This window comes from Klebsiella sp. P1927 (assembly GCF_018204675.1).
Taxonomy (GTDB): Bacteria; Pseudomonadota; Gammaproteobacteria; order Enterobacterales; family Enterobacteriaceae; genus Klebsiella; species Klebsiella pneumoniae.
Genome location: NZ_CP073377.1, coordinates 4,013,949 through 4,070,313 on the forward strand (window position 1 = coordinate 4,013,949; position 56,365 = coordinate 4,070,313).

The window sequence follows — 56,365 nt, forward strand, 5'->3', positions numbered from 1 at the left end:
GGTGATGCTGCCGTGCTGATAGGGCACGAATCCGGCAATCAGGTTCAGCAGGGTAGTTTTACCGCAGCCCGAAGGCCCCAGCACCACCAACAGCTCCCCACTCTCCAGCGTCAGGTTGATATCCGCCAGCGCCGGTTTACCGCCGTAGTCGGCGGAAAGATGCGAGATTTGCAGCATCGCCGCCTCCTTTACTTCACAAAGCGGTCAGTAACGTACTGACGATAATCGGTTCCCGCCGCAGGCACTTTGCCCTGCTCTTTCAGGAAGCGCGCGGTATCGACGATGGCCTGATTGACCGGCCCGTTCAGCGCCTGCGCCTGCTCAGCGGCGGTGAGATAGGTATTGCCCTTCACCAGACCGGGGACATCGGCTTCCGGCACGCCGCTCAGGCGCGCCAGCTTGCTGATGTTGTCCGGCTGTTTCAGCCATGCCTCCGGGTTGGCGATGTAGGGCTGCTGGGCGTCGATGGCGCTTTTAGCAAACGCTTTGACGATCTCCGGATGCTGCTCGGCGAAGTCCTTACGGACCACCCAGACGTCAAGGGTCGGCGCGCCCCACTCCCCAACCTGAGAAGAATCGGTCAGCACCTTGCCCTCTTTTTCCAGTTCGTTAACCGCTGGCGCCCAGACGTAAGCGCCATCGATATCCCCGCGCTGCCAGGCGGCGATAATCGCCGGCGGCTGCAGGTTAATAATCTGTACCTGGCCCGGCTTGATGCCCCAGTGTTTGAGCGCCGACAGCAGGCTGTAGTGGGTGGTGGAGATAAACGGCACGGCGATGCGCTTGCCGATCAGATCTTCCGGTTTGGTAATGCTTTTCTTCACCACCAGCGCTTCGGAGTTGCCGAGCTTTGAGGCAAGCAGGAACACTTCAATCGGCACCTGCTGGCTGGCGGCCACCGCCAACGGGCTGGAGCCAATATTACCGATCTGCACATCGCCGGAGGCCAGGGCGCGTACCACGCTGGCGCCGCTGTCAAATTTCCGCCAGTCGACGGTCGCCCCGCTGGTTTTGGCGAAGGTGTTGTCCGCCTGGGCGACTTTCGCCGGCTCAGCGGAGGTTTGATACGCCACGGTAACGTTGACCGCCTGCGCCTGGAAGGCGGCGACAGCCAGCGCCGCCAGAAGAGTAATTCGCGATGTGAATGCCATAATGTCTGCTTCCCCTGAGTTGTTATAGGTGCAGTATTTCCGGCATCAGGATGGAGATGAAGTAATTAAAAATTCTGGCTAATAGCGAATCGTTTTTAGAACAAAAGCGGGAAAGGATAGTTGGTTTTGTGCGGTGAGTTAGTGGCAGATGGTTGGCGCCGGGCGGCGGCTACGCCTTACCCAGCATCCGTTTCGCGCAATATGTAGGCCGGGTAAGCGCAGCGCCACCCGGCAAAAAACTTAGCGCTTCGCGTTAAGCGCGGCGATGTCCTTCGGCGTGGTGCGGCAGCAGCCGCCGATCAGCTTCGCCCCGGCCGCCAGCCACTGCGGCAGATAATCCGCCAGGCTGGCGCAGGCTTCGCCATGATGGTGCCAGGTCTTGCTCACCGCATCATAATGTTCGCCGGAGTTAGGATAGACCACCAGCGGCAGGGCCGTCAGGCTGTGCAAATGCGCCAGCGCCGCGGGCGTATTTTCCAGCGCGATACAGTTGATCCCCACCGCCACCACCTGCGGGTTATCCGCCAGGGCGGCCATCACCTCGCGCAGCGGCGTGCCGTCGCTGAGATGTTCGGCGTCGCGCAGCGTGAAGGAGTACCAGGCGCGGGCGCGGGGATACTCCTGCAGCAGGGCCGCCAGGGCCTGGATCTCAGCGAATGACGGCAGGGTTTCACAGGCCAGCAGGTCGGCGCCGGCATCCAGCAGCGCTTCGACGCGCGGGCGGTGGAAGGCCTGGAACTCTGCCGCGCTGCGCTGATAATCGCCGCGATACTCCGAGCCGTCGGCGAGAAACGCGCCATACGGCCCCACCGAACCGGCCACCAGCAGCGTACCGGCCTGCGGGTTCTCGGCGAGGTACGCCTCGCGCGCTTTGCGCGCCAGCTCGACGCTTTTGCCGATTAGCGCCCGGGACTGCGCCTCATCCAGCCCGCGCGCGGCAAAGCCCGCCGGAGTGGCCTGATAGCTGGCGGTGATCGCCACCTGCGCCCCGGCGCGAAAGTAGTCAAGATGCACATCGCGGATCAGCTGCGGGTTCTCCAGCAGCACTTTCGCCGACCACAGGCTGTCGGCCAGATCGCAGCCGCGGGCCTCCAGCTCGGTGGCCATGGCGCCGTCCAGCAGCACGAAAGGCTGGGCGGCAAGCAGGGCGGTAAACGGATTAGTCTGCGACATGTTGGGGCTCCTGAGTCATATTCCGTGAACGAGTAAGATACCAGGCACCATAGCACAGGGCCACAAAGGGGATCCCGCACCACAGCGCAATTCTCTGGCTCGGGTCAAAAGCGAGGCCCACGCAGGCCACCAGGCACAGCACAAAGCCCAGAACGGGCACCACCGGATACCAGGGAGCGCGATACTGGAGATCGCTCAGCGCCTTACCCTGCTGCAGATGGCGGCGGCGGAACATAAAGTGCGAGGCGCAGATGCTCAACCACACCGCCACCACCGCAAAACCGGAGATCGCCGACAGCGCGACAAACACCGTATCTGGCGCCACCACGCTGGAGAACAGCGCCAGCACGCCGCCCAGCATACTCACCGACAGGGCGGTCACCGGCACGCCCCGTTTATTGACTTTGGCAAAGCAGGCCGGCAGCGTCTTCTCGTTCGACAGCGACCACAGCATCCGCCCGGAAGCGTACAGGCCGGAGTTAGCCGCCGACAGGATCGCCGTCAGGATCACGAAGTTGAACATGTCCGCCGCATAAGGGATGCCCACCTTCTCAAACACCAGCACGAAGGGGCTTTTCTCCACTCCCGCCTGCTGCATCGGGATCAGCGCCGCCAGCACAAACACGGTGCCGATAAAGAAAATAATCAGCCGGGCGATGGTGGTGCGGATGGCAACCGGAATAACTTTATGCGGGTTTTCCGTCTCTCCGGCGGCAATGCCGATAAGCTCCGTCCCGGAGAAGGCGAAGTTCACCGCCACCATGGTCATCAGGATCGGCAGGCCGCCGTGCGGGAACCAGCCTTCGGCGGTGATATTGCGCAGGCCCGGCGCCGGCGAGCCATCCTGCATCGGAATGATGCCGAAAATGGCCGCGCCGCCGAGAATAATAAACGCGACGATGGTGATCACTTTCACCAGCGAGAACCAGAACTCGCCTTCGGCGAAGAAGCGCGTCGAAATGATGTTAAGGCCGAAGATCACTGCGCAGAACACCACGCACCAGATCCAGACCGGCACCTGCGGGAACCAGTACTGCATGCAGAATCCCGCCGCGGTGAAGCTCGACCCCAGCGCCACCGTCCACGTTAGCCAGTAGAGCCACGCCACGGTATAGCCCGTCGCCGGGCCAAGATAGCGCGCCGCGTAAACGTGGAAGGCGCCGGTCTCAGGCATCGCCACCGACAGTTCGCCAAGGCACTGCATCACCAGCCAGACCACCAGGGCGCCAATCAGATACGCCAGCAGCGTCCCGGCCGCGCCGGTGGTGGAGATGATATAGCCGGTATTGAAGAATAAGCCGGTGCCAATCACGCCGCCGAGCGACAGCATGATCAGATGGCGCGTTTTCATGGTGCGCTTCAGCTGCCCACCTTGTTGTTGTGTTGTGCTTTGCATTTTATTTTCTCACGCCAGCCCGCTTGCCCGGGTCATGATGCGTATAAACGTATAGACATCTAAACATCCAAAAGAAGAAGTGTTATACCGTGCCGCCGCTGAAAAAGCAAAGCCGCTGCACCAGCGCGCGCGCCGACAGCGTGCAGCCTGCCCCATTTTTGCGCAGCGCCAGCGGGCGCGCCACGGACTGACGCCTTATCGCGGCAGGCAACGTTCTGGCACTCTCTTTGCAGCCTGTCGTTCAGCACCTTTCTATCTGGCGAGGCAATACGTATGACAGAGCAAACCACCACCTTAAAAAGAACGCTCGGCAGTTTTCGTTTATGGGGGATCGCCGTCGGACTGGTGATATCCGGGGAGTACTTCGGCTGGAGCTACGGCTGGTCGCAGGCGGGCACGATGGGGTTTATGGTCGTCGCCCTGGCGGTCGCCGCCATGTACTGCGCCTTTATTTTCAGCTTTACCGAGCTGACCACCGCCATCCCGCACGCTGGCGGCCCTTTCGCCTATGCCTACCGCGCCTTCGGGCCCACCGGCGGCTTTATCGCTGGTTTTGCCACCCTGATTGAATTCGTCTTCGCCCCGCCGGCCATCGCCATGGCCATCGGGGCCTACCTCAACGTGCAGTTTCCGGCGCTGGATCCGAAATGGGTCGCCTGCGGCGCCTACGTGATCTTTATGACGCTCAATATTCTCGGCGTCGGCATCGCCGCCACCTTCGAGCTGATCGTCACTCTGCTGGCCATCTTCGAGCTGCTGGTGTTCATGGGCGTGGTCGCCCCCGGCTTCTCCTGGAGCCACTTCACCACTAACGGCTGGGCGGGCGCGGACAGCTTCAGCGGCCTGGCGCTGCCGGGGATGTTCGCCGCCATTCCGTTCGCCATCTGGTTCTTCCTCGCCATTGAGGGGGCCTCCATGGCGGCCGAAGAGGCCAAAGATCCGCAGCGCACCATTCCCCGCGCCCTGGGCGGCGGCATTCTGACGCTGACGGTGCTGGCGATCGGCGTGATGGTCTTCGCCGGCGGCGTCGGCGACTGGCGCGCGCTGTCCAATATTAACGATCCGCTGCCCCAGGCGATGAAGACGGTCGTGGGCAACGGCAGCGGCTGGCTGCATATGCTGGTGTGGCTGGGGCTGTTTGGCCTCGTCGCCTCCTTCCACGGCATCATTATGGGCTACTCGCGGCAGATCTACTCCCTCGCCCGCGCCGGCTATCTGCCCGCCGGGCTGGCCTCCCTCAACCGCCGCACCCGCACCCCGCATATGGCGATCCTCGCCGGGGGCGTGGTCGGGATCGCCGCGATCTTCTCCGACTCGCTGATCACCATCAGCGGCATGCCGCTGACCGCCTGCATCGTCACCATGTCGGTATTTGGGGCTATTGTTATGTATATCACTTCCATGGCGGCGCTGTTCAAACTGCGCCGTAGCGAGCCGAAGCTGATCCGTCCGTTCCGCGCCCCGCTCTACCCGCTGGCGCCGGCCTTTGCCCTCGGCATGGCGGTGCTCTGCCTGGTGGCGATGGTCTGGTATAACCTGCTGCTGGCGCTGATTTTCGCGGCGATGATGCTCGGCGGCTACCTGTGGTTCCGCAAAACCGCAGCGGCCCGTGAACGGGCGCCAGTGGATCCTCAACTGCGCACGGTCTCCTGAGGAGGCGGCATGTATAAAACCACGCTATCGGGCCAGGTATGGCGCTTTGATAGTCTGAAAACGCTGATGGCGAAAGCGTCGCCGGCCCGTTCCGGCGACGCCCTCGCAGGGGTTATCGCCACCTCAGCCGAAGAGCGGATGGCGGCGAAAATGGCCCTCGCCGAGGTGCCGCTGACCGACATTCTCGACAACCCGCTTATCCCTTACGAGCAGGACGAAGTGACTCGCCTGATCCTCGACACCCATGATGCGCAGGGCTTTGCCGCCCTGCGTCACCTGACGGTCGGCGATTTTCGCGACTGGCTGCTGGATGATGCTACCGATACCGCCACGCTGCAGCGGGTCGCCCGCGCCATCACCCCGGAGATGGCGGCGGCGGTCAGTAAGCTGATGCGCAATCAGGATCTGATCCTTGCCGCCAGCAAATGCCAGGTGGTGACGCGCTTTCGCAACACCATCGGCCTGCCCGGCCACCTCAGCGTACGCCTGCAGCCCAACCATCCCACCGACGACCTGAAAGGCATCGCCGCCAGTATGCTCGACGGGCTGCTGTACGGCGCCGGGGACGCGGTGATCGGCATCAACCCGGCCAGCGACAGCTTACCGGTGCTGGCGCAGCTGAACGTCATGCTGGACGATATTATTCAGCGCTTCGCCATCCCTACCCAGTCCTGCATTCTGACCCATGTGACCAATACGCTGCAGCTGATTGAGCGCGGCGCGCCGGTGGATCTGGTGTTTCAGTCGGTGGCGGGAACCGAAGCGGCCAACAGCGGCTTCGGCATCAACCTTGCCATGCTGCAGGAGGCCCGCGAGGCGGCCCTGAGCCTCAGGCGCGGTACCCTCGGCAACAATGTGATGTATTTTGAGACCGGCCAGGGGAGCTGCCTGTCGGCCAACGCCCACCACGGCGTCGATCAGCAAACCTGTGAGGCGCGGGCCTACGCCGTCGCCCGCCACTTTGAACCGCTACTGGTCAATACCGTGGTCGGTTTTATCGGTCCGGAGTATCTCTACGACGGCAAGCAGATTATTCGCGCCGGGCTGGAGGATCATTTTTGCGGCAAGCTGATGGGCCTGCCGATCGGCTGCGACGTCTGCTATACCAACCACGCGGAAGCGGATCAGGATGATATGGACACCCTGCTGACCTTGCTGTGCGCCGCCGGGCTCACCTTCCTGATCGGTGTGCCCGGAGCGGACGATATCATGCTCAATTACCAGAGCACCTCGTTCCATGACGCGCTGTACGCCCGTCGCCTGCTGGGCTTAAAGCATGCCCCGGAGTTCGCCGACTGGCTGGCGAAAATGCAAATTATCGATCCGCACGGCGCGCTGCGGCTCACCGACGCCCGCCATCCGCTGCTGTCCGTCCTGCCGCAAGGAGCCTCTGTATGAACCGTCCCGATGCCTGGAACCCGCTGCGTGAATTTACCGATGCGCGGATCGCCCTGGGGCGCAGCGGCGCCAGTCTGCCGACCCGCGAAGTCCTCAACTTTGGTCTGGCCCATGCCAGAGCGCGGGATGCCATTCATCAGCCGTTCGCCAGCCAACAATTGGTGGCGCCGCTGGCGGCGCTCGGCCTCGACGCCCTGACGGTGCACAGCGCCGCGCCGGACCGTCATACCTATCTGCGGCGCCCGGATCTCGGGCGGCGGCTCGCCGACGAGAGTCGCGCCGACCTCGCCGCCAGCGGCGTCCGCCCCGCCGACCTGCTGCTGGTGATCGGCGACGGCCTCTCTTCCTGGGCGGTAGAGCGCCAGGCGGTGCCGTTGATCCGCGCCCTGCTGCCCTATCTGCAGACGCTGGGTATCGGCCTGGCGCCGGTGGTGCTGGCGCATCAGTCGCGGGTAGCGCTGGGAGATGATATTGGCGAAACCCTGAAAGCCCGCGCGGTGGCGATCCTGATTGGCGAACGACCGGGTCTCTCCTCGCCGGACAGCCTCGGCGTCTACCTCACCTGGCAGCCTCATCGTCAGCGCCTGGAGTCTGAGCGCAACTGTATCTCCAATATTCGGCCGGAGGGATTAAGCCATGACGCCGCCGCCTTTAAACTGGCCTGGCTGCTGGAGCAGGCTTTTTTGCGCCGGCTTACCGGGGTGGGTCTGAAAGATGAAAGCGATAATCCGGCGCTGCATGGTAAAATAAAACCGTTGCCCCCTTTAAAATAATAAGTCACGCGAGCAGCAGAATAGATTTTTAATATTATCTTGTGCACCTGACTTTATATTCCGCCGCGTGCTGAAATTGCCCGGCGGCGCTTCGCTGGTACGGGTCTACGGAAGCCGTGCCAGCGGTTTATATGGCGTATTTTTCAGGCCGGGTAAGGCGCCAGTCGCCCCCCGGCAAAATGCTTTCACCGTACCAAAAACCGTGTTGTCGCCAGCCTTATGCCCTTCCCTGCAGGTAATAAGAATATTGCATGAGTAAAAACGAAACGGACGTTGTAAGGTAAATCAGCGCATTAAAAATACCCGTCATACTTCAAGTTGCATGTGCGTTGGCTGCGTTCTCTCCCCCAGTCACTTACTTCTGTAAGCGTCTGGCGACTCGCTTACTTGCCGCCTTCATGCGACTCGAATTATTTAGGGTATATATCTCGTTATCTATTCAACATAACAGCCAATAATTCGCCGGATACGCTGGCGCATTATTCCTTAATGTTATGCAGTCATTGATGGTTAAAGATAAATAATCGACCGACGGAGAAATACCAATGAAATCGTTTTCCGGGAAAGCGTCTTTAATGGCCACGCTGGTTGCCGCGCTGGTCGGCGCCAGCAGCGCGCAGGCAGCGGAAATTAAAATCGGGGTGGTATTACCCCTGAGCGGCGCCCTCAGCGGCTATGGCCAGCCGTCGCAGAAAGGGCTGGACATTATTCAGGCCATCACCCCAACGTTAAAAAATGGCGATACCATCAAGCTTATCGTTATCGATGATAAAAGCGACAAAGTCGAAGCGGCCAATGCCATGCAGCGCCTGGTCTCCAGCGATAAAGTGGATGCCGTGATCGGGGAAGTCACCTCCTCCAACACCCTGGCGATGACCAAAATCGCCGACGACAGCAAAACGCCGCTGGTCTCCTCCACCGCCACCAACGACCGCGTCACCCGCAACCATCCCTACGTCAGCCGGGTCTGCTTCTCGGACAGCTTCCAGGGGGTGGTCGGGGCCAATCTGGCCTCCCGCGATCTGAAAGCCAAAACCGCCGCCATCGTGTTTGACAGCAGCAACGACTACTCCGTCGGCCTGGCGAAAGCGTTCCGCACCCAGTTCCTGAAAAACGGCGGCACCATTCCCATCGAGGTCCAGGCCCCGGGCGGCAGCAAGGACTTTAAAGCCCAGCTGGCGAGCGTCAAGGCGAAGAATGTCGACATGATTTACATGCCGATCTACTACACCGAAGGGGCGCTGATTGCCGTGCAGTCTAAACAGCTGGGGCTCAACAAACCGGTGGTGGGCGGCGACGGTCTGGCCGCGGATCAGGTCTTCTTCGATGTCGGTAAAGACGCGGTCAACGGCTATATGACCACCGATTACTACTCGCCGAACGCCAAAGAGCAGACCCCGGCGGGGGAAACCTTCATCAAAGCCTGGGAAGCCAAATACCAGCAGCCGACCCATACCTGGGGCGCAATGGCGGCGGACGCCTATAACGTCATCGTCAACGCCATGAACCAGTGCAGCGATCCCCACGATCGGGTCTGCGTAAATGAAAAAATCCGCGCCACCAAAGATTTCCAGGGGGTGACCGGCACGCTGACGTTACAGAACGGCGACGCCATTCGCAGCGCGGTCATCAACGAAGTGAAAGATGGCAAGCTGGCGTTTCGTACCGTGGTTAACCCTTAAGTTGTGACGAGGCTACAAAATGGACGGCGCCATTTTTCTCCAGCAAGTGGTCAATGGAATGAGTCTTGGGGGCATGTACGCCCTGATTGCCATCGGTTATACGATGGTTTATGGCGTGCTGCGGCTGATCAACTTCGCCCATGCGGACGTGATGATGGTCGGCGCGTTTAGTACGCTGTTTTTATTTTCTTCGGTTGGGCTACCCTTCGGGGTAGCCGTTTTCCTGACCCTCGGGCTGTGCGGCCTGTTTGGTATGCTGATTGACCGGGTCGCCTATCGTCCGCTGCGTCAGGCCTCGAAAATCTCCATGCTGATCACCGCCATCGGCGTCAGCTTCTTTCTCGAAAACCTGTTTAACGTACTGTTTGGCGGCAGCTCGCGCTTCTTCTCCGCCCCTGACTTTTTCAACCAGACCCGGGCCTTCGGCAGCGTCATCATTACCAACGTGGCGTGGATTGTGCCGCTGATCACCGTCCTGCTGCTGCTGGCGATCCTCTGGCTGCTGTACCGCACCCGCTATGGGATGGCGATCCGCGCGGTGGCCTTTGACGTCAACACCGTGCGCCTGATGGGCATTGACGCCAACCGGATCATCTCCCTGGTCTTCGCCCTCGGCAGTAGTCTCGCGGCGCTCGGCGGCGTGTTCTACTCCATCAGCTACCCGACGATCGATCCCCTGATGGGCGTGCTTATCGGCCTGAAGGCCTTCGCCGCCGCCGTGCTGGGCGGGATCGGCAGCGTCACCGGCGCGGTGCTGGGCGGCTTTATCCTCGGTTTTACCGAGGTGGTCGCCGTGGCGATCTTCCCCGAACTGGGCGGCTATAAAGACGCTTTCGCCTTCCTGTTCTTGATTCTGGTCCTCTTGTTCCGCCCGGTCGGCATTATGGGCGACGAACGTCTGGAAAGGAGCCGTTTCTGATGCTCAACGCGACGACGACCGCCGGGGCGCAGCTGCGCAACCTGGCCATTATTGTCATCTGTATCGCGCTGCTGGCCGGAATCAACGTGGTTTTCAATGACTACATTGTTCGTGTCATCAGCACCATTTTTATCTTTATGATCCTCGCGGTCAGCTACAACCTGATCAACGGCGTGACCGGCCAGCTGTCGCTGGAGCCGAACGGCTTCGTGGCGGTGGGCGCCTACGTGACCGCCCTGCTGATCCTCTCCAGCGACAGCAAGGTAGACATGTTTGAAATGGCCGCCCCCAGCCCGTGGATCCTCAGCCTGCACGCGGGCTTCCTCCCTGCCCTGCTGATAAGCGGCCTGTGCGCGGCGGCGCTGGCGGTGTGCCTCGCCGTGCCGGTCTTCCGGGTACGTGGCGACTACCTGGCCATTGTCACCCTCGGCTTTGGGTTTATCATCAAGATCCTCGCCATTAACAACCCGCAAATCACCAACGGCGCCATCGGGCTGAACGATATTCCGCAGCAGCCGCATCTCCTGTTCTGGTGCGGGCTGTTCGCCCTGCTGGCCACCGGCATGATCCTCCAGCTGGTGTGGTCGAAGTATGGCCGGATGATGAAAGCTATTCGCGACGATGAAGATGCGGCGATCGCCATGGGGGTCAACACCTTCCGCATTAAAACCTGCGCCTTCGCCACCAGCGCCTTCTTCGAAGGGATCGGCGGCGGTCTGCTGGCTTCCCTGCTGACCACCATTTCCCCGGGGCTGTTCGACTTTATGCTCACCTTCCAGCTGCTGATTATTATCGTCCTCGGCGGGCTCGGCAGCACCACCGGCGCCCTGCTCGGCACCGTGCTGGTGGTCGGCAGCGGCGAGTGGCTGCGCTTCCTCGATCAGCCGCTGCAGTTCTTCGGTCACGATCTCGGCGCGTACCCGGGCCTGCGAATGGTGGTCTTCTCCCTGCTGTTGCTGATCATCATGCTCTTCGCCCGCGAGGGGCTGTTGGGGAAAAAAGAGATTTGGCAGACCGGAAGAAGGAGCGGCGGCTATGGCGGAAAATAACGTTATCCTGCAGGTGCAGGACGTCACCATGCAGTTCGGCGGCCTGCGGGCCATCGACAACGTCAGCTTCCATGTTGACGAGGCGGAGATCTTTGGCCTTATCGGCCCTAACGGCGCGGGCAAAACAACCCTGTTTAACGTCATTACCGCCAACTATAAACCCACCAGCGGCAGCGTCACCCTGGCGGGCACGTCGCTGAAGGGGCTGAAGCCCAACCAGGTGGTGAACGCCGGGATCGCCCGCACCTTCCAGAATATCCGCCTGTTTAACTCCATGACGGTGCTGGAGAACGTGATGGTCGGGCTCGACCGCGCCAGCCGCTACTCGCTGCTGGAGGCGGCCCTGCATATTGGTCGCTACTTTCCGGCCGAGCGGGCGGCGAAAGCCAAAGCGATGGCCATCCTGGAGGATATCGGCATCGCCCACTTCGCCCATATGCAGGCCACAAACCTAAGCTATGGCAACCAGCGCAAAGTGGAGATCGCCCGCGCGCTGGCCACCGCGCCGAAGCTGCTCCTGCTCGATGAGCCGGCCGCCGGGATGAACCCGAAGGAGACCGAGGATCTGGCGGAGCTGATCTTCCGCATGCGCCATGACTATCAGCTCAGCGTCCTGTTAATCGAGCACGATATGCCCTTCGTCAACCGCCTGTGCGAGCGGGTGATGGTTCTGGAGTACGGTAAGCCGCTGTTCAGCGGCCTGATGGCCGAGGCGATCCAGCATCCGGACGTCATTTCCGCTTATCTGGGAGAAGCCAATTATGCTTAACGCCCGGGAACTGAAGGTCTTTTACGGCGTGATCCAGGGTCTGAAGGGCGTCGATATCGATGTCTATGACCGGGAAATCGTCACCCTGATCGGCAGCAATGGCGCCGGTAAAACCTCCACCCTGAACGGGATCGTCAACCTGGTGCGCTCCAGTGGGCGCGTCAGCTTCCTCAACGACGATATCTCACGCAGCCAGACCCACCAGATCGTGCGTCGCGGGCTGGCGCTGGTGCCGGAGGGACGGCGCGTCTTTACCAACCTGACCATCGAAGAGAACCTGCGCATGGGCGCTTACAATAATCTCGCCGGCTACGCCCGCCTGCGCGATCGCATGTACGCCCTCTTTCCGCGGCTCAAGGAGCGGCGCCATCAGATGGCGGGCACCATGAGCGGCGGCGAGCAGCAGATGCTGGCCATCGCCCGGGCGCTGATGAGCGAGCCGGTGTTATTGATGCTGGATGAACCGAGCCTCGGGCTGGCGCCGAAAATTGTCGGCGAGCTGTTCGGCATCATTAAGCAACTGCGCGAAGAGAATATGACGGTGCTGCTGGTGGAGCAGAATGCGACGGCCGCGCTGGCGATCGCCGATCGGGCGTATGTCCTGGAGAATGGCCGGATCACCTTGTCAGGCGCGGCGCGGGAGATGCTGACTAATCCGGAAATTAAGCGGATGTATCTGGGGGGATAGGCATGGTCAAAACTGCCTGGGCTGCGGCGGCGCCTCCTGCAAGGCCGCAACCTCAGGCAGTCTCTTGCTACACAAAGCACACCTCGTTCCAGTAGGCTTCTCGCGTCCTGCGTCGCTCAGTATGTCTTATCATGACGGAACCACCGGGTTTCCACGTTGCCAATGTCCACGCCGTAGAGGCTGGCTACCGGCAGGATCGCCTCCATGACGCGCTGGGTATCCTGCTGTCCGGCTTCACCGTTGGACAAAAAAGCCAGCCAGCCCGTTAACCGTTGCCACAATGCCACTTTCGTTTTCTCCTCTGTCGGGAAGCGAATCGCCTGGGTCTATTTCAACCACAGTTGGCCGGGCGCGGGAAATATTAATTCCGAATTTGCAATCCTGGCTGGCGCATATTACCCCCGGTCCTATCACCCTCTCCCTGGCCCTCTCCCTGAGGGAGAGGGGACCGCCCGGCAGTCGTTGCCGTCCTGGTAAAAGCCAGCGGCGCATAAAGAATACCCATAGGTTTGTTAAGTTCTTTTTGGTTATAGATAAGAATTTTTTCTTCTTTGCCGCCGACGGGCAATTTGTGGGAGCGTGATGTCCACAAAACAAAACAGGGATTCAGGGGAAAAACTATGCGCAATAAAACCACAAAAATCGCACTGGCGCTGGGTATGCTGCTGCTCGCCTCGCAGGCACAGGCGGACCAGCTGGCTGACATCAAAGCCGCCGGCGTCGTAAAAGTCGCCACCTTCGACGCCAACCCGCCGTTCGGCTCCGTGGACGCCAAAACCCACCATATCGTCGGCTACGACGTCGACTTTGCCCAGGCGCTGGCGAAAGCGCTCGGCGTCAAACTCGAGCTGGTGGCCACCAACCCGGCCAACCGTATTCCGCTGCTGCAGTCCGGTAAAGCCGACCTGATCGTCGCCGACATTACCATCACCCCGGAGCGGGCCCAGGTTATTGATTTCTCAACGCCGTATTTCGTCACCGGCCAGCAGTTCCTCGTGCCGGCCGGCTCTCCGGATAAGCTCGATGAGTACAGCAAAGCGCGCATCGGCGCGGTGAAAGGCACCACCGGCGAACAGGCCCTGCACCAGCGTTTCCCGCAGGCTCGCGTCCTCTCCTATGACGATATTCCGCTGGCCCTGACCGCCCTGCGCAACGGCAACGTCCAGGCCATCACCCAGGACAGCACCATCCTCGCCGGTCTGCTGGCGGAAGCGCCGGATAAAGCCAAGTTTAAAATTCTGCCCGACCTGCTCAGCAAAGAAGAGATTGGCGTGGGCGTGAAGAAAGGCGAACCGGCCCTGCTGAAGGCCGTCAACGATGAGCTGGTGAAGCTGGAGAAAACCGGCGAAGCCGCGAAAATTTACGATGTCTGGTTTGGCCCTGCCACCAAAACGCCGCAGCCGCGCGCCTTTACCATAGAAGCGAAATAATATGTTCTCGGGTTTACTCTCCCACTCCGCGGCTCCGGCCGCGGATTTTTCACGTCTGCAGCGCGCCAGCATTACGTTCCGTGATGTGGCCAAGCGCTACGGCGATCATCAGGTACTTAACGCCATCAACCTGCAGGTCGAGCCCGGCGAAGTGGTGGCGATCCTCGGCCCTTCCGGTTCGGGAAAATCGACGCTGATCCGCTTGATCAACCAGCTCGAATCCTTAAGCGGCGGCGAGATCCTGATCGACGGCAAACCCACCAGCCGGCTGAGCGGCAGCGCCTTGCGCCAGCTGCGCAGCCGCGTCGGCTTTGTCTTCCAGCAGTTCAACCTTTATGCCCACCTGACGGCGCAGGAGAACATCACTCTGGCGCTGGAGCGCGTTCATGGCTGGGAAAAAAGCGCGGCTCAGGCGCGGGCGCTGGCGCTGCTGCGTCAGGTCGGACTGGAAGAAAAAGCGCAGCAGATGCCGGCGCAGCTCTCCGGCGGCCAGCAGCAGCGGGTGGCCATCGCCCGCGCCCTGGCCTCATCGCCGCAGATTATCCTGTTCGATGAGCCCACCTCGGCGCTCGACCCGGAGATGATCGGCGAAGTGCTGCAGGTGATGAAAACCCTCGCCCACAGCGGGATCACCATGCTGGTGGTGACCCACGAAATGCAGTTTGCCCGCGAAATTGCCGACCGGGTGGTGTTTATCGACGGCGGCGACATCCTCGAAGTCGCCCCGCCGGCTGAGTTTTTCGCCCATCCGCAGCATGCCCGCGCGCGGCGTTTTCTGCAGAAGGTGCTGGATCCGCTGCACCAGGAGAGCCTCGAGTGACGCCGATGCTTGACTGGCACGGCGTCCTGAGCGGGCAGCCGTTGCAATGGATTATCTCTGGTTTTCTCACCACCATCTGGGTCAGCGTCGCCGGGATCCTGCTCGCCACCCTGCTGGCGGTCCTGCTGCTGGCCCTGCGCCTCGGCGGCGGACGCGCGGGGCGCGGACTGGTGGCCGCGTGGGTCTCGTTGTTTCGCAACACTCCGCTGCTGGTCCAGCTGCTGTTCTGGTACTTTGCCGCCTGGAACCTGCTGCCGCTGGCGGTGAAGGAGGTGGTGAACGACGAACACGCCTGGTCCATTTTGCCGGGTAACGTCTGGTGGCTGACGCCGGAGTTCCTCTGCTCGATGTGGGGGCTGGGGGTCTTTACCTCCGCCTTTCTGGTGGAAGAGATCGCCTCCGGACTGCGCGCCGTCAGCCACGGGCAGCGGGAAGCCGCGCTGTCGCAGGGCTTTACGCCGTGGCAGGAGCTGCGCTTTATCCTCCTGCCGCAGGGGCTGGGCAACGCCTGGCAGCCGATTGTCGGCCAGTATCTTAACCTGATGAAACTCTCATCGCTGGCCAGCGGCATCGGCTTTGCGGAACTGACCTATCAGGTGCGGCAGATTGAGAGCTATAACGCGCACGCCCTGGAGGCGTTTGCCGTCGGCACCGCGCTGTACCTGGCGCTGGGGGTGGCGATGGGCGTGGCGCTCACGCGTCTCGGCCCGGGAAGAAAACTGCAACGGAGCGCCCGACATGAACGCTAATCTGGCGGTGATCGCCGATAACCTCGATTACCTGCTGTGGGGCCGACTGGCGGAGGGCCAGCCCGGCGGCGTGGCGCTGACCCTGCTGATGGCCATCGGCGCCACCCTGCTGGCGCTGCCGGGAGGCATTGCGCTGGCGGGCCTGGCCTGGCGCTACGGCGGGCTGGTGCGGCGTCTGCTGTTTCTGTGGGTGGAAATTATCCGCGGCATCCCGCTGATATTTGTCATCTTCTGGCTGTGGTATCTGCTGCCGATGCTGACCGGCGGCGATCTGCCCGGCGCGGTGACCGTGACCCTGGCGCTGGCGTGGTTTACCGCCGCCTCGGTGATGCACTCGGTGCTGGCCGGGCTGCAGTCGCTGCCGAAAGGACAGTATGAGGCGGCGCTGACCCAGGGGTTCGCTCCCGGGCAAACGCTGCGCCTGGTGCTGCTCCCGCAGGCGCTGCGCAACGTTCAGCCGTCGCTGGTGGGGATCTTTATCGGCCTGCTGAAGGACACTTCGCTGGCGTTTATCGTCAACGTCCCGGAGCTGACCACCGTGGCCGGCCAGGTCAACAACCGGGTGCAGATCTATCCCCTGGCGATCTTCGTCTTCACCGGCGCGGTGTACTACCTGCTGTGCTGCGGTCTGAGCCTGCTGGCCAGCCGGCGCTTTACCCGCCGCGCGACCACCAGATAAGGCTCACTCCGCGGGACGGGGCTTCAGCGGACAGGTATCGCTGATCTTAATAAATTTGTCGTTATAGACCAGATAGTGGTTCCCCGGCTGGCGCAGCGCCGGCTGGCGAACCACGTCCCCGGGACGCAGATACCACGCGTCCCCCTCCTCTTCGGTCGAATCGCATCCGGGCTTAATCAGCAGCTTAAACCAGGTATTGCCGGTGTTGCTCACCGTCCCGGCCACCTTATCGAAAGACCATTTAAACTGTACCTCGCGCGGGCGCACCACCAGAATGGTATCCATCACCACCACCGGCTCCATGCTGACCTCGCCGCCAGTCGGGCTGCGCCTCGTCAGGTTGCGGGTGGGGATTTCGCGAAACGAGACCCGATAGTAGCGCTCGCGGTTATCCCGCGGCCCATGATAGTAAAATTTAAAATACTCGCTCTCACCTGCCTGCAGCACCAGCTGGCGGGGGGCGAACAGCAGTTCGCCATCCACCGGCCGGGAGCGGACTTCGCTGCCGCCCGGGCGATCGATGGCGCTGACGGCGATGCGGTACAGCCGCGCGCTTTTATTGTTGTTGACCACCCGTTTGCTGGCGAAATCCGCTTCGGCAGGCAGGGAAAAGGTCAGGTTACCGACCGAGATCGCCTGCGCCAGCGGCGCTGCCAGCAGGCAGCCCACCGTCAGCAGGGCCTTAGTTAATGTTGCGCCACGTCGCCTGGACATGAATCTCTCCTGAAGCGCTGACTTCGCCAAACCAGCCGTTATCGTCTACCGTCCGCAGCGAAATGGCGTTATCCATCGGAATCGAAAATTTCACCGTGGTCTTATCCATCTGCCCCACTTCGCCGGAGATATCGGTCCACGGCGTGGTCAGCCACAGCGCATCGGTCATATCCCGCCAGCTGTCATCGCACCCGGCATCGTAGGTCTGAGTCGTGCCGCTGCGGGTGATAAAAGAGAGCGTCGCCGGGAACGGCACTTTCGCCGTACCGTCATCGGAGCTGAAGAGACAGTAGGAACGCCCGCCAATCACCTGCGCCGGTCCGGTCACCTTGATCAGCACTTCATCGGCGGCCGTTTTACCGCTGGTGGTGACGATGTAGCCGAAATCGAGCGCCGGTTCGCCGCTGCCGACATACCCCTCGCGCGACGGCGCCGAGGTATATTCGTCGGAGATAATGCTGATGCTGAAATCACGAGGCTTGATAATCAGCGTGTTGGAGGTGGAAAACTCATACCAGCCTGACTCCGGCGAGGTGGTGTTCTGAAAGCGAAAGTTGAACAGATCCTTGGTGTTGATATCGCTGATCCCGAGGTTCACCATCTGCTTAAAGAAGTTGCTGGAGAAGAAAACATAGATCGAGTCTGAGCTCTTCATCTCGTTGAAAGTGTAGTAATAAGCGGTATTGCTCACCGGCTTCCAGGAGCTGCCGTTGAGGCTGAACTGCATATCGTACGCCCCGACGGCCGAGGCCAGCGACGAGTTGGCGATCGCCGGGAAAATATGGATCGAGGTGTTGCTTAAGCCGTTGGTCTGCAAGGTATAGTTGACCATCTTACAGCTTAATCCTGAGCGGCTGCCGATGGTCTGCGTCCGGCAGTCGGCGTTCCCTTCCCCGAGGGTCGGCACGCCATCGCTGTTGATAAACACCTCCGCCAGCGAGTGGGTATTAATCAACCGCAGGTTCGCGGCTTTGGTGTGGGTGACGTTGCGCACATACCAGTTACCGGAGGCCTGATCCTTACAGCGCGCGCCGCTGCTGGCATCGTAGTTCACCGAGGTCTGACAGGCATTGATGGTCATCGTAAAGCTGCCGCCGACCGGCATCTGCTGCAGATATTGATAGAAGGCGTCTGACATCATGCCGTGCATCCACTTCGCGCCGCCGCTGGTCACCGTCGCGCCGTAAAACCCGCTGGCGTCGGTGGTCTGCGGCAGGATCAGGCTGGTAGCCATATCGCACCCGGCGTACCAGTTGATGCAGCGCAGGCCGGTTAAGGGGTGTGAAACCGGTGAGTTTTCCAGCCACATATCAAACTTCCAGTTGGCATTGAGCCCGGTGTTGTAGCCGTTATCGATATAGCCGAGACTCTGCTGATAGATGGTCCCGGAGCCGGTGTATTTTAAGCCGGTCCAGCGGTTAGCGCCGGTCATACGCGGATCCAGCGCCCCGCCGGGGGTGACGAAAAAGTTGTCGTCGGAGTTGTTTTCCACAAACACAAACTCGCGCGCCGGCGCATCCGACCAGGTGGTCTTGGTCACCGCCGCCCTGAGCGCGGCTGCCGGCCAGAGCAGCGCGAGGATCGCCAGCGCCATCAGTGCATTAACTTTCATTCTCTTCTCCTGACTGCTGCACCGCCGCCCACGACGAGAGGCCGCTGCAGACCACATCCCCCACCCAGACGGCGCCGCGCGCCTGGCTGAGCTCCAGCGCCACTTCGCAGGTTTTATTGCCGCCGTAGCTGAAATCGATAGTGGGGTATTTCTTATCCACGTCCATGACAAACTCGCCGTTTTCATCGGTGCGGGTACGGCCGATATGGTTGTTAATCCGCGCATTCGCCAGCAGCGTGCCGTCTTCTGCACGAATACGGCCGGAGACGGTGACCATCTGCTTCACCTCTGGCTCAATCACCGCGACGTTGCCCGGATAAAGGGTCAGATGACTCTTGCGCCCGCTGACGATGTCGTAGCTGTCGAGCGAGTTTTTGCTGTTCTGCAGCTCCACCTCATAGCGACCATAGGGAGAGAGCGGCAGGTAGTTACGCTTGCCGCTGAGCGGGAAGATCCGCCCGTTAACCCTGGCGCTGATCTGACCATCGTCCTCCAGCCCGGTGTTGAAGATCACCCCAGCGTTGCCGTCGGTTCGTCCGCTGGCGGCGATATTTTTGCCCTGCCAGCCGACGCTGCCGCTGGCGGTGAGGTTGGTGTTGACGTAGCCGTCCGCCGCGCTGTTGACGTTCAGCGTGCCGCTGGCGTAGCGGGCGTCGAACTGGGCATACGCGCCGCCGCTGAGGGTTTTGTCATCCCCGGTATCGCCGGAGATGGCTCGCGACAGATTGGCGCCGATGGTGCGAATAGTGCCTTCATCAAACTGCTTGCGCGCTGAGAGGTTAGCCATGGTGTAGCCGTTCTGATGGGTCATCCCGGCGCTGAACCAGTTGCCCAGCGGCAGCGACAGATCGAGGGCGATATATTTCCCGGTGTTGGCGCTGCTGTCGCCATTGTTATAGCGCTGGATCCCCGCCCGCAGGCCGAGCGAGCCAAAGGCGCCGCTGTAGACCGTCTGATAGTAATCCGCGGTGTAGTAATGGCTGTTGTAGCGACGGTCATCGTTGTAGCTGACGCTGAACGTCCCCAGCTTCGACCACAGCGCGTTCAGGTTGAGGGTGCCGCCGATCGCCCGGTTGTCGGCATCGCTGCGCCGCAATTGATCGCCAATGCGGGTTCTCTCCTGGTTAACCCACACTGAACTGAATCCCCCGGGCAACGTGGCGCTGATGCTGCCGACGCTGCTCCACGAGCTGTCGCTGGCCAGCATGTTTTGCAGGTTAACGTTGATCGACTCGCCCAGCGGTAGCGTCAGGCGGGTTTCCCCCACAGCCTGGTTGTCGTAGCCATAGCCCGTAGCCGCCCAGCTCAGGGTGCTGAGCGACCCGGAGGCCGAAAGGCCTGCCAGCCAGCTCTCTTTCGCCGGCCGGGTCTTTTTCCCGCTCTCTGACCAGCGATCCATATGAAAACTGCCGCCCCATACCTGCCACGCCAGCGGCGCGCCGGCGCCGCGTCCCCGGCTGAACAGCTTATTGACCCGCTGGGTGCGTTTGCTGACCACCCGACCATTGACGATCACCTCCACTTCCACGTCGTAAATACCGTACGGCAGGCCACGGGTATCCACTTCATGGTTGCCCATGGCGAAGTTCTGGACGCTCAGCAACCGGCCGTCACGGGTGAGATGCACCTCGCCCGCCGCCGGTAAAAAGGCAATCACCGGCGTGGCCGACTGGCTGTTGTCGAAGACGGTGGAGCTGGCCTGGTTTCCCCAGGAAAGGCCGTAAATCTTGCCGGCCGAAATGGCGGTCATCGGTCCCAGGGACTGCAGGTTCCAGGTGTCGAGCATGCCGCCGGCAAAACGGTGGCCGGCGAAATCGCGCTCATACATGGCCTTATATAATTCACTGTCCTGTTGGCCGCTGCCGATCCCATACAGCGAGCCGTCGAGCACCACGTGATGCTCCCGCAGCGCGGTAACGTTGTTCAGCGACAGATAGCTGGAGGTGTTGCTCCCGCCATTGCGCATCTGGTTGTTATAGACGCCGAGGTTATAGCTCAGGTTGCTGCTGAGGGTATTGACGCTGGACTGACCGATGTCTTCGCTGCGCGAGCGCAGCACGGTGCCCAGCGCCTCGCGCTTGACCACCAGCTGCAGCAGGAGCTGGCGCAGGCTAAGATCCAGCTGGGCGCTGTCGGTCAGGGGAATGGTGAGCGCCTCGCTGAACGGGGCGTTGGCCAGGCCGATCAGCTGCTGACGGGTCTGTTCACTGACGCTGGCGTTACCTTCACTGTCCTCCAGCCGGATCTGCCGGACGCGCAGCTGGCCGCCGTCCAGCCAGATAAAGGCGCTGCCGATCCGCTGATCGTCCTTGATGCCCTGGCTGCCGGCAAGATGAATATAGAGCGGGATGCTCATGCCGTCCTGCAGCGCCTGGCTGAAGGCCTGCGGAATAATCACCCCGCCAATCTGCTGCGCGCCTGGGGCAGCCGCGCTGGCGTCGGGCTGAACGAACAAAAATATCATGCCGAAGGCAAGCCGCGTTTTCAGTCCTGGGGAAATCCGTCGTAGAGGCATCGTCGTTATCCATCTGCACAACTGTCTATTTCACGGGAACAAACTGCTCACCCTGCCAAAGCGCAACCCGTCCTTTTTTATCTGCCGTATTCACCTGCGTAAAACGGCGCGATTTACCCGGCATCAGGTAGTAATTCTCTTTACACTCCTTACCGTCGGCGGCCTTCAGGCAGGGGCCGTAGGCGAGGATCCGCAATGTCGCATTCCCGGTGTTGGTCAGAGAGCCGTTGGCGTACTGAAAGCGGTAGTTCACCTGACGCGGCGCCACCACCAGAATGGTGCCGATGCGGGCGGACGCCGTGGCCACCGCGCTGCGTTTAGCGTTATCGCGCTGGGCATCGCTGAGCGCCTGATCGAACCAGACAATGCGGTAGTAGCGCTCTTTGTCATCCGCCGGGCCTTTGTAGAAGAAGCGGATGACATCGCTGGCCTGGGCGGGTAGCAGCAGGCTGGCGGGGGTAAGCAGCACCTCATCCGGTTTGTCCATCGGGATAACCTGCCCGCCGTCCAGCGGGGAAGAGAGCCGTTCGAGATGGATATTGATCAGTCGACCGCTGTCTGTGCTGTTCTTGATCGTTTTGCTCAGCGTGCTGCTGCCGCTGTTCATAAAGGATGAAATATCGCCGACATCCAGCGCCTGCGCCGGCGACGCCCCGGCAAGCAGCAGCCCGAGGGCCAGAAGGTGCTTTTTCATAACAATTCCGTCCGTGAAAAAAGCAGGGGGAGATCCCCCTGCTGGTGCATCAGAAGGATCAGCTGGTCCAGGTGGCGTCGAACTGTACGCTGACGTCGCCGCTCCAGATCCCTTCCGGCAGGGTGCTGTAATCGGTCACGGCGGTGGTGCCGTTGGTGGTGCCGCTGATGATGGAGAAAGTGAAACCATCCTGCGCGGTGGTACGGCCGCTGGCGTTGTAGCCATTAGCCAGCGCGCTGAGGTTGCCGCCCATAATATTGTTGGCGGTATCGATCATCACGGTATCGCCAGTTTTTTCCACCGCGGCGCCGTTATAATCCACGCCCACGCTCAGCGTGGAGCCGGAGGTATCCAGCTGGGTTAAGGTGTTGGTGATAAGACGCGAGGTTAGCTTAAAGGCGGTCGCCGTTGTGTCCCCCTCAATCGCCACGTCAAACAGACCTTTCTGCGAGTTAAAGCCTTTAATGCCTTCGGCGTACTGGAACGCCAGGCTGCCGAGCGGGGTCACAACCAGCTTGCTGGTGGTGTCTTTTTTAGCGGTCGCAGACCAGGTCGCTACAGCCTGAGCCGTTACGTCAGCAGCCTGCGCCACGCCCATACCGGTAAACGCCGTTACCAGAGCTATTGCCAGAACCTTTTTTTTCATCGCTTTTTCATCCTGAGTTGAATTAAGGACATGATGTCCCGGTGAACCATTTAAAAAACAGAATTGCCTGGGTGTTACTGAACTAACTTATATATTTTGGAATACAGTTTGGCCTCAGCATTACGCCGATGGGTATACACTGTCTTCACGCTACAATTTTCAATTCTGGCGATCGATTTCGGCTGCATGCCCTGGGCGGTCATGCGGATAATTTTCATTTCCCGATCTGTAATTTTATCTTTCTTAATATCTTTGCGGAGAAACCTGCCATTAATTACATAGGCCAGTTCTTTTCGAATATCGCGACTCAGACCAACATATACCACCCCGCGAATATCGCTATTGTAATACCAGTAGTTCGCTAAGGCCTCTGATTTCCTGGCCGCAATCAATACGACCTGTTTCCCCTTTACCGCGGATAGCCATTCGCTGTCGCGCCTGATAAATTCGTTTAATGAAGCCGTATTGAGATTGATAAACACAAAATCTTTTCTGATTTTCTCCAGTGAGAGATAAATTAATTCGTCGATGTCTACAATCAGTTCGGACAGTCCTTTATAGAAATAGGAGTCATCGGCAGACCAAATATACTTATCGGAACAGCTTTTATATTCCATATAGTTTTTAACCTCATAGTCCTTGAAGTAATCATTTTTACAACGTCACTGCTTGCCAGGCCTATAAAGTTTACTGGCGTATTCGTTTCCTTTAATAAATCGCCATTAAATAAGACACGCATTACTTATCAATATTGGATAAGCGGGGATTAAACTATAATTATTTTCTGCTTGGCGTTGAATTTAAGTTTTTTCCTATGGAGTGTCAACATGCGGAAAGGCAATGAATTTCGCGCCCAGGTCAATATTTACAAAAACTGAAAATATCAAATTTTTGAGCGCCAGAAAAAGACATTTATTTTCATAAGGTTATTGGTAATATAACCGTCAATTCTTATCTGCGCTTTATATTATCCAGGATCTTCGCCCTATTATGTTAGGAATATTCTTAATGGAACTCTTGAATGGCTTATCAAATAAACCGGATTTAGCACAAAAGAAAGGATATAAATCTACAAATAAAGAAAAACCAGGATGATTCACCAACACATAAGACTCATGAATAGATTAACCTGCCGCACAAAATAGTTATGTATATGTTAATACATGCGGGATGTTGAATGCTAAACAAAGGCAGACGCATTATCTATTCGATTAAACAGTCTTCTTCATCAAGATTAAGCGAAGATTGCCGAAGGCTGTCTACGCCTACGAACCGGTCTGTCCTCGCGTCCTCCAAAGCATAGCGGCTTTTCGGCGCTTCGCCAGCCGCCAGCATGCCGCACGCGTTGAGCCGCTGGCCGTCGCTCTTTCACGCCAGTTCACGCTTTGTTCGCAATACCGTCATCGAAATTTCATATAAAGACCTATTAATAGTGGCCAGTTAATGACGAACCTGGACACTCTTATGAACAGCTCTCTTGCCGCGGTGGCCGAAACTGATTTCCAGCCGTTCACCGATCCCGCTGCCGGCCGGCAGCGGAAGGTCTTAAGCGTGCGTAATCTGAGTAAAGCTTATCAAGCCCAGCACAAGGTGCTGGACGGCATCAGCTTTGATCTGCACGCCGGGGAAATGGTCGGGGTCATTGGCCGCTCCGGCGCCGGTAAATCGACGCTCCTGCATGTCCTCAACGGCACCCACAGCGCCAGCGGCGGAGAAATTCTTAGCTACCCGGAAGTCGGTACCCCGCACGATGTCTCACAGCTGAAAGGCCGCGCGCTCAATGCCTGGCGTAGCCACTGCGGAATGATTTTTCAGGACTTCTGCCTGGTGCCGCGCCTCGACGTGCTCACCAACGTCCTGCTGGGCCGCCTCAGCCAGACTTCAACCCTGAAATCGCTGTTTAAAATCTTTCCCGCAGCCGACCGGGCGCGCGCCATTGCGCTGCTTGAGTGGATGAACATGCTGCCGCACGCGCTGCAGCGGGCGGAGAACCTCTCCGGCGGGCAGATGCAGCGGGTGGCGATCTGCCGGGCGCTGATGCAAAACCCCGGGATCCTGCTGGCCGACGAGCCTGTCGCCTCGCTGGATCCGAAAAACACTCAGCGCATCATGGATGTGCTGCGCGAGATTAGCGAGCAGGGTATCAGCGTGATGGTAAACCTGCATTCGGTGGAGCTGGTCAGGGCCTACTGCACCCGGGTTATCGGCGTCGCCAGCGGCCAGCTTATTTTTGACGATCACCCCTCCCGGCTGACGCAGGATGTGCTGCAGCGGCTGTACGGCGATGAAGTTAGCCAATTGCATTAATTTCACTCACACGGGCAACATAATGAAAAAATATATGACTGGCGCAGTTCGTTTATCCGCAATGGTCGCGGGCATGATGATGGCATGGCAGGCAGCGGCGGCGCAGCCGAAAGAGCTCAATCTGGGCATTCTCGGCGGCCAGAACGCCACCCAGCAAATCGGCGATAACCAGTGCGTGAAGGCCTTCCTCGATAAAGAGCTGAACGTGGATACCAAACTGCGCAACTCTTCCGACTATTCCGGGGTGATCCAGGGCCTGCTGGGGGGCAAAGTCGACGTGGTGCTGAGCATGTCCCCCTCCTCCTACGCCTCGGTTTATCTCAATAATCCAAAAGCGGTGGATATCGTCGGCATCGCCGTGGACGACAAAGATCAGTCTCGCGGCTATCACTCGGTGGTGATTGTCAAAGCCGACTCCCCGTACAAAACGCTGGACGATTTAAAAGGCAAAGCCTTCGGCTTCGCCGATCCGGATTCCACTTCCGGGTATCTGATCCCTAACCATGCGTTTAAAGAAAAATTTGGCGGTAACGCCGACAACAAATACAACAACACCTTCTCCAGCGTCACCTTCTCCGGCGGCCATGAGCAGGACATCCTCGGCGTGCTGAATGGCCAATTCGCGGGCGCGGTCACGTGGGCCTCGATGGTTGGCGATTACAACACCGGCTACACTACCGGCGCGTTCAACCGCCTGATTCGCATGGATCATCCGGATCTGATGAAGCAGATCCGCATTATCTGGCAATCGCCGCTGATCCCGAACGGCCCGATCCTGGTGAGCAATGCGCTGCCGGCGGACTTTAAGGCGAAGGTCGTGGCGGCAGTGAAAAAGCTGGACACCGAGGATCACGCCTGCTTTATCAAAGCGATGGGCGGTACTCAGCACATCGGCCCGGGCAGCGTGGCTGACTTCCAGCAGATTATTGATATGAAACGCGAGCTGGTGAGCGCGCGTTAATCCTGCCTCAACGCCGCCTGCTTGCCCCAGGGTAAGCGGCGGCGCTACGTTGAAGATCCCCGACGCATGAAGACAACCCACACCGAATTTGAACGCTATTACCAGCAGGTACGCTCGCGGCAAAAGCGCGATGCCGTCTGCTGGTCGCTGCTGCTGCTGGCGCTCTATTTTGCCGCCGGCAGCGCCGCGGAATTTAATCTGCTGACTATCTGGCACTCGCTGCCCCACTTCTTTGACTATATGGCAGAGACCATTCCGCCCCTGAGCGCCGGCAACCTGTTCGCCGATGTGCAGACCAAAGGGTCGCTGGCCTGGTGGGGCTATCGCCTGCCGATCCAGCTGCCGCTGATCTGGGAAACCCTGCAGCTGGCGCTGGCCTCGACCCTGGTGGCGGTCGCCATCGCCACGGTTTTCGCGTTTCTTGCCGCCAATAACGCCTGGTCCCCGGCGCCGGTGCGCTTTGCCATTCGCGTGCTGGTGGCGTTTTTGCGCACCATGCCCGAGCTGGCGTGGGCGGTGATCTTTGTGATGGCGTTCGGCATCGGCGCGATCCCGGGCTTTCTGGCGCTGATGCTGCATACCGTCGGCAGCCTGACCAAACTGTTCTACGAGGCGGTGGAAAGCGCGCAAAACAAACCGGTACGCGGCCTGGCGGCCTGCGGCGCGTCCCCGCTGCAGAAAATTCGCTTCGCCCTCTGGCCGCAGGTGAAACCGCTGTTTCTCTCCTATGGCTTTATGCGGCTTGAAATCAACTTCCGCTCGTCGACCATTCTCGGGCTGGTGGGCGCGGGCGGCATCGGCCAGGAGCTGATGACCAACATCAAGCTCGACCGCTACGATCAGGTGAGCATCACCCTGCTGCTGATCATTCTGGTGGTGTCGGCGCTGGACATGCTGTCCGGTCGTCTGCGCCTGTGGGTACTGGAGGGGAAAAAATGAGCGTCTGGCACATGCAACCGGATCTCGCCGCCAGCCGGCGGCAGCATAAGCAGCTCTATCAGGTCCAGGGGCGCTACCTGCGCTACGTCGGGCTGGTGGCGCTGGCCTGCCTGCTCTATTACGTCTGGTTTTTTCTGCAGTTCGGCGTCAGCGGCGAGCAGCTGACCACCGGCCTGCAGCAGATTGGCCGCTACCTGGCGCGGATGTTCGTCTGGCACGACTTCTGGAACTGGCCGTTCGGCTATTACTTTACGCAAATCGGCGTCACCCTGGCCATCGTCTTCGCCGGGACGCTGACCGCCACGGTGCTGGCGCTGCTGCTCTCCTTCTTCGCCGCCCGCAACATCATGCGCGGCGTGGTGCTGGGGACCCTAGCCCTGCTGATGCGCCGCCTGTTTGATGTACTGCGCGGGATCGACATGGCTATCTGGGGGCTGATTTTCGTGCGTGCGGTCGGCCTCGGGCCGCTGGCCGGGGTGCTGGCGATCATCATGCAGGACACCGGCCTGCTGGGACGGCTGTACGCGGAAGGTCACGAAGCCGTGGACCGATCTCCCGGGCGTGGGCTGACCGCCGCGGGCGCGAACGGCCTGCAAAAGCATCGCTTTGGCATTTTTACCCAGTCGTTCCCGACCTTCCTCGCGCTGAGCCTGTATCAGATTGAATCCAACACCCGCTCCGCGGCGGTGCTGGGCTTCGTCGGCGCCGGCGGTATCGGGCTTATCTATGCCGAGAATATGCGTCTGTGGAACTGGGATGTGGTGATGTTTATCACCCTGCTGCTGGTGGCGGTGGTGATGATCATGGACACCCTTTCCGCCTGGCTGCGCCGTCGCTATATCGGCGGCGCCGCGGTGCCGCTGTATCAGGGCGGACGCTAGCGCGCCTTTGCGCCGGATGGCGGCTTCGCCTTATCCGGCCTACCCGTCCGGCTCCGACTGTCTGTTGGCCCGGCAAGCAACGGCGCCGCCGGGCGATGGCATCAGGCACGGAGCTGCTTTTATGCCGGGTGGCGGCTGCGCCTTACCCGGCCTACTCGTCCGGCTCTGACTGTCTCCAGGCCCGGCAAGCAACTGCGCCGCCGGGCGATGGCATCAGGCACGGAGCTGCGTTTATACCGGGTGGCGGCTGCGCCTTACCCGGCCTACTCGTCCGGCTCTGACTGTCTCCAGGCCCGGCAAGCAACTGCGCCGCCAGGCGATGGCATCAGACACGGAGCTGCGTTAATGCCGGGTGGCGGCTACGCCTTACCCGGCCTACTCGTCCGGCTCTGACTGTCTGTAGGCCCGGCAAGCAACGGCGCCGCCGGGCGATGGCATCAGGCACGGAGCTGCTTTTATGCCGGGTGGCGGCTACGCCTTACCCGGCCTACTCGTCCGGCTCCGACTGTCTGTAGGCCCGGCAAGCAACTTGGACTGCGCCGCCGGGCGATGGCATCAGGCACGGAGCTGCGTTTATGCCGGGTGGCGGCTACGCCTTACCCGGCCTACTCGTCCGGCTCCGACTGTCTGTAGGCCCGGCAAGCAACGGCGCCGCCAGGCGATGGCATCAGGCACGGAGCTGCGTTTATGCCGGATGGCGGCTGCGCCTTACCCGGCCTACAACCCCAAATCACCGCTGGCGCAGGGGCTGCTGAAACTGCCGGTGCTGGCGGCCTCAACATCGCTGAGACGTTCCCGGAAGGCCGGGGCAGCCCGCATGGATGCGGGCTGAGGGCCGTGTTTTGCAGGGACGCTGCCTCGGCCCGACCCGAAGCCTGCAGGGATAAGTCGAAGGGACCGCGCAGCGGCGATGTTGCTGGCCGGAGCCCGGGGGTACAGGGGGCGGCGGCGACTGGCCGCCCCCTGTGCGCTCCCAGCGCCATGAGTGACATAGCGCAGAAAAAATATTGGGAGCGCAATCTGTCCGGAAATAACATAGAAACTGTAGCCCTGCTAAGCGCAGCGCGGGCAGGGACATTTCCGGTTGCGCCGTTATTTTGCCGGGTGGCGGCTGGCACCTTACCCGGCCTACCGGGGCCTCTCACAGGCTCACACCTCATAGGCCCGGTAAGCGCAGCACCACCGGGCGATGCCATCAGGCACGGAGCCGCTTTATTGCCGGGTGGCGGCTGCGCCTTACCCGGCCTACTCGTCCGGCTCCGACTGTCTGTAGGCCCGGTAAGCGCAGCGCCGCCGGGCGATGGCATCAGGCACGGAGCTGCGTTTATGCCGGGTGGCGGCTGCGCCTTACCCGGCCTACTCGTCCGGCTCCGACTGTCTGTAGGCCCGGCAAGCATTTATCCGCTCCGCTATTCCAGCCGCCAGCTCAGCACCGGCCAGCCGTATCCGGCACCGGCCGCCTGCAGCTGCGGACAGGGATTGACCAGCCGCACGCGATCCGCATGCAGGCACAGCGGCAGATCGTTAATGGAATCGGTATAGAACGTCACCTCGCCGTCATACTGCGGATGCGCCTCGCGCCACTGCGCCAGACGCGCCACCTTCCCCTGCTGATAGCTGGGGATCCCGGTGATTTCACCGCTGTAGCCGCCGTCGACCATCGCCACGTCAATACCCAGCGCCTGATCGATCTCCAGCGCGGCGGCCACCGCCTGCACCAGCAGGCTAACCGAGGCGGAGATAATCAGCATCTGCTCTCCCTCGGCCCGCAGACGACGAATGAGCTCCCACGCCTGCGGATAGACCCGGGGCAGGATCGCCTCGCGCACGCAGCGGGCCACCAGCGCGTCAACGTCCGACTTCGGTATTCCGGCCAGCGGCGCCTGGATCAGGGCCACATAATCGGCGATATTCATCTCTCCCCGGTCATAATCCGCCATTAGCCGCGCCTCGCGGGCAAGATACCCCTTCTGCGTCGCCAGCCCTTCGCGAACCATAAACTGGCTCCAGACCGTACTGCTATCGCCCTGTATCAGGGTGTTATCGAGATCAAAAATCGTCAGCGTGTTGCCCATGATACTTTCCCTTACTGGTCAAAATAAGCTGCCGGGAGCATGCGTAAAAAAGATGACAGGAAAATGAACCGGACGCCGCAGCGCCCGGCTCGCCATCAGCCGGCGCGGACCTTCGCGGTGCGGAACACCAGCACGATCCCGCCGACGATCGCCATCATACCGATCATCGCCGCCGCCGGCAGCCGGTTGCCCAGCAGCAGATAATCCAGCAGCGCCGTGATCGCTGGTACCAGATAAAAGAGGCTGGTGACATTGACGATATTTCCCGCGCTCAGCAGACGGTACAGCAGTAGCTGGGCGACCACCGAAATCAGCAGTCCGAGAAACAGCACCGGAATAATCAACCCGGCGTTAACGGTAAACTGGTAGCCGCTGACCGGGGCAATCAGCAGGCACAGCCCCAGACTAACGGCATACTGCAGCGGCAGGACATCCGCCGGCGCCTGACGGCTGCGCTTTTGCCACAGCGCGCCAAAGGTCATCAGCAGCAGCGCCGCCAGCGCAAACAGGATCCCCACCGTCGCCATCGGTGAGGCCGCCAGGCTGCGCCACACCAGCAGCACCAGCCCCGCCAGGGCAAGCAGCAGCCCTGACAGCCGCCGCCCCTGCAGGCGGCGCTCCACCACGCAAAGCGTAAGGATGGGCTGGATCCCCATGATGGTGGCGATAAGTCCCGGCGTCACGCCGTTGGCCATCGCCTCGAAGTAACAGACCGAATAGCCGCCAATCAGCATCAGACCGGTGGCAGCTGTCTGCAGGCGGGTGCCCGGCGCGGGCAGCCAGCGCCGACGGACGATAGCCAGCGGCGCCAGCGCGACCAGGGCAACCAGAAAACGAAAGACCAGCAGCGCCATCGGCGAGGCGTTATCCAGTCCCCAGCGGGTGAAGATGGCCGCGCTGCCCCACAGCAGCACAAAAAGGGCCGTTGTCGCCTGCGAGGCGAGCAGAGAATAGCGAACGTGCATAGCATGCTCCAGAACGTCAAACACAAGGTAACAAGCGTCATACCGGCAGGTAAGCGCCTGCTAAAGACGGCGTTAAGCGCCGAAAACTACCCGGTCTGGAGGGGGAGGCGGTGGGCAGAGCGTGGCGAAGCGATGATGAGGCGCAGACGTCATCCACCCCGCGTCGAAAGCGGCGCCGGGCAAAGTCTCACCAGAGATGGCGTAATGCGTCATGGAATGCCTCGTGAAATGTTCCTGTCAGCATCCTGGCACAGACCGTTGCGGAGTGACAACTGCCCTTTATGGCTGATCCAGCCCGAGGTTGTTTATTTTTAATCGTAAATAAACGTAAAGGCGGCCTCGGCTTATTCAGCCGTGGTTTTTAATCGGCTATAAAACAAAGCAGTCTGCTTGCTACTTCGAAAATAACGATATGAAGCCAAAACTGACGCATGCTCTCTTTTTAATTCCTTTTTTGTTGTTGGCAGGATGCTCCTCCTCACCGAAACAGGCAAAGAACACAAAATCTCATGCGGATATGACCATTGATAGCGGGTCGGACGATCTGATCCCGGTGGTGGCGGCCCTGCATGATCAGATGCACACCTGGCAGGGAACCCCCTATGAATGGGGCGGTACTGAACAAAGCGGCGTCGACTGCTCGGGTTTCGTCTGGCGCACGCTGAAGGATCGCTTTAACCTGCCGATGGAGCGGATCACCACCCGCGAGCTGCTGCACATGGGCGTGCGGGTCAATAAGCGGGATTTACGTCCCGGCGATCTGGTGTTCTTCCGCACCCGGGCCGGGATGCACGTTGGCTTTTACGATACCGATCATAATTTCCTTCACGCCTCGAGCAGCCAGGGCGTGATGCGCTCTTCGCTGGACAACCCTTACTGGGAATCGGCGTTCTATCAGGCGCGTCGTCTGCCGAAGGAGTATAACGCGCAGATCACCATGAACAGCGACACCCTGCATCTGGCGAAGAATCGCCGCTAAAAAAAAGCCGCAGCCAGGGCTGCGGCGGGTGGTTCTGCGGTTAATCAGAACTGGTAGGTCATACCCAGCGCGACGATGTCGTCATCGTTGATGCCGAGTTTGTTATCGCTTTTCAGCTGGTTGATTTTGTAATCCACGAAGGCGTTCATGTTTTTGTTGAAGTAGTAGGTCAGGCCCACGTCGATGTAGTTAACCAGATCTTCACTCCCCACCCCTTCGATATCCTTCCCTTTCGACAGCACATAGCCGAGGGACGGACGCAGACCGAAGTCGAACTGATACTGCGCCACCGCTTCAAAGTTCTGCGCTTTGTTGGCAAAGCCGCCGCTGATCGGGGTCATCTTGCGGGTTTCAGAGTACATGGTCGCCAGGTAGATATTGTTGGCGTCATATTTCAGGCCGGTCGCCCAGGCTTCCGCTTTCGAACCCTGGCCGCGGGCCAGCAGGTTCTGATCGTTGGTACGGTCGGAGCTGGTGTAGGCTGCGCTGACGGCGAAGTCGCTGCCGCCGAAATCATAGCTTAACGAGGTGCCGACGCCGTCGCCGTTCTGTTTCTTCGCTTCACGGCCTTCGTTTTTACCCTGGTACTGCAGGGTCAGATCCAGGCCATCCACCAGACCGAAGAAGTCGGTGTTGCGGTAGGTCGCCAGGCCGCTGGCGCGCTTGGTCATAAAGTTATCGGTCTGGGCAGAGGAATCGCCGCCGAATTCCGGGAACATATCGGTCCAGGCTTCCACGTCGTACAGGGCGCCAAGGTTACGACCGTAATCGAAGGAGCCGTAGTTCTTCAGCTTCACGCCGGCGAACGCCAGACGGGTTTTCTGGCTGGAGTCGCTCTCGGTTTTGTTACCGGAGAATTCAGATTCCCAACGGCCATAGCCGGTCAGGTCGTCGTTAATCTGCGTTTCGCCTTTAATACCGAAACGCACGTAGGTCTGATCGCCATCCTTGCTGTCATAGTCGCTGAAATAGTGCATGGCTTTGATCTTGCCGTACACATCCAGCTTGTTCGCGTTCTTATTATAAACTTCCGCTGCCTGCGTCGCTGTTGAAGCCACAAAGCCCATCATCATTAATGCCAGAGTACTCTTTTTCATTATTCAGTCCTGGTGATTTATTTATACGCGCTATTCAATTGCGGGCGCTCGCCCATCAAAAACTGGAGGTTTTTTAACGCCGGGATATTAAATATTTATGACAAGATGGAACTTTTTATAAAAAAGGGTATTTAAATGTATCTGACATATTTTTGTCACATTCCCTCTCCAGAATGCCCGATCCCGCGCAATAAAATGGCGCGCCCGCCGCCCCGGGTGTTGGCAAGCGGGCCGACTCCTGCTACAACATCAGCTCGATATCGATATTCCTTTTGAACGGCAGAGAATCATGAGTGAAAGCCAGACGCTGGTGGTAAAACTGGGCACCAGTGTTTTAACAGGCGGGTCCCGTCGCCTGAACCGCGCCCATATCGTCGAGCTTGTGCGCCAGTGCGCACAGTTGCACGCCATGGGACACCGTATTGTCATCGTGACCTCCGGGGCCATTGCCGCCGGGCGCGAGCACCTTGGTTACCCGGAACTGCCCGCCACCATCGCCTCCAAGCAGCTGCTGGCGGCGGTGGGACAAAGCCGTCTGATCCAGCTGTGGGAACAGCTGTTTTCTATCTATGGCATTCACGTTGGCCAGATGCTGCTGACCCGCGCCGACATGGAAGACAGAGAACGGTTCCTCAACGCCCGCGACACTCTGCGTGCGCTGCTGGATAACAGCATCGTCCCGGTCATTAACGAAAACGACGCCGTCGCTACCGCGGAAATCAAAGTGGGCGATAACGACAATCTCTCCGCGCTGGCCGCGATCCTCGCCGGGGCGGATAAGCTGCTGCTGTTAACCGACCAGCCAGGCCTGTTCACCGCCGACCCGCGCAGCAACCCGCAGGCGGAGCTGATTAAAGACGTTTACGGCATCGACGACGCGCTGCGCGCCATCGCCGGCGATAGCGTCTCCGGACTTGGCACCGGCGGCATGGGCACCAAGCTGCAGGCCGCGGACGTCGCCTGCCGGGCGGGGATTGATACCATCATCGCCGCCGGGAACCGTCCGGACGTCATCGGCCATGCGATGGCAGGCCTGCCGGTAGGTACCTGCTTCCACGCCCAGGAGTCTCCGCTGGAGAACCGTAAGCGCTGGATCTTCGGCGCGCCGCCGGCGGGGGAAATCACCGTCGATGCGGGCGCGACCCAGGCGATCCTCGAAAGAGGCAGCTCGCTATTGCCAAAAGGCATCAAAATCGTCAGCGGCAACTTCTCCCGCGGCGAAGTGATCCGCATCCGCAATAGCGAAGGACGCGACATCGCTCACGGCGTCAGCCGCTACAACAGCGATGCGCTGCGCCTTATCGCCGGCCAGCACTCGCAGCAAATCGATGCCATTCTGGGCTATGAATACGGCCCGGTGGCCGTCCACCGCGATGATATGATCATCCGTTAAGGAGCTGAAAATGCTGGAACAAATGGGCATTGCCGCCAAAGCGGCCTCCTGGCAGCTGGCGTTACTCTCCAGCCGGGAAAAGAATCAGGTACTGGAAAAGATCGCCGATTATCTGGAAGCGCAGACCGACGATATTCTGCGCGCCAACGCGGAAGATTTAGCCGAAGCTCGCGCCAATGGCCTGAGTGAAGCGATGCTCGATCGCCTCGCGCTGACCCCGGCGCGTCTGAGCGGCATCGCCAGCGATGTGCGCCAGGTGTGCAATCTGGCCGATCCGGTCGGCCAGGTGATCGACGGCGGGCTGCTGGACAGCGGTCTGCGTATTGAACGTCGCCGCGTCCCGCTGGGGGTGATTGGCGTGATTTATGAAGCGCGTCCTAACGTGACGGTCGACGTCGCCTCCCTGTGTCTGAAAACCGGCAACGCGGCGATCCTGCGCGGCGGGAAAGAGACCTGGCGCACCAACGCCGCCACGGTGAAGGTGATCCAGCAGGCGCTGCAGGAGTGCGGTCTGCCGGCCGCCGCGGTACAGGCTATCGAGAGCCCGGATCGCGCGCTGGTGGGCGAAATGCTGAAGATGGATAAATACATCGATATGCTGATCCCTCGCGGCGGCGCGGGCCTGCACAAGCTATGCCGTGAGCAGTCAACGATCCCGGTGATCACCGGTGGGATTGGCGTGTGCCATATTTTCGTTGATGAAACCGCCGAGATCCCCCCCGCGCTGAAGATCATCGTCAACGCCAAGACCCAGCGGCCGAGCACCTGCAATACCGTGGAAACGCTGCTGGTGCACCGCAACATCGCCGACACCTTCCTGCCGGCGTTAAGCAAGCAGATGGCCGAGAGCGGCGTCACCCTGCACGCCGCCCCTTCCGCCCTCCCCGCGCTGCAAAACGGCCCTGCGAAGGTCGAGCCGGTGAAAGCGGAGCAGTATGACGACGAGTATCTGTCGCTGGATCTGAACGTCAAAGTGGTGACTGATATGGATGAGGCTATCGCCCATATCCGCGAACATGGCACCCAGCACTCCGACGCCATCCTGACCCGCACCCTGCGTAACGCCAACCGCTTTATCAATGAAGTGGACTCTTCCGCGGTATATGTGAACGCCTCCACGCGCTTCACCGACGGCGGCCAGTTCGGCCTCGGCGCGGAAGTGGCGGTCAGCACCCAGAAGCTGCACGCCCGCGGCCCGATGGGGCTGGAAGCGTTAACCACCTATAAGTGGATTGGTTTCGGCGACGATACCATTCGTGCGTAAATGAGAACGGGCGATGCAAAAATAGGCAGTTGATTCCACTGGCTATTGACGCATCGCCCGCTAAGTTCTAACCTTTTGCCTCGTGATTCACGCTCGTGAACACCTCTTGCAGGGCCGATATAGCTCAGTTGGTAGAGCAGCGCATTCGTAATGCGAAGGTCGTAGGTTCGACTCCTATTATCGGCACCATTTCAACTTCCCCAGACGTCCGCATTCATCCATAAACACCCTGATTTATAACGATTTTAACGTTTTTTAGTCCATCATCGTCCGTAACCATCCAGTAGAATCCGATACAGAATGTGTATAGGATTGTGTATATGTTCCTGTTCGGTCCTGGATTCCTATACACATGCCTTTAAACGATATGCAGATTCGCCGCGCTAAGCCTGAAGCTAAAGCCTATACACTTGGAGATGGGCAAGGCTTGTCATTACTTATAGAGCCTAATGGAAGCAAGAGCTGGCGGTTCCGCTATCGCTATGCCGGTAAGCCCAAAATGATCTCGCTTGGTGTGTATCCGACGATCACCCTTGCCGATGCTCGTTCTCGTCGCGACGATGCCCGAAAGCTGGTCGCGGAAGGAAAGAACCCGAGTGAAGTTCGAAAAGAGCAGAAGATCGCATTGCAAACGGAATCCGAAAGTGCGTTTGAAAAGATAGCTACAGAGTGGCATCAGATGAAGTCCGCAAAATGGTCGGCAGGATATGCGTCAGATATCATGGAAGCGTTTCAGAACGACATTTTCCCGTATGTAGGGACAAGACCCATCGGTGAAATAAAACCGCTAGAACTGCTTAATGTGCTGCGTAAAATTGAAAAACGCGGGGCCTTAGAGAAGATGCGCAAAGTGCGACAGCGTTGTTCAGAAGTGTTTCGTTATGCCATAGCTACTGGGAGAGCTGAGTTTAATCCTGCTGCAGATCTCTCGAGCGCCCTCGAAGTACATCAATCCAATCATTTCCCGTTCCTAAAAGCTGATGAGCTACCAGATTTTCTACGTGCCTTAGACAGTTACACAGGGAGTCGGCTTGTCCAGATTGCTACGAAATTACTCATGATTACGGGTGTGAGAACCATAGAATTACGTGCTGCATTGTGGTCAGAATTTGATCTAGATAACGCTATCTGGGAAATTTCTGCTGAAAGGATGAAAATGCGCAGGTCACATCTTGTGCCATTGTCGACTCAAGCGTTAGATTTACTTAATGAACTCAAAATGATGACGGGTAACTATCGTTATGTTTTTCCGGGGCGGAACGATCCGAACAAGCCGATGAGTGAGGCGAGTATAAATCAGGTTATCAAGCGTATTGGCTATGGCGGGAGGCTCACTGGACATGGGTTTAGGCACACTATGTCAACAATATTACACGAGAAAGGATTCGACAGTGCATGGATAGAGATTCAACTGGCACATGTAGACAAAAATAGCATTCGTGGTACATACAATCACGCACAGTATCTAGAGAAAAGAAGCTCGATGATACAATGGTATAATGACTATATTTACTCAATTAAGGATTCCACATGGCAAAAGTGATAAGCATGATTAACTGGAAAGGTGGTGTAGGAAAATCCACATTATCTTTACATCTTGGGGTTGGGCTGATGCTCGGTTCCGACGAGCATCCAAAAGTATTACTCATTGATTTAGATCCTCAATCAAATCTATCATATTTAGCATTGGGGGTGGAAAAATATGTCAGACATGTTTACACCAAAAAAAAGCCCACACTAAAAAATATTTTTGATGATTATTTCGATGGAAAGCAATTCCATACTCGCGACGCTATAATAAAACAACCGATAACTGCAAGCCCTGGTCAGGTCTGGATCAACGTTGATTTGCTACCTTCTCATCACGAACTAGTTCTTGTTGATATGATGTTGGCAAGAGAAAAGAAAAGTGCATCAACTCATCAAAAGGAAACAGAATTGGAACTCGATAAGATGGCAATAATAAAAAAAGCCATAGATCAGGTTGCAGAAGATTATGATTACATTATTCTAGATTGCCCACCAAATATTAATCTTGTCACACAAAATGCTTTCTTTGCAAGTGAACTGTACCTTATCCCTGCAATTCCAGACTTTCTTTCCACGGTTGGTATTTCCCTAATAAAATCTGAAATGGATAAGCTCAATAAAAACTTTAGAGGGATGATTCAATATTCTAACTCATCTATTGAATTTAATGACACCGAAATGCTTGGGATTATATTTAATATGGTAGACGAATATAATAAAAAGCCCAAAGAAACTCATGAGGACACAATCAATGATGTTAAAAAACAGCATCCAAACATGGTGTTCAATAACTACATCACAGCCGGGGACGGTATATCCGTTGCGTCCGAAAACAATTTAACAGTATTTAGCCACTCTTCTTTACCTCGTTCCAAACCTAATGCAGAAAAACAGAGTGAATATCTAACTCAAGTAGTTAGCGAACTTTATGAAAAGTTGGAGAATATATAATGAAAACTCATGAGTTAATTTCTTTGATTGAATATATCTCCAAGATAATGGCGCATTACCCAAACAAAAGCGTGGAATATGCACTTGATGACATACTGAATTTACTTGATGCTCGTAAAAAAAAACCAACCCCCATCGTTAAAGAAAAACAAAGTTCACAAATACTAAAAAAAGAAGACTACCTCAAGTCCTCCAAGGATATGTATTCACTTCGACACATACATAACAAAAGTTCAAAGTCAGACAGTGAGCCAAATGAAACATTAAATGATCTATCCATTGAACAATTAAAAAAACTAGCAAATGATATAGGCATCAAAACATCATCAAGACAAAATAAAGGAATACTAGTAATGAATATCACTAAAACTCTGGAAAGAAGACGAATAGACTCCACCATTAAAGACAAAGACAAAGAGGATTAATAAATTCACTTTATGATAACGTGCGCTCTAGGAGAGCTAAGGGCGCAAAAATTCTTCAAATCTAATACATAAAGAATTAACCAATTTTTTCTTGCCTTATTTTAATCATCATCTTGATACAAAGTGTTCGGCACATCAGCCTGCTTCGTAGCCTGAGCTCTTAAAAGCACATAGACGTTTAAACATCCCCACCAAGAACCAGATGAGCAAGGAGATGAGCGGTCAGTGCAGAATGATCTCTACCTCAGAAACCCGACATGCCCCCGAACAGCGCCGCACCACCCACCGACACTCCCGTGAACCCGCGCAGCGCAGCGACGCGCTCAGGCCGCGAAATTAAATATCATTAAATAAATACTTTACCGCTGGCGCGCAGTGCTTTCCCCGCCTCGCCTGCCCGCTTCAGGGGTCGGTTTTCATGCAGGTGCATCGGGGGGCTCAGGCCGCGCCGGGACAGGGGCCGGACAGGAATAACAGGGCGAGGAAACGCATGCAAGACCATGCACCCTGTGGATGCATGGCTTAATTCGGGAAAAATAGCGGTATTTTCGGGGATTTTTTGCGGAGCTACTTACTGGCCAGTTCCGTGCGCCGGCGGGCATAAATCAGGCTCTGTGCGGGGGTGTATTTTTCCTGATTATCCACCCGCGAAGCCGCGTCAGGCCTGAATCCGATGGCCGTTAAAATATCGCTGTCTTCTGCCGCATAATTAATTTCTTCACCGGTACTCAGCCACACTGACAGCGCTTCGCGCAGGTAATGCGCCGAACGGTCGAGCGCATGGCCGGTCAGGAGTGCGGGCTGCTGACTGAGTCCCATCAGCTCCGGGGCGAGCGTGGCGGCCAGCTCTGTCCCGTGCGCCTGCATAAAGTCATTCAGCCGGTTGCGGATACTGATGCGTTGCACCGCTTCATGGGAGCGGATATAGCGCCCGGCGGCCTGATTTATCTCCCATTTTTTGACATCGATAATGTCGCGCAGTTCCTGCATAATTGCCGGGATACGGTCATCCCCGGCCAGCACCTGTTCCTGATATTCCTGCTCTGCGGCCGCCAGTTCGGCTTTACGGTTCAGCCAGGCGGTTTCGTTCTTCTGACAGGCTTCAAAGGCCTGCTGTAGCGTGAGGGTGGTCATGGTCAGTTCTCCCCTGATTAATGACGGTATGGCGAGCTGTAGCAGCCCTGCACGTTACGGGGTGCCGGGGGTGTGACCGGCTCCGCGACAGGCGGCGCTTTCTCCGCCGGGGGCCGGATAACCTCGTCGATGGCTTCAGTGGTGCGGAACGTCGCCGAGCACTCAATATTGGTGCACTGGTGATAGCGCTGTTTGACGTTCTCCGACAGATAGCGGGAGGTGCGGGCATGCGCCGACTTTTTGCAGAACGGACAGTGCATCATGGCAGCAGCCCCCGCGCTTTCAGGTCAGCCTCGCGCTGACGGATTTTCTCCTGCCAGACCTTACGCTCGCCGGGCGTGCTGGCGGCGTCGTGGTCCATATGCGCAAGCGCGACGGCCGGGAAGCCGGTCAGGGAGAGCACCGGCTCATCGGCTGGCGTGACGGAGAAGGCGCTCACTTTCCCGGTCAGGAAGGTCACCACCTGATGCATGACCTCTTTCTCCGGCTCGGTGTACCCCTGATGGCCGGTGGTGTTGGCGAGCGGGTTTGCCATCACCTCCGCTTTCAGCACCATCGCCCGGACCAGTGGCCCGAGGGTGTCATTCAGCGCGCGGTTAAGCTCTTCCTCAGCGTATTTACTCAGCACAGCATGATGCGCCTGGCGGAATGCCCGCGCGGTGCTGTTGCAGGTGGCTTTCAGCTGGTCACGTTCAAAGGCCAGCACTTCGGTCAGGTTGTGGCATTCCTGCGCCAGCTCCCGGCGGGCCACGCGTTCGATATGGCCGCTTTTCAGCTCATCCGTCAGCATGGCGCCCCCGGCACGGAAAGCAGCACGCCAGGTGCGGGTGTCGCTGCCGTTGTCCTGCTCCAGCTCCGCTTTCTGCTCCTCTGCGCGGGTGATGGCCGTCAGGGTGTCCTCCATCAGGCGGGCCTGTTCAAGATGGGCCGCTCTGGCTGCGGCCAGTCGCTCCAGCGCCGGTTTCAGGTAATCAGGGATAAAGGTGGTGTCGGTCATGGCAGGTTTCCTCGTGGTTTCAACATGAGGTGATTCTGCCGGGGCACACACAACAACACGACCTGTTGCGGTTGTGGCAGTTCTGGCACAATCAGGAAGTCAAAATCCGGCTTGCCAGAGAAAGGTCTCAGGAAAAGCATACTCACCGTTTGTTTTTTTACATATAACTGTTCACTACTGTTCACTTTAAATAAAAGAATAAGTAATACAGTAAGTTAAGTGGTGAACAGTTGAGGTCAGAAGTATTCACCGACTGTTCACTACTGTTCACCTTTCTGTTTTGACGGAGCCCTGCTCCTTTAGTCTTTTTTGCGATTAAAAAATAATAATATATAAATAAAAGTAATCAGGAATGGGCCACCAGTTTGCCAACGTTTACCAAAAGATGACCAACGTTTGCCACTGTCTAAAAATCGTTCTGTTGTGTGGTGGGCCACTACAAAATGACTTGTTGCCCTCAGAGAAAATATTCACAAAATAGAGAGCTACCCGAGGCCGGACGGACACGACCGGCACTGTATGGACTTTATGAGGTAGCCCGATGCACACCGCTTTTTCTTCCCCGTCTTCAGCCCCTGCCGCGCCGCTGATGCCGGTTTCTGATGCCGCTCAGGAGCGTTTTATTCGCCTGCCCGAAGTGATGCATCTGTGCGGCCTGTCCCGCTCCACGATTTACGACCTCATCAGCCGGGAGGCTTTCCCGAAACAAATCTCCCTCGGCGGAAAAAACGTGGCGTGGGCGCAGTCGGAAATCACCGGGTGGATGGCCGACCGTATCGCCGAACGCAACCGGGGCTATGACGCATGATGATGCCCGTTCCGCAAAAAGCCCCTTTTTCTGGCTTGCTTCCCTTCGCCGTTTCCAGGTATAGTTTTATCGCTGTCGCAAAATCGACAGCCGGGCGTAGGAACCCGTGTAATTCACAGGCGACACCAGACGCGCCATGCGTCTTTTTTTACGTCGTAGCTCAGGCACACCCATTTTTCGGGCTGTGGTGTTTATGCGCACACCGTAGCTCCGGCAAGATAATGGTGGTCCGGGCGGGGCAGCTTTCGGGCTGGCCGGTATTCTGTGGAGCCGGTATTCCTACCCCCGTCCGGGTCACCACCCATGAGCGTAGGAACTCCGGTGGTGGCAATAACCGCTATTCACAGGAGGTTGCCCCTATGGCTACGACCCTCACCCCGTCACATCCGCAGTTTGTCTTTGTGTTTGCCGCTGTTCGTCGCGCAGACCGTCAGCCCCGCATCTGTATGCTCCGCGCCGTCGCCGGGGATGAACACGCTGCACGCCAGTCCCTCGTTCGCGATTACGTCCTCTCGTTTGCCGGGCGTCTGCCGGTGGCGGAGGTGCGTGCATGAGACACTCCACGATTACTGCCCGTGACCTCGAATGCCTTGAACATATGCGCAATGTCGGCCAGCTCGTCAGCGAGCTGATGCAGGTGCAGGACTGTACTTCCCTGCGTCGTGACCCGACTCAGCAGTTGCAGCTCACCTCCGTGATTTACCTCATGACCGCCCAGCTCGACGGCGTGGTCGAACGCTGTAATCACCGCTGGTTCACCGGGGAGGGCAACGTATGAAAACGCCATTACCGCCCGTATTACGTGCCGCCCTGTATCGCCGCGCCGTGGCCTGTGCCTGGCTGACCCTGTGCGAACGTCAGCACCGCTATCCTCACCTCACCCTCGACGCGCTGGAAAGCGCCATCGCCGCCGAGCTGGAGGGCTTCTACCTGCGCCAGCACGGCGAGGAAAAAGGCCGCCTGATTGCCTGTGCGCTGCTGGAAGATTTGATGCAGGCCGGGCCGCTGAAAGCCGCCCCGTCGCTGTCCTTCCTCGGGCTCGCCGTGATGGATGAGCTCTGCGCCCGCCATCTGACATCGCCTGTACTGCACTGAGGGAGAAAACCATGAAAATGAACGTAACGGACACCGTAAAACAGGCGTGCGGTCACTGGCCGCGCATTCTCCCTGCGCTGGGAATGAAAGTGATAAAAAACCGCCATCAGGCCTGCCCGGTGTGCGGCGGCGCTGACCGTTTCCGCTTTGACGATAAAGAGGGGCGTGGCACATGGTTCTGTAACCAGTGTGGCGCCGGTGACGGCCTGAAACTGGTTGAGAAGGTGTTCGGCATATCGGCATCCGAGGCCGCCGGGAAGGTGAACGCCGTCACCGGCCATCTGCCGCCGGTGGCCCCGGAGGTGATGGCGGCCGCAGACGCCGGAACGGAGGCCGAGCGCAAAGCAGCGGCCGCGCTGGCCGTCAGACTGCTGGAGAAAACGCGCCCGGCCACCGGCAACGCCTACCTGACCCGCAAGGGCTTTGCCGGTCGTGAGTGTCTGACGCTGACCACGTCGCACAAAACCGGCGGCGTGGCCTACCGCGCCGGTGATGTGGCGGTACCGTTGTATGACGAGTCCGGCACGCTGGTTAACCTCCAGCTTATTAATGCTGAGGGGCTCAAGCGCACCCTGAAGGGCGGGCAGGTCAAGGGAGCATGCCATCTCATCGACGGGCAGAAACAGGCCGGGAAACGCCTGTGGATAGCGGAGGGCTATGCGACTGCCCTTACCGTGCATCACCTGACCGGGGAAACCGTCATGGTGGCGCTGTCGTCCGTGAACCTTCTTTCTCTGGCGAGCCTGGCCCGTCAGAAACACCCGGCCTGTCAGATTATCCTCGCCGCTGACCGTGACCTTAACGGCGACGGCCAGACAAAAGCCGCCGCGGCCGCAGCAGCCTGTGAGGGCGTTGTCGCCCTGCCGCCGGTGTTCGGTGACTGGAATGATGCGGTGATGCTCAGAGGCGAAGACACCACGCGGAAGGCCATTTATGCCGCCATCCGGCCAGCGGCCCAAAGCCCGTTCGACACCATGAGCGAGGCGGAATTTACCGCCATGAGCGCCAGTGATAAGGCAATGCGGGTGCATGAACATTACGGCGAAGCGCTGGCCGTGGATGCCAACGGCCAGCTCCTGTCCCGGTATGAAAACGGCATCTGGAAGGTGATAACGCCGTCTGATTTTGCCCGCGATGTGGCCGGGCTGTTTCAGCGCCTGCGCGCCCCGTTTTCATCGGGGAGGATTGCGTCAGTGGTGGAGACCCTGAAACTGATTATTCCGCAGCAGGAGGCACCGGCACGCCGTCTGATTGGTTTTCGCAACGGGGTGCTCGATACCCGCTCAGGTATATTCAGCCCGCACAGCAAATCGCACTGGCTGCGCACCCTGTGCGACGTGGATTTCACCCCGCCAGTGGAAGGGGAAACACTGAAAACCCACGCGCCGAACTTCTGGCGCTGGCTCGACCGGGCGGCCAGTGGCAACCCGACAAAACGCGACGTGATTCTGGCCGCGCTGTTTATGGTGCTGGCGAACCGCTACGACTGGCAGCTCTTTCTCGAAGTCACCGGCCCCGGCGGCAGCGGGAAAAGTATCCTCGCCGAAATCGCCACGATGCTGGCCGGAGAGGATAACGCCACGTCAGCCGATATCGACACGCTGGAAGACCCCCGCAAGCGTGCCTCCCTGATTGGCTTCTCGCTCATTCGTCTGCCTGACCAGGAGAAATGGAGCGGGGACGGTGCCGGACTCAAGGCCATCACCGGCGGCGATGCGGTGTCGGTCGACCCGAAATACCAGAATCCCTACTCGACGCATATTCCGGCGGTCATTCTGGCCGTGAACAATAACCCGATGCGCTTCACCGACCGCAGCGGCGGCGTGTCACGTCGCCGGGTGATTATCCACTTCCCGGAGCAGATAGCCCCGGAGGAGCGCGACCCGCAGCTCAGGGATAAAATCGCCCGCGAGCTGGCCGTGATTGTGCGCCAGTTAATGCAGCAGTTCAGCGACCCGATGAGTGCCCGTTCACTGCTTCAGTCGCAGCAGAACTCCGACGAGGCGCTCAGTATTAAACGCGATGCTGACCCGACGTTTGATTTTTGCGGCTATCTGGAGGCACTGCCGGAGCCGGACGGGATGTATATGGGGAACGCGAACATCATCCCGCGCCAGCCGCGCCTGTATCTGTATCACGCCTATCTGGTCTACATGGAGGCCCACGGCTACAGGAACGCACTCAGCCTGACCATGTTCGGCAAGGGGCTCTCAGCCATGCTGAAAGAGTACGGACTGAATTATGAGAAGCGCCGCACAAATCAGGGTATGCAGACCAATCTCGCTCTCAGGGAGGAAAGCAACGCCGACTGGCTGCCGAAGTGTGATGAACCCACCGCTTCATAACCTACCCGGACCGGCATTGCCGGTCTTTTTTTACCTGCTCACCGGCCAGAGTGAACAGTAAAGTGTTCACTGTTCACCAAGTATTCACTCGCTAACGTCATGAAAATAAATAATAAAAACACCAAGTGAACAGTGTGAACAGTTTTCCCAGAAAAAACTGTTTACCCTTAAACGTTATCAGACCTCTCAGTGCCAGAAGCGGGAGTTTAGCCCCAGGTATTCGCGAACTCCGTAGCGTATTTGTCCGATGAATTCAATTATACTGGTGCGAGTTTAAGGCCTCTTTATACGCTTTATTCCAAGTCTCATTTGGCTGAAGGGACATTAACTGTGTTACATTTATAGCGATTTCAAATAATCCAGCTTTTCATATGACAACAACGATATACCGTGAATACGAATTTGCTGCATGTGATGGGAAATGGTCTTCTGATGGGCGTCCGCGAAGGGATGTTCTTGAAAAGAAGGCAATCCACATCGACTTCATGGGGCGCAAGGCCATCTCTTTTATGTGTGGAGATCATCCTATGATAGCTCTTATGCAAGCACTTCAGTTGAAAGTGATAACCGGCGATCAATACGCCAGCCTGATGAGTTTGTACATGGATGTGGATGATTTTTCCTTCGGCATGGTCGTCCTTGAAAAAAGCACAGGTGATATCATGTACGATATGTACACACCCCCGATGGTTCAAGTAAGACACAAGCCGGTCGTCTATGATTTAGGTTCGTCTGGAGGGGGATTTGCTGCTGAATGCATCTACTATACTGAAAAGAAACTCAGGAAAAAGAGACGTCACAAAGGGTTTTCAGCATCATCAGTTAGGTGTAAAGTCTCAAGTGCTGTACAATATGCATACAGGCGAGACCCGTTTTCTGGCGGAAAAGTGTATAGAGCAATCTGGAGTCGCAACGGAATCGAGTTCAATAACATCCCCTTGGTTAATGATTTTGCCAAGAATCGATACTGTTTAAACTTAAAAGAAACATTAAAGATAATTCACAACAGGTACTTAGAGATAATGAATATGAGACAGAATGCCCAGCTCAATCCGGCAGCCTCGCTCTCTAAAGCGGGACAGCCGCAGAAGAAACCAGATGATCAGACTCCAAAGGCAAATGGAGATAATGGTCAGCAGATGACTATGTCAAGGGTTATCAACTATGCCCGGCTTTTTTCTGACTAACCCTTTGGGGTATCCATGCTTCATGTAGGGTTTCATTTGATTTAAACCTGCTGCCCTATGCTCCATGTCCCATTTTTGCATACCTGATGCCTAAGATTTATCTAGGGCATCAGGTACTAGTACATCCTTATCCCAATGTGCAGGTTGGCTTACCCCCCTATCTTCCACTCCTCGCTCACAACAGACTATAACGCTTGTATCTATAGCCTGCAGAGGTGAACAGTAAAGTGTTCACTGTTCACCAACTATTCACCACATAACTATTTGAATATTAAATATAAAAGTGCCTGGTGAACAGTGTGAACAGTTTTCCCCAAAAAAAGTTTTTTTCTGTTATTTAATTCGTATGAAAAATGAACGCGACCGCCAATGTGTATAGCCGTGTGTATAGCTCCATTTTTAGATTTTATTTTTATAAATAAAATCATATAGTTGACTTGATTTATTGGTTCCTATTATCGCACCACCTCAATCAAAACGTTACAGAAAACGCTTCTTTAAAAGCCTCTCTGGGTTTACACCAGGGTTGCTTTCCCCGGAGACCGATGCACTTAAATTCCATGCTCTTATCGCTGAGCCAAGGCATCAAAACTACCATCACGGTCAGTGATAAAAGCTCCCGCGGGCTCAGAAGTATCTCGATTATCCATGGCTCATAGCACCTTAACGTAAGCGGCAATGAGCAATGCCATCTTAATAATATTTTATATCCAGCCCTCCCTCTTCAAACCGTTAATCCAGTAATTTCATCTCCAGCGCCCTGCTCATCGCTTGAGTGCGACTATTCACTTTAAGCTTCGCGTAGATGTTTTTGATATGCCATTTGACCGTCTCGGCAGAAATAGCGAGGGAGCGAGCGATTTCTTTGTTCATCTGACCTTCAGCAATTAGCTGTAATATCTGAAACTCACGCTCGCTGAGCTCGCCAGGAATATCGGGGCTTCCACTATTAAACGGTGTTCCGTCTGCAGGCGCGCGCTTGTCGGCCCAGGGTTCATGCACTCCCCCTTTCTCTTTGCAAGCCGAAGAGGTTTCATTCATACCGGCAAGCAAAGGTTGCAAGGTATCGCCAGCGTCAAGAAAGAGGCCCGTGAGATGCTGTTGTTCAGCCAGCTGCACGACTGGCTGAAATGTCGTGCGCGCAGCGGCCGTTTTGCCACTGTTCCACAAGGCCAATGACCAGAGCGTACGCAGACGCGCTGCGGTTAACCTGTCCCCCCGGCTTTCCTGATCGGAGACCATCTCAGCCAGTAAAACGCAGGCTTGCGGTGCCTGGCCTCTGGCGAGAAGAAGCCGGCTGCGGCTAAGGGATGCAGACATAACGATGGCGCGTTGGCAGGGATGTTCGGCATCCATTCTGAAGCTGGCGGCCATTTGTTCAAGCTGTCGCTGCAGTTGCTCTGCGCCGGTGACATTGCCGCGCTGCAGTCGCACCCTCACCTGCTCGGCTAACAACATGGCCTGGAGCCGTTGCCAGCCGCGAGACACCGCAAGACGCTGCGCATGCTCCAGCAATCGCTCGGCCTCATAGGGCATATCGTTATCTAAGGCCTGACGCGCGAGATAGGTATAGCAACGACTCAGCGCGTCGGGTGGACTGAATCGGTCGATGAATTCGAGCCGGTCGGCTGGCAGATGCTCGGGCGAGTCACCCCTCTGACATTCATAGGCTATCTCCGCCAGCAGCGGCGCCAGCGTCGCGCCACTGGTCGACTGGGTACCGGTATAACATTCAGCCTGGCGCAACGTTTTCTCTGCATACCACCCGGCTTTTCCCAGATCGCCCTGACAAAGATGGCACTGGGCAATAATAAACGCGCGATAAACCGAAACAAACAGATTATCTAAAGGACTTTCCGGAGAGGGCATATGCTGTTGAACCTCCAGCGCGTCGTGATAGCGCTGGTTAACAACATGGCAATAGCTGAGAATATTGCATATCAGACCATCAACCCAGGTGTCGCCGCAGGGCACTTCGGCCAGCAACGGCTGAACGATAGCCAGACTCTCCGGGATGTTTTCCGCAAAGGCTTCGCAAATTGCCCGCACAACGCGCAATTTACACCAGGTGCTGCGGGTTAAATCCTCACGATGATGAAGTACCATCTGATCGAGGTTATCAAGCAGCTGCCTCGACTCATCAAAGTGGAAATAATGCGCCAGTGCCCAGGCCAGATTAATTTGCAGGTCAATGCGCGAAGGATCGGTACTGGGCGGTAAATGATGCATCCATGAAATCAGGGTATCGATATCCCCTTCTTCCGCCAGTGACTGAGCGCTTGCGCCGTCCTGTACGGGGCTATGCACCGGCTTGCCTGCGCTGAGCGCATGGCGTACCGCTTCAGACCACAGCTTCTGTTCGACGAACCAATGACTGGCTAATTCATGTAGCTGTTTGCGATCAATATCGTTGTTCTGCTGCAGCATGGTCCGAAGATTTTCCTGCAACAGAGGATGGTAGCGGAACCAGTAGCCTTGTTCGTCAAGGGCTGACAAAAAAAGGTTGTGTCGCTCAATCCATGTCAGCATCGCTTTACTATCATCTCGTCCTGTCACTGCGTTGCATAATTCGGCATTTAACCGACTGAGGAAGGACGTTTTTACCAGGAAATCGAGAACCTCTTCCGGCAGCGGATCCAGTACCACCTCTTTCAGATAGCGGGCAATGGACCGTGTTCCTCCATGCATATTGCGCAACAGATGCTCGGGATCATGCTGTAATTCTGCGGACAATGAAGCGATCTTCATCCCTGCAATCCAGCCCTCTGTCACGGACTGTAGCCGCTGTGCATGGTGGTTGCTGAGGGGTAGCGCAACCGTGCGGCTAAAATAGTGTTTTGTTTCTTCGAGCGTGAATTGCAGGTCTCGATCATAGATCTCCACCAGTTGGTCCTGGGCCTGCAGCTGGCTCAGCGCAAGATTCGGGTGGAAACGGCTGCCAATGATCAGATGCAAGGCGGCAGGCGCATGCTTGATTAAATACCCCACGGCTTCATAGACCCCACGATCGTTAATCACGTGGAAGTCGTCGATGATCAGGTATACGTCATGCGGGCAGTAGTGTAGCTGGTTAATGAGCCCGGCCAGCAGTTGCTCGGAGCTGGAGAGCTTCTGTTCTTCCATGTCACGCCAGAAATCGGCGTCCCAGTCAGCATAGAGTGGACGCAATGCTTGCAGCAGATAAGGAATAAACTGCCATACGTCATCATCATCCTCATCGAGGCTCAGCCAGGCGATACGTTCCCCCTGGGCGACCATCTGCTGATGCCATTGCGCCAACAGCGTGGTTTTGCCAAATCCAGCGCCGGCGCAGACGACGCCCAGCCGGCACTGCTGAACGGGATTAAGAAGCTGAAGAAGCCGGGGGCGCTCCAGCAATTGTATTGAGGAGCGAGGCGGGACGAATTTGGTCAGGATTAGCGGCAAGCCTCGCGTCAGCCGCAATGGCCCGGAGACCAGTGAGGGTGATTGACGACCTTCTAAATCCAATGGCTTCATCCGTGGTGTCTACTCGCTTTGTTTTTTTCAATTGTACGCCAGCCCCCGGGATGACATGGGGCAGCCAAACTTTATTGCTACACAAAATTTAGAAAGTTTGACCTCAAGCATGAAAACCCCCACCTACCCCCCCATGAAGGTGGCTTCGCACTCCCTTTAACCGCTCGTAGATTCATTGCATGGGTGTGGCCAGGGTTATCCGCCCTGTCTGTTGGCCCCGCCTGGGTGACCTTTATTGAGGAGAATTAAACGATGCTCAGCAAACAGGCGTTATTGCAGGCTTACCGCAAGATGCGGGAGATCAGAACATTTGAAGAGCGGTTGCATCAGGAAAATACCAGCGGTGATATTCCGGGCTTCATTCACCTTTACACCGGTGAGGAGGCCATCGCGGTGGGGGTCTGCGAAAATTTAACGAGCGCAGATTTTATTGGTTCAACACACCGTGGACATGGCCACTGTATTGCTAAAGGTTGCGACATTCACGGCATGATGGCCGAAATATTCGGTAAGGACAGCGGGTTATGTCGCGGTAAGGGCGGGTCGATGCACATTGCCGATCTGTCGAAAGGAATGCTGGGGGCGAACGCTATCGTTGGGGGAGCCCCTCCCCTGGCCATCGGCGCCGCGCTAACGGCAAAGACGCTAAAAACCGGCAACGTCGGTGTCTCTTTTACGGGCGATGGTGGTTCTAATCAGGGCCTGGTCTTTGAAGCCATCAATATGGCCGTCGTGCTCCAGCTTCCAGCCGTCTTTATTTTCGAGAATAACGGTTACGGCGAAGGGACCGGCCATGACTACGCCGTGGGTGGGCGTGATATCGCCCGGCGCGCCGCTGGCTTCGGCCTGCCGGCAGTGACCGTCGATGGCACCGATTTCTTTGCCGTTTATGAGGCAACCTCAGAGGCGGTCAAGCGTGCGCGAGAAGGCGGTGGCCCAAGCGTCATTGAGGCCAAAGCCTTCCGCTGGCATGGTCATTTTGAGGGCGATCCCGCGCTATATCGTGCGGAAGGTGAAGTGCAACGCCTGCGTGAACAACATGATCCGCTGAAGATTTTCACCGCTAAGGTCAAGCAACATATCACCCAGGAAGAACTGGCGGCGATTGACGAGGAAGTAGAAGCCCTGGTCAACGATGCCGTATTGAAGGCCCGCGCCGCTGCCTACCCGGCTCCGGAAGACCTGCTGACAGACGTGTACGTCTCATACTGAGGGTGATAACCATGACAATAAAAACCTATCGTGAAGCGGTCAAGGAAGCCCTGGCTCAGGAAATGGAACGCGATGAACGCGTGGTGCTCATCGGTGAAGACTTGCGTGGCGGTCATGGCGGAAATGCGCCCGAAGAGGCTAAAATAGAAGCCTTTGGCGGTGTGCTGGGTGTCACTAAAGGGCTGTGGACGCAGTTCGGCTCCGATCGGGTGATCGACACGCCCATTACCGAGTCGGCCATCATCGGTATGGCGGCCGGCGCCGCAGCGACGGGTTTGCGGCCGGTCGCGGAATTGATGTTCATGGATTTTTTTGGCGTGAGCCACGATGCACTGTACAACCAGGCGGCTAAGTTCCGCTACATGTTTGGTGGCAAAGCCAGAGCTCCGCTGGTGATGCGAGGGATGATCGGCGCGGGGTTTTCTGCCGCAGCCCAGCATTCACAGTCACCCTATAATATCTTTGCCACCACGCCTGGACTGAAGGTGGTGGTGCCCTCGACGCCTTATGACGTCAAGGGTCTGTTAATCCAGTCCATTCGCGACGACGACCCGGTGGTATTCTGCGAGCATAAAATGCTGTACGACCTCAAGGGCGAGGTACCGGACGAGATCTATACCATCCCGCTAGGTGTAGCCAACTACACTCGCGAAGGGGAGGACGTCACCATCATTGCGTTGTCGGCAATGGTACATAAAGCAAACCAGGTGGCGGACAAACTGGCCAGAGAGGGGATCTCGGTCGAGGTGGTCGACCCGCGAACCATTTCGCCGCTGGATGAGGAAGGTATTCTGGAATCGGTGGCGTCCACGGGGCGGGTCGTGATTGTCGACGAATCCGCTGCACGCTTCGGTTTTGCTCATGATGTCGCGGCGCTGATTGCGTCCCAGGCATTCCATTTCCTCAAAGCGCCCGTTCTGCTGGTGACGCCGCCACACACGCCGGTCCCGTTCTCCCCTGCTCTCGAAAAACTCTGGATCCCTGGCGTTGAACGTATCGAAGCCGCCGTCCGTCAAGTGCTGGAGGATTAACCTATGAGCGAAATCAAGACGCTTGAAATGCCAAAGTGGGGGCTTTCCATGGAGGAAGGCTTGCTCGCTCGATGGGCAATCCAGGAGGGTGACGATTTCACCAGAGGGCAGGAAATATGTGAGATTGAAACCAGTAAAATCGTCAATGTGCTGGAGGCCCCCTTTGCCGGTACGTTACGTCGGATACTCGCCCGCGAGGGTGAGACGCTTCAGGTAGGCGCCGTGCTGGCCCTGGCGGCTGACGCGTCGGTCAGCGATGCTGAACTGGACGAATTTGTTGCCCGCCTGGCGACGGCGAAACCCGCAGCCCCAGGCCCGGAGGCTGCCGCGCCGGACGTAGCGGCACAGGCAGGCGCTAAGCCAGCTTCCGTTGTTTCGCCGCCATCCAACAGCCCCGAGCCCCCTGTTGGGCAGACCGTCATCCCCGTCAGTCTGCAAGGTGTGACCGATGTGACTCAGGTTAATGCCACGCCCCATGCGTTACGACTGTCTGCCCGCTGGGGTGTCGACCTGAAAAAAGTCCGCGGCAGCGGGCGCGGGGATCGTATCTCTGTTTCTGATCTGGAAAGCGCGATCGTTGCCGCCGGCGGTCGCCTGGCCTCTCCGACGCCCCCCGTTCGTCGCAGCAAAGCGCCCCGCTCGCATGCCGATGACAGCCAGGTATCGGCCACCCCGCTGGCGCGCCGCCTGGCCGGCAAACTGGGTATCAACTTGCATGACTGCCGAAGCAGCGGTTCACGCGGTCGGGTAAGTCGCGATGATGTGCTGGCCGCGGCGTTGTTACTCGACGAGCACCCGCAGACCAGTCCTGTGCAGGAGAGTGCCCCGGCCCCCTTTGAGAGCATCCCGATGTCCGGTATGCGGCGGGCTATCGCTTCTCGCCTGCAAACGTCCAAGCAACAGTCTCCCCATTTCCGTTTGAGCGTCGATCTCGATCTGGAGCGACTGTTAGCGTTACGTCAGGACATTAACCGCGAAGTACCCGGCGTCAAGATTTCGGTGAATGACCTGCTGGTGAAGGCCTGCGCCCTGGCGCTGGTGGCCGTGCCTGACGTCAATATCCAGTTTGATGAAGCGGCACAAAGTATCCGCCGCTTTACGGATGCCGACATTTCGGTGGCCGTTGCGCTGCCTGCCGGGCTAATTACCCCTATTGTTCGCTCGGCGAACCGGAAATCGATTAGCGACATATCGAACGAAATTCACTCGCTGGTGACCAGAGCCAAAGCGGGCACGCTGAAGCCGGAAGAGTTCCAGGGCGGGACCTTTAGCCTGTCAAATCTGGGGATGCTCGGCGTCCGGCAGTTTGACGCCATCATCAATCCACCGCAAAGCGCAATCCTCGCCATTGGCGCCGGCGAGGTCCGGGCGGTAGTACGCGACGGGCAAATCGTCGCGCGACAGCAAATGACGGTATCGCTATCCTGCGATCACCGGGTCATCGATGGCGCGGCAGGTGCGGCTTTTCTCCGGGAACTCAAGCGACTGATTGAAACCCCGACCTTGATGTTTATCCAGGAGACGAGCTATGCACGATAAATACGATGTGCTGATCATCGGCGGGGGTCCTGGGGGATACGTTGCCGCCATCCGTGCCGGCCAGCTAGGGCTTCGTACCGTATTAGTGGAAAAACAACATCTGGGCGGCATCTGCCTGAACTGGGGATGCATTCCAACCAAGGCGCTGCTGCATGGCGCTGAGGTTGCGCACACTATCACCCATGCCAGTCAGCTGGGCATCAGCGTGGGCGAGGTGAACGTCGATCTGCAGAAACTGGTGCAGTTTAGCCGTACCGTATCGCAACAGCTCACCGCTGGGGTTGCGTACCTGTTGAAGAAAAATGGCGTGAGGGTGATTGATGGCACCGCGCGGCTGCGCGGCAAGGGGCAAATCACGGTCGAGGATGCCCGAGGGGAGGCGCGCGATTACCGGGCCGATCACGTGATCCTGGCAACCGGCGCCCGACCACGCGCATTGCCAGGCATAGCGCCAGATGGCGAACATATCTGGACCTATTTCGAGGCGCTGCGGCCTAAGCTTTTACCCAAGTCGCTCTTAATCATCGGTTCAGGGGCGATTGGCGTCGAGTTCGCCAGCCTTTATAACGATCTGGGCTGTAAAGTGACGCTGGTCGAGCTAGCGTCGCAGATTTTGCCAGTGGAAGATGCCGAGGTGTCTGCAGCAGTGCGTAAGTCATTCGAAAAACGCGGTATTCAGATCCATACCCAGACCCTGGTGACGCAAGTACAGCTCACCGATACCGGGGTGCGCTGCACACTAAACAACACCGGCGGCGAATATTCTGAGGATGTCGAACGTGTGCTGCTGGCGGTCGGCGTACAGCCGAATATTGAAGATCTGGGGCTGGAAACGCTGGGCGTTGAGTTAGACCGCGGTTTTATCAAGACGGACGCGGCTTGTCGCACTAACGTATTTGGGCTTTATGCCATCGGCGATGTAGCCGGCCCGCCGTGTCTGGCGCACAAGGCCAGCCACGAAGGCGTGCTCTGCGTTGAGACCCTGGCCGGTGTCGAAGGCGCCCACCCTCTCGATCGCGACTATGTGCCTGGTTGCACTTATGCCCGGCCCCAGGTTGCCAGTCTGGGCCTGACGGAATCGACGGCCCTGGCAAGGGGACGGCCCATCAGGATCGGTAAGTTCTCTTATCAGAGCAATGGTAAGGCGCTGGCCAGCGGCGAGACAGAGGGTTTTGTGAAGACGATTTTCGATGCTGAAACCGGCGAGTTGCTGGGCGCGCATATGGTTGGCGCACAGGTCACGGAACAGATCCAGGGCTTTGGCATCGCCCGTCACCTGGAGGCCACAGACGAAAGCCTCCTGTCGATGATCTTTGCGCATCCGACACTTTCCGAAGCGATGCATGAGTCAATCCTCGCGGGCTGCGACCAACCGTTGCATCAATAAAAAATAAGGGAGGCGATAGCTGCGCGATACGGAGTAAGTTCCCGTTATCCCTCCCGCACTCCCCGGCAGAAGATCCACAACAACGGTTACGGCAGGATCTATTGATCTGAAACGCTAAGCGCCATGCGTAAATTCTGTATGTTTAGTAGACAACCAAACGACAGGAGGAGCGCTCTATGACACAGCACGAAAGGTTTTGCCAGGCCTGCGGAATGCCGATGTCCGCACCCGATGCGCAAGGGGCCAGCGATAAATATTGCGCGTATTGCAGCGACAGCGACGGTAATTTGAAATCCTGGGAAGAGGCCGTATCCGGTCTGGCGGCTTTTCTCGACGCCTGGCAAAAGGTGGGCGTAGCGGAATCACGGAAACGGGCAAAACGTTACCTGACGGCGATGCCTGCCTGGGCGCACAAAGCGGACGAGTAATTTGCCCGGGCGGCTGGAGGAAATCATCCCGGGGACAGACCGCCATGCCGACAACATTGCTATAGCGTTTTCGTACGCCATCCGGACAGGAATAAATGCGCGTTTGGGGATGACGACCTGAAGGCTGGAGCATGCATGGATGCGTTCTTCATGCGGATGAAATAAACGCCTGGCGTTCTCCCCTTGTCCGGATGCGTTATTGCCTAGTTTTTAAGGGGTCGGTTTCTGTATTTAACCCAGAACTTCTCAGGTAATACAACATATTGATGTGATGAATCTCTCATTTCAACGATACCAACTGGACAATAAGTTATCGCGTGTGTTAGTTATTTAATCACGCAAGAGAACAGATTTAATTTAAACAAAAGTTAAACCTTTCTCACTTTGCTAAAAAATTGCATTGATAATGCTTTGGATCCCTGAACCATTATCAAAAGGGTATGTGAACAGAAAGCCCTCAGAGACGCGAGTCTCTGAGGGCTTTTTTTGTTTTTTTATCTCAGGAGTAAATAAATGTCTAAAGAACGTCGTCTCTCAAGAATATTCGCAAAAGACGGTAAATCCGTGACCTTAGCGCTGGATGGCTACTATTTTTCCACGAAAACAAATGGTATTGATAATACGATAAATCAGCTCCCTGCTCTGGTGGAACACGGCCTGGATTGCGCGCTCGTCACGTACGGCATGTTGAAGAATTATCGGGAAGCATTGAACAGCGTTCCCGTTGTGTTACGCGTCGACAGCACGGTCAGTATCTTTGACAATACCGTTCCCGATACTACCCCCGTTTTTTCCGTCGAAGATGCGCTTAAAGTCGCTGCCGAGGGCGTGGTCTGCATGACCTTCCCCGGCGCCTTCAATGAAGAAAAAACCCACATTATGGCGATGCAACTCGCACAGGCAGCGGATCGCTGGAATGTACCGCTGATTGTCGAATCGCTCCCGTATGGTTATCCCGTCACCAGCGATGACTCTAACAATCCGGCCATCATCGCTGCATCGGCCCGCGCAGCGGTGGAGCTGGGCGCGGACGTCATCAAAACGCGTTTTACCGGTTCACCAGAGGACCGACTGATCGTTGAAGCTGCTGGCGTGCCGGTGCTTGCCTTAGGAGGGCCAAAAACCGGCATCGACGGTTACTTCAAATTTGTTCAGCACTGTATGCAGATGGGTGCGAAAGGCGTGGCTGTGGGACGAAACATTACCCAGGATCCGCAGCCGGCGAAAGTGGTAGCAGGTCTGAATGCCATCATCCATGAAAACGCAACAGCGGAAGATGCATACAGCCTCTACATGGCTAAATAACATCGGAAATTAATATGATTTCAAATAACACCATCATCCCTTCCATCAGGAAGTATAAATACTTTGAGAAAGCATTATCCTGCCAGTCAGAATATGTGCTGCTATCCGAAGCGAATATCGGC

At 57.7% G+C, this 56,365-nt stretch carries 56 protein-coding genes, 1 tRNA gene and 1 pseudogene (2 of these 58 only partly in view); 38 read left to right on the top strand and 20 right to left on the bottom strand.

Going from position 1 to position 56,365, the window contains the following annotated elements; translation table 11 throughout:
• The 5 genes from tauB to KB892_RS20240 form a co-directional block, all read right to left on the bottom strand.
• Positions 1–177, bottom strand: the 5' end (the start) of a protein-coding gene (gene tauB / locus KB892_RS20220) for a taurine ABC transporter ATP-binding subunit (RefSeq protein WP_002890194.1). The gene continues 591 nt to the left of window position 1, outside the view; the window shows 177 of its 768 coding nt (coding positions 1–177); it begins with the start codon at positions 175–177; the stop codon falls past the left edge of the window.
• Positions 178–188: 11 nt separating this feature from the next.
• The gene (gene tauA / locus KB892_RS20225; RefSeq protein ID WP_002890192.1) at positions 189–1,151 is read right to left on the bottom strand and encodes a taurine ABC transporter substrate-binding protein; all 963 of its coding nucleotides are present in this window, start codon (positions 1,149–1,151) and stop codon (positions 189–191) included.
• Positions 1,152–1,391: 240 nt separating this feature from the next.
• Entirely contained in the window at positions 1,392–2,324 is a 933-nt protein-coding gene (gene mmuM / locus KB892_RS20230; RefSeq protein ID WP_004144601.1) for a homocysteine S-methyltransferase, read from the bottom strand.
• Positions 2,311–3,720 (bottom strand): S-methylmethionine permease, encoded by a 1,410-nt coding sequence (gene mmuP / locus KB892_RS20235; protein ID WP_002890161.1) that lies wholly within the window; start codon positions 3,718–3,720, stop codon positions 2,311–2,313. Before mmuP ends, mmuM begins: the two co-directional genes overlap by 14 nt.
• Before the next feature lie 82 nt (positions 3,721–3,802).
• Complete coding sequence (locus KB892_RS20240; protein ID WP_004217023.1) at positions 3,803–3,931, bottom strand: hypothetical protein; 129 nt, start codon at positions 3,929–3,931, stop codon at positions 3,803–3,805.
• A 62-nt stretch (positions 3,932–3,993) separates the two neighbouring features.
• Here KB892_RS20240 and eat point away from each other — a divergent pair, with 62 nt between their 5' ends.
• The 3 genes from eat to eutC are packed head-to-tail and all read left to right on the top strand — an operon-like array spanning position 3,994 to position 7,544.
• Entirely contained in the window at positions 3,994–5,373 is a 1,380-nt protein-coding gene (gene eat / locus KB892_RS20245) for an ethanolamine permease (protein WP_002890157.1), read from the top strand.
• A gap of 9 nt (positions 5,374–5,382) precedes the next feature.
• Entirely contained in the window at positions 5,383–6,771 is a 1,389-nt protein-coding gene (locus KB892_RS20250) for an ethanolamine ammonia-lyase subunit EutB (protein ID WP_004151352.1), read from the top strand.
• Entirely contained in the window at positions 6,768–7,544 is a 777-nt protein-coding gene (gene eutC / locus KB892_RS20255) for an ethanolamine ammonia-lyase subunit EutC (RefSeq protein WP_004151353.1), read from the top strand. The genes KB892_RS20250 and eutC overlap by 4 nt, the downstream gene beginning before the upstream one ends.
• Before the next feature lie 439 nt (positions 7,545–7,983).
• Here the strand turns inward: eutC and KB892_RS20260 are convergent, their stop codons facing one another.
• Positions 7,984–8,127, bottom strand: coding sequence for a hypothetical protein (locus tag KB892_RS20260; protein ID WP_004144596.1), 144 nt, complete (start codon positions 8,125–8,127; stop codon positions 7,984–7,986).
• On the opposite strand from KB892_RS20260, the gene KB892_RS20265 reads away from it, so the two are divergent.
• Genes KB892_RS20265 through KB892_RS20285 form a run of 5 tightly spaced genes read left to right on the top strand, consistent with a single transcriptional unit; the run spans position 8,120 to position 12,651 of the window.
• Complete coding sequence (locus KB892_RS20265) at positions 8,120–9,226, top strand: ABC transporter substrate-binding protein (protein WP_004147267.1); 1,107 nt, start codon at positions 8,120–8,122, stop codon at positions 9,224–9,226. The genes KB892_RS20260 and KB892_RS20265 overlap by 8 nt on opposite strands.
• Before the next feature lie 19 nt (positions 9,227–9,245).
• Positions 9,246–10,145, top strand: a complete 900-nt coding sequence (locus tag KB892_RS20270; RefSeq protein WP_002890128.1) for a branched-chain amino acid ABC transporter permease — start codon at positions 9,246–9,248, stop codon at positions 10,143–10,145.
• Positions 10,145–11,194: a branched-chain amino acid ABC transporter permease gene (locus KB892_RS20275; protein WP_002890127.1), complete on the top strand. Its 1,050-nt coding sequence runs from the start codon at positions 10,145–10,147 to the stop codon at positions 11,192–11,194. Before KB892_RS20270 ends, KB892_RS20275 begins: the two co-directional genes overlap by 1 nt.
• Positions 11,181–11,963, top strand: a complete 783-nt coding sequence (locus KB892_RS20280; protein ID WP_004151354.1) for an ABC transporter ATP-binding protein — start codon at positions 11,181–11,183, stop codon at positions 11,961–11,963. Before KB892_RS20275 ends, KB892_RS20280 begins: the two co-directional genes overlap by 14 nt.
• The gene (locus KB892_RS20285) at positions 11,956–12,651 is read left to right on the top strand and encodes an ABC transporter ATP-binding protein (RefSeq protein WP_002890126.1); all 696 of its coding nucleotides are present in this window, start codon (positions 11,956–11,958) and stop codon (positions 12,649–12,651) included. Before KB892_RS20280 ends, KB892_RS20285 begins: the two co-directional genes overlap by 8 nt.
• 116 nt (positions 12,652–12,767) lie before the next feature.
• On the opposite strand, the gene KB892_RS20290 is transcribed toward KB892_RS20285, so the two are convergent.
• Positions 12,768–12,938, bottom strand: coding sequence for a hypothetical protein (locus tag KB892_RS20290; RefSeq protein WP_002890108.1), 171 nt, complete (start codon positions 12,936–12,938; stop codon positions 12,768–12,770).
• 333 nt (positions 12,939–13,271) lie between these two features.
• Here KB892_RS20290 and KB892_RS20295 point away from each other — a divergent pair, with 333 nt between their 5' ends.
• The 4 genes from KB892_RS20295 to KB892_RS20310 are packed head-to-tail and all read left to right on the top strand — an operon-like array spanning position 13,272 to position 16,329.
• Positions 13,272–14,081: an ABC transporter substrate-binding protein gene (locus tag KB892_RS20295; RefSeq protein WP_002890106.1), complete on the top strand. Its 810-nt coding sequence runs from the start codon at positions 13,272–13,274 to the stop codon at positions 14,079–14,081.
• Position 14,082: 1 nt separating this feature from the next.
• Positions 14,083–14,901, top strand: coding sequence for an amino acid ABC transporter ATP-binding protein (locus KB892_RS20300; protein WP_004151355.1), 819 nt, complete (start codon positions 14,083–14,085; stop codon positions 14,899–14,901).
• On the top strand, positions 14,898–15,650 hold the full coding sequence (locus KB892_RS20305) for an amino acid ABC transporter permease (RefSeq protein ID WP_004151356.1): 753 nt from the start codon (positions 14,898–14,900) through the stop codon (positions 15,648–15,650). Before KB892_RS20300 ends, KB892_RS20305 begins: the two co-directional genes overlap by 4 nt.
• Complete coding sequence (locus KB892_RS20310) at positions 15,640–16,329, top strand: amino acid ABC transporter permease (RefSeq protein WP_004151357.1); 690 nt, start codon at positions 15,640–15,642, stop codon at positions 16,327–16,329. Before KB892_RS20305 ends, KB892_RS20310 begins: the two co-directional genes overlap by 11 nt.
• Before the next feature lie 3 nt (positions 16,330–16,332).
• Here the strand turns inward: KB892_RS20310 and KB892_RS20315 are convergent, their stop codons facing one another.
• From KB892_RS20315 to ecpR, 6 genes are all read right to left on the bottom strand, one after another.
• Positions 16,333–17,043 carry a fimbria/pilus periplasmic chaperone gene (locus KB892_RS20315; RefSeq protein WP_002890061.1) on the bottom strand — a complete coding sequence of 237 codons (711 nt, stop codon included), beginning with the start codon at positions 17,041–17,043 and terminating at the stop codon, positions 16,333–16,335.
• Positions 17,012–18,655: a fimbrial adhesin EcpD gene (ecpD, locus tag KB892_RS20320; protein WP_002890060.1), complete on the bottom strand. Its 1,644-nt coding sequence runs from the start codon at positions 18,653–18,655 to the stop codon at positions 17,012–17,014. The genes KB892_RS20315 and ecpD overlap by 32 nt, the downstream gene beginning before the upstream one ends.
• Complete coding sequence (locus tag KB892_RS20325; protein WP_002890059.1) at positions 18,645–21,170, bottom strand: fimbrial biogenesis outer membrane usher protein; 2,526 nt, start codon at positions 21,168–21,170, stop codon at positions 18,645–18,647. Before KB892_RS20325 ends, ecpD begins: the two co-directional genes overlap by 11 nt.
• Positions 21,171–21,195: 25 nt before the next feature.
• On the bottom strand, positions 21,196–21,864 hold the full coding sequence (locus KB892_RS20330; protein WP_002890054.1) for an EcpB family pilus assembly chaperone: 669 nt from the start codon (positions 21,862–21,864) through the stop codon (positions 21,196–21,198).
• Between the two features lie 58 nt (positions 21,865–21,922).
• A complete protein-coding gene (ecpA, locus tag KB892_RS20335; RefSeq protein ID WP_002890053.1) occupies positions 21,923–22,510 on the bottom strand; it encodes a common pilus major fimbrillin subunit EcpA in 588 nt (195 codons plus the stop codon).
• A 74-nt stretch (positions 22,511–22,584) separates the two neighbouring features.
• Positions 22,585–23,127, bottom strand: coding sequence for an ECP biosynthesis operon DNA-binding transcriptional regulator EcpR (gene ecpR, locus KB892_RS20340; RefSeq protein ID WP_004144585.1), 543 nt, complete (start codon positions 23,125–23,127; stop codon positions 22,585–22,587).
• Positions 23,128–23,974: 847 nt separating this feature from the next.
• Here ecpR and phnC point away from each other — a divergent pair.
• The 5 genes from phnC (at position 23,975) to KB892_RS20365 (ending at position 28,430) form a co-directional block, all read left to right on the top strand.
• A complete protein-coding gene (phnC, locus tag KB892_RS20345) occupies positions 23,975–24,817 on the top strand; it encodes a phosphonate ABC transporter ATP-binding protein (RefSeq protein ID WP_002890003.1) in 843 nt (280 codons plus the stop codon).
• 22 nt (positions 24,818–24,839) lie between these two features.
• Positions 24,840–25,778, top strand: a complete 939-nt coding sequence (phnD, locus tag KB892_RS20350) for a phosphonate ABC transporter substrate-binding protein (RefSeq protein ID WP_002890002.1) — start codon at positions 24,840–24,842, stop codon at positions 25,776–25,778.
• A gap of 66 nt (positions 25,779–25,844) precedes the next feature.
• The gene (phnE, locus tag KB892_RS20355) at positions 25,845–26,717 is read left to right on the top strand and encodes a phosphonate ABC transporter, permease protein PhnE (protein WP_002890001.1); all 873 of its coding nucleotides are present in this window, start codon (positions 25,845–25,847) and stop codon (positions 26,715–26,717) included.
• Positions 26,714–27,598, top strand: coding sequence for a phosphonate ABC transporter, permease protein PhnE (phnE, locus tag KB892_RS20360; protein ID WP_002889997.1), 885 nt, complete (start codon positions 26,714–26,716; stop codon positions 27,596–27,598). The genes phnE (KB892_RS20355) and phnE (KB892_RS20360) overlap by 4 nt, the downstream gene beginning before the upstream one ends.
• 661 nt (positions 27,599–28,259) lie before the next feature.
• The gene (locus KB892_RS20365) at positions 28,260–28,430 is read left to right on the top strand and encodes a LysR family transcriptional regulator (protein WP_100218712.1); all 171 of its coding nucleotides are present in this window, start codon (positions 28,260–28,262) and stop codon (positions 28,428–28,430) included.
• 577 nt (positions 28,431–29,007) lie between these two features.
• Here the strand turns inward: KB892_RS20365 and KB892_RS20370 are convergent.
• The gene (locus tag KB892_RS20370; protein ID WP_004177299.1) at positions 29,008–29,673 is read right to left on the bottom strand and encodes an HAD family hydrolase; all 666 of its coding nucleotides are present in this window, start codon (positions 29,671–29,673) and stop codon (positions 29,008–29,010) included.
• A gap of 95 nt (positions 29,674–29,768) precedes the next feature.
• The gene (locus KB892_RS20375; RefSeq protein ID WP_004152028.1) at positions 29,769–30,638 is read right to left on the bottom strand and encodes a DMT family transporter; all 870 of its coding nucleotides are present in this window, start codon (positions 30,636–30,638) and stop codon (positions 29,769–29,771) included.
• A gap of 412 nt (positions 30,639–31,050) precedes the next feature.
• Here KB892_RS20375 and KB892_RS20380 point away from each other — a divergent pair, with 412 nt between their 5' ends.
• On the top strand, positions 31,051–31,617 hold the full coding sequence (locus tag KB892_RS20380) for a C40 family peptidase (RefSeq protein ID WP_004191825.1): 567 nt from the start codon (positions 31,051–31,053) through the stop codon (positions 31,615–31,617).
• A 44-nt stretch (positions 31,618–31,661) separates the two neighbouring features.
• Here the strand turns inward: KB892_RS20380 and phoE are convergent, their stop codons facing one another.
• Positions 31,662–32,714 (bottom strand): phosphoporin PhoE, encoded by a 1,053-nt coding sequence (gene phoE / locus KB892_RS20385; protein WP_004144576.1) that lies wholly within the window; start codon positions 32,712–32,714, stop codon positions 31,662–31,664.
• A gap of 289 nt (positions 32,715–33,003) precedes the next feature.
• On the opposite strand from phoE, the gene proB reads away from it, so the two are divergent.
• The 6 genes from proB to KB892_RS20415 all read left to right on the top strand — a co-directional run bounded on the left by proB (position 33,004) and on the right by KB892_RS20415 (position 38,277).
• Positions 33,004–34,107, top strand: a complete 1,104-nt coding sequence (proB, locus tag KB892_RS20390) for a glutamate 5-kinase (RefSeq protein WP_004144574.1) — start codon at positions 33,004–33,006, stop codon at positions 34,105–34,107.
• 10 nt (positions 34,108–34,117) lie between these two features.
• Positions 34,118–35,371, top strand: coding sequence for a glutamate-5-semialdehyde dehydrogenase (gene proA / locus KB892_RS20395; protein WP_002889940.1), 1,254 nt, complete (start codon positions 34,118–34,120; stop codon positions 35,369–35,371).
• 113 nt (positions 35,372–35,484) lie between these two features.
• Positions 35,485–35,560 (top strand) — tRNA-Thr (locus KB892_RS20400).
• 163 nt (positions 35,561–35,723) lie between these two features.
• The gene (locus tag KB892_RS20405) at positions 35,724–36,914 is read left to right on the top strand and encodes a tyrosine-type recombinase/integrase (protein ID WP_002889938.1); all 1,191 of its coding nucleotides are present in this window, start codon (positions 35,724–35,726) and stop codon (positions 36,912–36,914) included.
• Positions 36,902–37,852: a ParA family protein gene (locus tag KB892_RS20410; protein WP_004152029.1), complete on the top strand. Its 951-nt coding sequence runs from the start codon at positions 36,902–36,904 to the stop codon at positions 37,850–37,852. The genes KB892_RS20405 and KB892_RS20410 overlap by 13 nt, the downstream gene beginning before the upstream one ends.
• Positions 37,852–38,277 carry a hypothetical protein gene (locus KB892_RS20415; protein ID WP_004152979.1) on the top strand — a complete coding sequence of 142 codons (426 nt, stop codon included), beginning with the start codon at positions 37,852–37,854 and terminating at the stop codon, positions 38,275–38,277. The genes KB892_RS20410 and KB892_RS20415 overlap by 1 nt, the downstream gene beginning before the upstream one ends.
• A 567-nt stretch (positions 38,278–38,844) precedes the next feature.
• On the opposite strand, the gene KB892_RS20420 is transcribed toward KB892_RS20415, so the two are convergent.
• The 3 genes from KB892_RS20420 to KB892_RS20430 are packed head-to-tail and all read right to left on the bottom strand — an operon-like array spanning position 38,845 to position 40,408.
• Positions 38,845–39,411, bottom strand: coding sequence for a phage polarity suppression protein (locus KB892_RS20420; RefSeq protein WP_004152202.1), 567 nt, complete (start codon positions 39,409–39,411; stop codon positions 38,845–38,847).
• 17 nt (positions 39,412–39,428) lie between these two features.
• Positions 39,429–39,674: an ogr/Delta-like zinc finger family protein gene (locus KB892_RS20425; RefSeq protein WP_004152203.1), complete on the bottom strand. Its 246-nt coding sequence runs from the start codon at positions 39,672–39,674 to the stop codon at positions 39,429–39,431.
• Entirely contained in the window at positions 39,671–40,408 is a 738-nt protein-coding gene (locus KB892_RS20430; RefSeq protein WP_062956184.1) for a hypothetical protein, read from the bottom strand. The genes KB892_RS20425 and KB892_RS20430 overlap by 4 nt, the downstream gene beginning before the upstream one ends.
• A 541-nt stretch (positions 40,409–40,949) precedes the next feature.
• Between KB892_RS20430 and KB892_RS20435 the strand changes: the two genes are divergently transcribed.
• The 7 genes and pseudogenes from KB892_RS20435 to KB892_RS20460 all read left to right on the top strand — a co-directional run bounded on the left by KB892_RS20435 (position 40,950) and on the right by KB892_RS20460 (position 45,843).
• Positions 40,950–41,216, top strand: a complete 267-nt coding sequence (locus tag KB892_RS20435) for a helix-turn-helix transcriptional regulator (RefSeq protein ID WP_002889915.1) — start codon at positions 40,950–40,952, stop codon at positions 41,214–41,216.
• Between the two features lie 2 nt (positions 41,217–41,218).
• Positions 41,219–41,551 (top strand): annotated as a pseudogene (locus tag KB892_RS31445) (ash family protein); the annotation flags it as partial.
• A gap of 24 nt (positions 41,552–41,575) precedes the next feature.
• Positions 41,576–41,770, top strand: a complete 195-nt coding sequence (locus KB892_RS31450) for a host cell division inhibitor Icd-like protein (protein ID WP_002889913.1) — start codon at positions 41,576–41,578, stop codon at positions 41,768–41,770.
• On the top strand, positions 41,767–41,994 hold the full coding sequence (locus KB892_RS20445; protein WP_002889911.1) for a hypothetical protein: 228 nt from the start codon (positions 41,767–41,769) through the stop codon (positions 41,992–41,994). The genes KB892_RS31450 and KB892_RS20445 overlap by 4 nt, the downstream gene beginning before the upstream one ends.
• Positions 41,991–42,311 carry a DUF5375 domain-containing protein gene (locus KB892_RS20450; RefSeq protein ID WP_002889897.1) on the top strand — a complete coding sequence of 107 codons (321 nt, stop codon included), beginning with the start codon at positions 41,991–41,993 and terminating at the stop codon, positions 42,309–42,311. Before KB892_RS20445 ends, KB892_RS20450 begins: the two co-directional genes overlap by 4 nt.
• Before the next feature lie 11 nt (positions 42,312–42,322).
• Positions 42,323–44,656 (top strand): primase-helicase zinc-binding domain-containing protein, encoded by a 2,334-nt coding sequence (locus KB892_RS20455; RefSeq protein WP_002889890.1) that lies wholly within the window; start codon positions 42,323–42,325, stop codon positions 44,654–44,656.
• Between the two features lie 527 nt (positions 44,657–45,183).
• Entirely contained in the window at positions 45,184–45,843 is a 660-nt protein-coding gene (locus tag KB892_RS20460; RefSeq protein WP_002889888.1) for a hypothetical protein, read from the top strand.
• A 732-nt stretch (positions 45,844–46,575) separates the two neighbouring features.
• Here the strand turns inward: KB892_RS20460 and KB892_RS20465 are convergent.
• Positions 46,576–49,341: a LuxR C-terminal-related transcriptional regulator gene (locus KB892_RS20465; protein ID WP_004171222.1), complete on the bottom strand. Its 2,766-nt coding sequence runs from the start codon at positions 49,339–49,341 to the stop codon at positions 46,576–46,578.
• 252 nt (positions 49,342–49,593) lie between these two features.
• Here KB892_RS20465 and KB892_RS20470 point away from each other — a divergent pair, with 252 nt between their 5' ends.
• The 7 genes from KB892_RS20470 to KB892_RS20500 all read left to right on the top strand — a co-directional run.
• Complete coding sequence (locus tag KB892_RS20470; RefSeq protein WP_002889884.1) at positions 49,594–50,553, top strand: thiamine pyrophosphate-dependent dehydrogenase E1 component subunit alpha; 960 nt, start codon at positions 49,594–49,596, stop codon at positions 50,551–50,553.
• An 11-nt stretch (positions 50,554–50,564) separates the two neighbouring features.
• Positions 50,565–51,584: an alpha-ketoacid dehydrogenase subunit beta gene (locus tag KB892_RS20475; RefSeq protein ID WP_002889881.1), complete on the top strand. Its 1,020-nt coding sequence runs from the start codon at positions 50,565–50,567 to the stop codon at positions 51,582–51,584.
• Between the two features lie 3 nt (positions 51,585–51,587).
• Positions 51,588–53,123, top strand: a complete 1,536-nt coding sequence (locus KB892_RS20480; RefSeq protein ID WP_004152032.1) for a 2-oxo acid dehydrogenase subunit E2 — start codon at positions 51,588–51,590, stop codon at positions 53,121–53,123.
• Positions 53,113–54,510 (top strand): dihydrolipoyl dehydrogenase, encoded by a 1,398-nt coding sequence (gene lpdA / locus KB892_RS20485; protein WP_211778017.1) that lies wholly within the window; start codon positions 53,113–53,115, stop codon positions 54,508–54,510. Before KB892_RS20480 ends, lpdA begins: the two co-directional genes overlap by 11 nt.
• 218 nt (positions 54,511–54,728) lie before the next feature.
• Positions 54,729–54,938 (top strand): hypothetical protein, encoded by a 210-nt coding sequence (locus tag KB892_RS20490; protein ID WP_004213874.1) that lies wholly within the window; start codon positions 54,729–54,731, stop codon positions 54,936–54,938.
• Between the two features lie 513 nt (positions 54,939–55,451).
• The gene (locus KB892_RS20495; protein ID WP_002889868.1) at positions 55,452–56,243 is read left to right on the top strand and encodes a class I fructose-bisphosphate aldolase; all 792 of its coding nucleotides are present in this window, start codon (positions 55,452–55,454) and stop codon (positions 56,241–56,243) included.
• A gap of 14 nt (positions 56,244–56,257) precedes the next feature.
• Positions 56,258–56,365, top strand: partial view of a glycerol-3-phosphate responsive antiterminator gene (locus tag KB892_RS20500; protein ID WP_002889866.1) — the start only. 444 nt of this gene lie beyond the right edge of the window; the window shows 108 of its 552 coding nt (coding positions 1–108); it begins with the start codon at positions 56,258–56,260; its stop codon lies off the right edge, out of view.

Excerpts from the sequence above, each read along its gene's own strand:
- KB892_RS20480 (WP_004152032.1), top strand. The coding sequence starts at position 51,588 with ATGAGCGAAATCAAGACGCTTGAAATGCCAAAGTGGGGGCTTTCCATG.
- KB892_RS20460 (WP_002889888.1), top strand. The coding sequence starts at position 45,184 with ATGATAGCTCTTATGCAAGCACTTCAGTTGAAAGTGATAACCGGCGAT.
- KB892_RS20445 (WP_002889911.1), top strand. The coding sequence starts at position 41,767 with ATGAGACACTCCACGATTACTGCCCGTGACCTCGAATGCCTTGAACAT.
- KB892_RS31450 (WP_002889913.1), top strand. The coding sequence starts at position 41,576 with ATGGCTACGACCCTCACCCCGTCACATCCGCAGTTTGTCTTTGTGTTT.
- eutC (WP_004151353.1), top strand. The coding sequence starts at position 6,768 with ATGAACCGTCCCGATGCCTGGAACCCGCTGCGTGAATTTACCGATGCG.
- phnE (WP_002889997.1), top strand. The coding sequence starts at position 26,714 with ATGAGCGTCTGGCACATGCAACCGGATCTCGCCGCCAGCCGGCGGCAG.
- eat (WP_002890157.1), top strand. The coding sequence starts at position 3,994 with ATGACAGAGCAAACCACCACCTTAAAAAGAACGCTCGGCAGTTTTCGT.
- KB892_RS20435 (WP_002889915.1), top strand. The coding sequence starts at position 40,950 with ATGCACACCGCTTTTTCTTCCCCGTCTTCAGCCCCTGCCGCGCCGCTG.
- KB892_RS20490 (WP_004213874.1), top strand. The coding sequence starts at position 54,729 with ATGTCCGCACCCGATGCGCAAGGGGCCAGCGATAAATATTGCGCGTAT.
- KB892_RS20285 (WP_002890126.1), top strand. The coding sequence starts at position 11,956 with ATGCTTAACGCCCGGGAACTGAAGGTCTTTTACGGCGTGATCCAGGGT.
- KB892_RS20375 (WP_004152028.1), bottom strand. The coding sequence starts at position 30,638 with ATGCACGTTCGCTATTCTCTGCTCGCCTCGCAGGCGACAACGGCCCTT.
- phnE (WP_002890001.1), top strand. The coding sequence starts at position 25,845 with ATGAAGACAACCCACACCGAATTTGAACGCTATTACCAGCAGGTACGC.
- mmuM (WP_004144601.1), bottom strand. The coding sequence starts at position 2,324 with ATGTCGCAGACTAATCCGTTTACCGCCCTGCTTGCCGCCCAGCCTTTC.
- proB (WP_004144574.1), top strand. The coding sequence starts at position 33,004 with ATGAGTGAAAGCCAGACGCTGGTGGTAAAACTGGGCACCAGTGTTTTA.
- KB892_RS20250 (WP_004151352.1), top strand. The coding sequence starts at position 5,383 with ATGTATAAAACCACGCTATCGGGCCAGGTATGGCGCTTTGATAGTCTG.
- lpdA (WP_211778017.1), top strand. The coding sequence starts at position 53,113 with ATGCACGATAAATACGATGTGCTGATCATCGGCGGGGGTCCTGGGGGA.
- KB892_RS20380 (WP_004191825.1), top strand. The coding sequence starts at position 31,051 with ATGAAGCCAAAACTGACGCATGCTCTCTTTTTAATTCCTTTTTTGTTG.
- ecpR (WP_004144585.1), bottom strand. The coding sequence starts at position 23,127 with ATGGAATATAAAAGCTGTTCCGATAAGTATATTTGGTCTGCCGATGAC.
- ecpA (WP_002890053.1), bottom strand. The coding sequence starts at position 22,510 with ATGAAAAAAAAGGTTCTGGCAATAGCTCTGGTAACGGCGTTTACCGGT.
- KB892_RS20475 (WP_002889881.1), top strand. The coding sequence starts at position 50,565 with ATGACAATAAAAACCTATCGTGAAGCGGTCAAGGAAGCCCTGGCTCAG.
- KB892_RS20330 (WP_002890054.1), bottom strand. The coding sequence starts at position 21,864 with ATGAAAAAGCACCTTCTGGCCCTCGGGCTGCTGCTTGCCGGGGCGTCG.
- KB892_RS20270 (WP_002890128.1), top strand. The coding sequence starts at position 9,246 with ATGGACGGCGCCATTTTTCTCCAGCAAGTGGTCAATGGAATGAGTCTT.
- KB892_RS20310 (WP_004151357.1), top strand. The coding sequence starts at position 15,640 with ATGAACGCTAATCTGGCGGTGATCGCCGATAACCTCGATTACCTGCTG.
- KB892_RS20280 (WP_004151354.1), top strand. The coding sequence starts at position 11,181 with ATGGCGGAAAATAACGTTATCCTGCAGGTGCAGGACGTCACCATGCAG.
- KB892_RS20370 (WP_004177299.1), bottom strand. The coding sequence starts at position 29,673 with ATGGGCAACACGCTGACGATTTTTGATCTCGATAACACCCTGATACAG.
- KB892_RS20275 (WP_002890127.1), top strand. The coding sequence starts at position 10,145 with ATGCTCAACGCGACGACGACCGCCGGGGCGCAGCTGCGCAACCTGGCC.
- phoE (WP_004144576.1), bottom strand. The coding sequence starts at position 32,714 with ATGAAAAAGAGTACTCTGGCATTAATGATGATGGGCTTTGTGGCTTCA.
- KB892_RS20300 (WP_004151355.1), top strand. The coding sequence starts at position 14,083 with ATGTTCTCGGGTTTACTCTCCCACTCCGCGGCTCCGGCCGCGGATTTT.
- KB892_RS20495 (WP_002889868.1), top strand. The coding sequence starts at position 55,452 with ATGTCTAAAGAACGTCGTCTCTCAAGAATATTCGCAAAAGACGGTAAA.
- KB892_RS20365 (WP_100218712.1), top strand. The coding sequence starts at position 28,260 with ATGGCATCAGGCACGGAGCTGCGTTTATGCCGGATGGCGGCTGCGCCT.
- KB892_RS20430 (WP_062956184.1), bottom strand. The coding sequence starts at position 40,408 with ATGACCGACACCACCTTTATCCCTGATTACCTGAAACCGGCGCTGGAG.
- KB892_RS20450 (WP_002889897.1), top strand. The coding sequence starts at position 41,991 with ATGAAAACGCCATTACCGCCCGTATTACGTGCCGCCCTGTATCGCCGC.
- KB892_RS20420 (WP_004152202.1), bottom strand. The coding sequence starts at position 39,411 with ATGACCACCCTCACGCTACAGCAGGCCTTTGAAGCCTGTCAGAAGAAC.
- KB892_RS20455 (WP_002889890.1), top strand. The coding sequence starts at position 42,323 with ATGAAAATGAACGTAACGGACACCGTAAAACAGGCGTGCGGTCACTGG.
- KB892_RS20470 (WP_002889884.1), top strand. The coding sequence starts at position 49,594 with ATGCTCAGCAAACAGGCGTTATTGCAGGCTTACCGCAAGATGCGGGAG.
- tauA (WP_002890192.1), bottom strand. The coding sequence starts at position 1,151 with ATGGCATTCACATCGCGAATTACTCTTCTGGCGGCGCTGGCTGTCGCC.
- KB892_RS20315 (WP_002890061.1), bottom strand. The coding sequence starts at position 17,043 with ATGTCCAGGCGACGTGGCGCAACATTAACTAAGGCCCTGCTGACGGTG.
- KB892_RS20425 (WP_004152203.1), bottom strand. The coding sequence starts at position 39,674 with ATGATGCACTGTCCGTTCTGCAAAAAGTCGGCGCATGCCCGCACCTCC.
- phnC (WP_002890003.1), top strand. The coding sequence starts at position 23,975 with ATGAACAGCTCTCTTGCCGCGGTGGCCGAAACTGATTTCCAGCCGTTC.
- KB892_RS20410 (WP_004152029.1), top strand. The coding sequence starts at position 36,902 with ATGGCAAAAGTGATAAGCATGATTAACTGGAAAGGTGGTGTAGGAAAA.
- KB892_RS20465 (WP_004171222.1), bottom strand. The coding sequence starts at position 49,341 with ATGAAGCCATTGGATTTAGAAGGTCGTCAATCACCCTCACTGGTCTCC.
- mmuP (WP_002890161.1), bottom strand. The coding sequence starts at position 3,720 with ATGCAAAGCACAACACAACAACAAGGTGGGCAGCTGAAGCGCACCATG.
- KB892_RS20405 (WP_002889938.1), top strand. The coding sequence starts at position 35,724 with ATGCCTTTAAACGATATGCAGATTCGCCGCGCTAAGCCTGAAGCTAAA.
- KB892_RS20415 (WP_004152979.1), top strand. The coding sequence starts at position 37,852 with ATGAAAACTCATGAGTTAATTTCTTTGATTGAATATATCTCCAAGATA.
- ecpD (WP_002890060.1), bottom strand. The coding sequence starts at position 18,655 with ATGAAAGTTAATGCACTGATGGCGCTGGCGATCCTCGCGCTGCTCTGG.
- KB892_RS20325 (WP_002890059.1), bottom strand. The coding sequence starts at position 21,170 with ATGCCTCTACGACGGATTTCCCCAGGACTGAAAACGCGGCTTGCCTTC.
- KB892_RS20265 (WP_004147267.1), top strand. The coding sequence starts at position 8,120 with ATGGCCACGCTGGTTGCCGCGCTGGTCGGCGCCAGCAGCGCGCAGGCA.
- KB892_RS20295 (WP_002890106.1), top strand. The coding sequence starts at position 13,272 with ATGCGCAATAAAACCACAAAAATCGCACTGGCGCTGGGTATGCTGCTG.
- proA (WP_002889940.1), top strand. The coding sequence starts at position 34,118 with ATGCTGGAACAAATGGGCATTGCCGCCAAAGCGGCCTCCTGGCAGCTG.
- phnD (WP_002890002.1), top strand. The coding sequence starts at position 24,840 with ATGAAAAAATATATGACTGGCGCAGTTCGTTTATCCGCAATGGTCGCG.